Source organism: Pseudomonas sp. PDM32, assembly GCF_019219225.1.
Taxonomy (GTDB): domain Bacteria; phylum Pseudomonadota; class Gammaproteobacteria; order Pseudomonadales; family Pseudomonadaceae; genus Aquipseudomonas; species Aquipseudomonas laurylsulfatiphila.
Map to the genome: position 1 here is coordinate 56185 of NZ_JAHUWE010000019.1, position 53125 is coordinate 109309.

At 60.0% G+C, this 53125-nt stretch carries 44 protein-coding genes (1 of these 44 cut by a window edge); 15 read left to right on the forward strand and 29 right to left on the reverse strand.

Features of this window, described 5'->3' with window-relative positions; genetic code table 11:
• From ispD to rpsB, 23 genes are all read right to left on the reverse strand, one after another.
• Positions 1 to 160, reverse strand: the 5' portion of a protein-coding gene (gene ispD, locus KW846_RS28320) for a 2-C-methyl-D-erythritol 4-phosphate cytidylyltransferase (protein ID WP_218486279.1). The gene continues 548 nt to the left of window position 1, outside the view; only the first 160 of its 708 coding nucleotides appear in the window; its start codon is at positions 158 to 160; the stop codon falls past the left edge of the window.
• Entirely contained in the window at positions 157 to 435 is a 279-nt protein-coding gene (gene ftsB / locus KW846_RS28325; RefSeq protein WP_116582999.1) for a cell division protein FtsB, read from the reverse strand. Before ftsB ends, ispD begins: the two co-directional genes overlap by 4 nt.
• A 171-nt stretch (positions 436 to 606) precedes the next feature.
• Entirely contained in the window at positions 607 to 1896 is a 1290-nt protein-coding gene (gene eno, locus KW846_RS28330) for a phosphopyruvate hydratase (protein WP_015093774.1), read from the reverse strand.
• Between the two features lie 156 nt (positions 1897 to 2052).
• On the reverse strand, positions 2053 to 2898 hold the full coding sequence (gene kdsA, locus KW846_RS28335; RefSeq protein WP_007970708.1) for a 3-deoxy-8-phosphooctulonate synthase: 846 nt from the start codon (positions 2896 to 2898) through the stop codon (positions 2053 to 2055).
• A gap of 5 nt (positions 2899 to 2903) precedes the next feature.
• The gene (locus tag KW846_RS28340; protein ID WP_007970707.1) at positions 2904 to 4535 is read right to left on the reverse strand and encodes a CTP synthase; all 1632 of its coding nucleotides are present in this window, start codon (positions 4533 to 4535) and stop codon (positions 2904 to 2906) included.
• A gap of 274 nt (positions 4536 to 4809) precedes the next feature.
• The gene (gene tilS / locus KW846_RS28345; RefSeq protein WP_218486280.1) at positions 4810 to 6138 is read right to left on the reverse strand and encodes a tRNA lysidine(34) synthetase TilS; all 1329 of its coding nucleotides are present in this window, start codon (positions 6136 to 6138) and stop codon (positions 4810 to 4812) included.
• Positions 6139 to 6266: 128 nt separating this feature from the next.
• Positions 6267 to 7214, reverse strand: coding sequence for an acetyl-CoA carboxylase carboxyltransferase subunit alpha (locus KW846_RS28350; protein ID WP_007978369.1), 948 nt, complete (start codon positions 7212 to 7214; stop codon positions 6267 to 6269).
• 139 nt (positions 7215 to 7353) lie between these two features.
• Entirely contained in the window at positions 7354 to 10875 is a 3522-nt protein-coding gene (gene dnaE / locus KW846_RS28355; protein WP_095965043.1) for a DNA polymerase III subunit alpha, read from the reverse strand.
• A 77-nt stretch (positions 10876 to 10952) separates the two neighbouring features.
• A complete protein-coding gene (rnhB, locus tag KW846_RS28360; protein WP_007978371.1) occupies positions 10953 to 11579 on the reverse strand; it encodes a ribonuclease HII in 627 nt (208 codons plus the stop codon).
• A gap of 11 nt (positions 11580 to 11590) precedes the next feature.
• Entirely contained in the window at positions 11591 to 12721 is a 1131-nt protein-coding gene (gene lpxB, locus KW846_RS28365; RefSeq protein WP_218476601.1) for a lipid-A-disaccharide synthase, read from the reverse strand.
• 2 nt (positions 12722 to 12723) lie between these two features.
• Positions 12724 to 13500 carry an acyl-ACP--UDP-N-acetylglucosamine O-acyltransferase gene (gene lpxA / locus KW846_RS28370; protein ID WP_218486281.1) on the reverse strand — a complete coding sequence of 259 codons (777 nt, stop codon included), beginning with the start codon at positions 13498 to 13500 and terminating at the stop codon, positions 12724 to 12726.
• Complete coding sequence (fabZ, locus tag KW846_RS28375; protein ID WP_007978374.1) at positions 13497 to 13937, reverse strand: 3-hydroxyacyl-ACP dehydratase FabZ; 441 nt, start codon at positions 13935 to 13937, stop codon at positions 13497 to 13499. Before fabZ ends, lpxA begins: the two co-directional genes overlap by 4 nt.
• Before the next feature lie 108 nt (positions 13938 to 14045).
• Entirely contained in the window at positions 14046 to 15101 is a 1056-nt protein-coding gene (gene lpxD / locus KW846_RS28380) for a UDP-3-O-(3-hydroxymyristoyl)glucosamine N-acyltransferase (protein ID WP_104450675.1), read from the reverse strand.
• A gap of 3 nt (positions 15102 to 15104) precedes the next feature.
• Entirely contained in the window at positions 15105 to 15608 is a 504-nt protein-coding gene (locus KW846_RS28385) for an OmpH family outer membrane protein (protein ID WP_007978376.1), read from the reverse strand.
• Between the two features lie 45 nt (positions 15609 to 15653).
• Complete coding sequence (gene bamA / locus KW846_RS28390; protein WP_218486282.1) at positions 15654 to 18029, reverse strand: outer membrane protein assembly factor BamA; 2376 nt, start codon at positions 18027 to 18029, stop codon at positions 15654 to 15656.
• Positions 18030 to 18101: 72 nt separating this feature from the next.
• A complete protein-coding gene (gene rseP / locus KW846_RS28395) occupies positions 18102 to 19454 on the reverse strand; it encodes a sigma E protease regulator RseP (RefSeq protein WP_218486283.1) in 1353 nt (450 codons plus the stop codon).
• Positions 19455 to 19507: 53 nt separating this feature from the next.
• Complete coding sequence (gene ispC, locus KW846_RS28400; protein WP_218486284.1) at positions 19508 to 20698, reverse strand: 1-deoxy-D-xylulose-5-phosphate reductoisomerase; 1191 nt, start codon at positions 20696 to 20698, stop codon at positions 19508 to 19510.
• Positions 20695 to 21501 carry a phosphatidate cytidylyltransferase gene (locus tag KW846_RS28405; protein ID WP_116582991.1) on the reverse strand — a complete coding sequence of 269 codons (807 nt, stop codon included), beginning with the start codon at positions 21499 to 21501 and terminating at the stop codon, positions 20695 to 20697. The genes ispC and KW846_RS28405 overlap by 4 nt, the downstream gene beginning before the upstream one ends.
• Positions 21501 to 22256 carry a polyprenyl diphosphate synthase gene (gene uppS, locus KW846_RS28410; protein ID WP_218486285.1) on the reverse strand — a complete coding sequence of 252 codons (756 nt, stop codon included), beginning with the start codon at positions 22254 to 22256 and terminating at the stop codon, positions 21501 to 21503. The genes KW846_RS28405 and uppS overlap by 1 nt, the downstream gene beginning before the upstream one ends.
• Before the next feature lie 13 nt (positions 22257 to 22269).
• A complete protein-coding gene (gene frr / locus KW846_RS28415) occupies positions 22270 to 22827 on the reverse strand; it encodes a ribosome recycling factor (protein ID WP_007978385.1) in 558 nt (185 codons plus the stop codon).
• Positions 22824 to 23567, reverse strand: coding sequence for a UMP kinase (gene pyrH, locus KW846_RS28420; protein WP_003222124.1), 744 nt, complete (start codon positions 23565 to 23567; stop codon positions 22824 to 22826). The genes frr and pyrH overlap by 4 nt, the downstream gene beginning before the upstream one ends.
• Before the next feature lie 209 nt (positions 23568 to 23776).
• Positions 23777 to 24640, reverse strand: a complete 864-nt coding sequence (gene tsf, locus KW846_RS28425; protein WP_015093762.1) for a translation elongation factor Ts — start codon at positions 24638 to 24640, stop codon at positions 23777 to 23779.
• Between the two features lie 189 nt (positions 24641 to 24829).
• Positions 24830 to 25567 (reverse strand): 30S ribosomal protein S2, encoded by a 738-nt coding sequence (gene rpsB, locus KW846_RS28430; protein WP_007978390.1) that lies wholly within the window; start codon positions 25565 to 25567, stop codon positions 24830 to 24832.
• Between the two features lie 371 nt (positions 25568 to 25938).
• On the opposite strand from rpsB, the gene map reads away from it, so the two are divergent.
• The 3 genes from map to dapC all read left to right on the forward strand — a co-directional run bounded on the left by map (position 25939) and on the right by dapC (position 30875).
• On the forward strand, positions 25939 to 26721 hold the full coding sequence (gene map / locus KW846_RS28435) for a type I methionyl aminopeptidase (RefSeq protein WP_007978392.1): 783 nt from the start codon (positions 25939 to 25941) through the stop codon (positions 26719 to 26721).
• A gap of 41 nt (positions 26722 to 26762) precedes the next feature.
• Positions 26763 to 29465, forward strand: a complete 2703-nt coding sequence (locus tag KW846_RS28440) for a [protein-PII] uridylyltransferase (RefSeq protein WP_218486286.1) — start codon at positions 26763 to 26765, stop codon at positions 29463 to 29465.
• A gap of 210 nt (positions 29466 to 29675) precedes the next feature.
• Entirely contained in the window at positions 29676 to 30875 is a 1200-nt protein-coding gene (dapC, locus tag KW846_RS28445; protein ID WP_102699383.1) for a succinyldiaminopimelate transaminase, read from the forward strand.
• Between the two features lie 91 nt (positions 30876 to 30966).
• On the opposite strand, the gene KW846_RS28450 is transcribed toward dapC, so the two are convergent.
• Positions 30967 to 32598, reverse strand: a complete 1632-nt coding sequence (locus tag KW846_RS28450; RefSeq protein WP_218486287.1) for a Na+/H+ antiporter — start codon at positions 32596 to 32598, stop codon at positions 30967 to 30969.
• Positions 32599 to 32914: 316 nt separating this feature from the next.
• Here KW846_RS28450 and KW846_RS28455 point away from each other — a divergent pair, with 316 nt between their 5' ends.
• The 4 genes from KW846_RS28455 (at position 32915) to KW846_RS28470 (ending at position 36084) form a co-directional block, all read left to right on the forward strand.
• On the forward strand, positions 32915 to 33277 hold the full coding sequence (locus tag KW846_RS28455; RefSeq protein ID WP_095965033.1) for an ArsC family reductase: 363 nt from the start codon (positions 32915 to 32917) through the stop codon (positions 33275 to 33277).
• Between the two features lie 32 nt (positions 33278 to 33309).
• Entirely contained in the window at positions 33310 to 34344 is a 1035-nt protein-coding gene (gene dapD, locus KW846_RS28460; protein ID WP_116582987.1) for a 2,3,4,5-tetrahydropyridine-2,6-dicarboxylate N-succinyltransferase, read from the forward strand.
• Between the two features lie 133 nt (positions 34345 to 34477).
• Positions 34478 to 35683, forward strand: a complete 1206-nt coding sequence (locus KW846_RS28465) for an aminotransferase class V-fold PLP-dependent enzyme (protein WP_218486288.1) — start codon at positions 34478 to 34480, stop codon at positions 35681 to 35683.
• Complete coding sequence (locus KW846_RS28470; protein WP_218486289.1) at positions 35680 to 36084, forward strand: SufE family protein; 405 nt, start codon at positions 35680 to 35682, stop codon at positions 36082 to 36084. The genes KW846_RS28465 and KW846_RS28470 overlap by 4 nt, the downstream gene beginning before the upstream one ends.
• A 40-nt stretch (positions 36085 to 36124) precedes the next feature.
• On the opposite strand, the gene tcdA is transcribed toward KW846_RS28470, so the two are convergent.
• The gene (tcdA, locus tag KW846_RS28475) at positions 36125 to 36943 is read right to left on the reverse strand and encodes a tRNA cyclic N6-threonylcarbamoyladenosine(37) synthase TcdA (RefSeq protein WP_218476567.1); all 819 of its coding nucleotides are present in this window, start codon (positions 36941 to 36943) and stop codon (positions 36125 to 36127) included.
• 209 nt (positions 36944 to 37152) lie between these two features.
• Here tcdA and KW846_RS28480 point away from each other — a divergent pair, with 209 nt between their 5' ends.
• The 4 genes from KW846_RS28480 (at position 37153) to KW846_RS28495 (ending at position 42404) form a co-directional block, all read left to right on the forward strand.
• Complete coding sequence (locus tag KW846_RS28480) at positions 37153 to 39744, forward strand: glycosyltransferase (RefSeq protein ID WP_218486290.1); 2592 nt, start codon at positions 37153 to 37155, stop codon at positions 39742 to 39744.
• 237 nt (positions 39745 to 39981) lie between these two features.
• Positions 39982 to 41133 (forward strand): succinyl-diaminopimelate desuccinylase, encoded by a 1152-nt coding sequence (gene dapE / locus KW846_RS28485; RefSeq protein ID WP_218486291.1) that lies wholly within the window; start codon positions 39982 to 39984, stop codon positions 41131 to 41133.
• Positions 41133 to 41942: a putative RNA methyltransferase gene (locus tag KW846_RS28490; protein WP_218486292.1), complete on the forward strand. Its 810-nt coding sequence runs from the start codon at positions 41133 to 41135 to the stop codon at positions 41940 to 41942. Before dapE ends, KW846_RS28490 begins: the two co-directional genes overlap by 1 nt.
• An 84-nt stretch (positions 41943 to 42026) precedes the next feature.
• A complete protein-coding gene (locus KW846_RS28495; RefSeq protein ID WP_007978418.1) occupies positions 42027 to 42404 on the forward strand; it encodes a hypothetical protein in 378 nt (125 codons plus the stop codon).
• Positions 42405 to 42489: 85 nt separating this feature from the next.
• Here the strand turns inward: KW846_RS28495 and KW846_RS28500 are convergent, their stop codons facing one another.
• Positions 42490 to 42699 carry a cold shock domain-containing protein gene (locus KW846_RS28500; protein WP_007954750.1) on the reverse strand — a complete coding sequence of 70 codons (210 nt, stop codon included), beginning with the start codon at positions 42697 to 42699 and terminating at the stop codon, positions 42490 to 42492.
• 236 nt (positions 42700 to 42935) lie between these two features.
• Here KW846_RS28500 and plsB point away from each other — a divergent pair, with 236 nt between their 5' ends.
• From plsB to KW846_RS28515, 3 genes are all read left to right on the forward strand, one after another.
• A complete protein-coding gene (gene plsB, locus KW846_RS28505) occupies positions 42936 to 45437 on the forward strand; it encodes a glycerol-3-phosphate 1-O-acyltransferase PlsB (protein ID WP_218486293.1) in 2502 nt (833 codons plus the stop codon).
• Positions 45438 to 45552: 115 nt separating this feature from the next.
• Positions 45553 to 45951: a YbaY family lipoprotein gene (locus tag KW846_RS28510; protein WP_218486294.1), complete on the forward strand. Its 399-nt coding sequence runs from the start codon at positions 45553 to 45555 to the stop codon at positions 45949 to 45951.
• 28 nt (positions 45952 to 45979) lie between these two features.
• A complete protein-coding gene (locus KW846_RS28515) occupies positions 45980 to 46669 on the forward strand; it encodes a DUF4197 domain-containing protein (protein ID WP_102699395.1) in 690 nt (229 codons plus the stop codon).
• 66 nt (positions 46670 to 46735) lie between these two features.
• Here KW846_RS28515 and KW846_RS28520 read toward each other — a convergent pair whose 3' ends face one another.
• From KW846_RS28520 to KW846_RS28530, 3 genes are all read right to left on the reverse strand, one after another.
• A complete protein-coding gene (locus tag KW846_RS28520; protein WP_218486295.1) occupies positions 46736 to 47017 on the reverse strand; it encodes a DUF6124 family protein in 282 nt (93 codons plus the stop codon).
• Positions 47018 to 48034: 1017 nt separating this feature from the next.
• Positions 48035 to 51100, reverse strand: a complete 3066-nt coding sequence (locus KW846_RS28525; RefSeq protein WP_218486296.1) for an efflux RND transporter permease subunit — start codon at positions 51098 to 51100, stop codon at positions 48035 to 48037.
• Positions 51101 to 51106: 6 nt separating this feature from the next.
• A complete protein-coding gene (locus KW846_RS28530; RefSeq protein WP_218486297.1) occupies positions 51107 to 52207 on the reverse strand; it encodes an efflux RND transporter periplasmic adaptor subunit in 1101 nt (366 codons plus the stop codon).
• Between the two features lie 93 nt (positions 52208 to 52300).
• On the opposite strand from KW846_RS28530, the gene KW846_RS28535 reads away from it, so the two are divergent.
• Positions 52301 to 52936, forward strand: coding sequence for a TetR/AcrR family transcriptional regulator (locus KW846_RS28535; protein ID WP_218486298.1), 636 nt, complete (start codon positions 52301 to 52303; stop codon positions 52934 to 52936).
• The last annotated feature ends 189 nt before the right edge of the window (positions 52937 to 53125 follow it).

The window sequence follows — 53125 nt, forward strand, 5'->3', positions numbered from 1 at the left end:
GGCCTTTCAGGCAAGGATGATCAAGGAAACAGCCGAGGCTGTGTTCGAGAATAGTGCGCCCGCCCAGATGCAAGTATTGCTTGGGACGGTCCGCGGCCATACGGGCACCGACGCCCGCGGCAGGAATCACGGCCCAGAAGGCCGGTAACGTCTGGTTCATTGCGCCAGCTGGTAAAGGGTTTCACCATCCTTGACCATGCCCAGTTCATGGCGAGCCCGTTCTTCAACGGTCTCCATGCCCTTTTTCAACTCACTGACTTCGGCGTCCATTACCCGATTGCGCTCCAGCAATGTCTGGTTCTCAGCTTGCTGATCCGCGATCTGCTGCGTCAACTCGGCCACTTGCGCCAGACTGCCGTTTCCCACCCACAGGCGGTACTGCAGGCCAGCCAGCAACAAAAGCAAGATGAGGAACAACCAATTGGGACTGCGCATCGAATATCAGGTATCCAGTGAAAAAAGACAGCCATGCCAAACGTGAAGCTTCTGATAGCACGAAGCCTGGAAGAACCAGGCTTGTGCTGATAAGGCATCAGATTAGTGGCAAAAACGTCGCTGTAGCGATTTTTCCGACACAATCCGGTGTCTTTTTTACCACGTACTTACTCAGCCGCGGAATTCGCCGCGACCGTTGTACTTGGCCTTGCCGTTCAACTGCTCTTCGATACGCAGCAGTTGGTTGTACTTGGAAACGCGATCGGAACGGCACAGGGAACCGGTCTTGATCTGGCCAGCCGAGGTGCCCACGGCCAGGTCGGCAATGGTCGAATCTTCGGTTTCGCCGGAGCGGTGCGAGATCACGGCGGTGTAACCGGCAGCCTTGGCCATCTGGATGGCTTCCAGGGTTTCGGTCAGGGTGCCGATCTGGTTGAACTTGATCAGGATCGAGTTGGCGATCTTCTTGTCGATGCCTTCTTTCAGGATCTTGGTGTTGGTGACGAACAGGTCGTCGCCTACCAGTTGGGTCTTCTCGCCGATCTTGTCGGTGAGGATCTTCCAGCCAGCCCAGTCGGACTCGTCCAGGCCATCTTCGATGGAGATGATCGGATAACGCTCGGTCAGGCCTTTGAGGTAGTCAGCGAAACCTTCGGCGGTGAACACCTGGCCTTCGCCGGACAGGTTGTACTTGCCGTCTTCGTAGAATTCGCTGGCCGCGCAGTCCAGGGCCAGGGTCACGTCGGTGCCCAGCTTGTAACCGGCGTTGGCCACGGCTTCGGAGATCACTTTCAAAGCGTCTTCGTTGGAAGCCAGGTTCGGCGCGAAACCACCTTCGTCACCGACGGCAGTGCTCAGGCCACGGGCCTTCAGTACGGCTTTGAGGTGGTGGAAAATCTCGGTGCCCATGCGCAGACCTTCCGAGAAAGACTTGGCGCCAACCGGCTGAACCATGAATTCCTGGATGTCGACGTTGTTATCGGCGTGCTCGCCGCCGTTGATGATGTTCATCATCGGAACCGGCATCGAGTAGACACCCGGGGTGCCGTTCAGGTTGGCGATGTGAGCATACAGCGGCAGGTCCTGGTCCTGTGCTGCGGCCTTGGCGGCAGCCAGGGAAACGGCGAGGATCGCGTTGGCGCCCAGGGAACCTTTGTTTTCAGTACCGTCGAGCTTGATCATTGCCAGATCGAGCGCTTTCTGGTCGCTTGGGTCCATGCCTTTCAACAGGTCTTTGATCGGACCGTTGATGTTGGCTACGGCCTTCAGAACACCCTTGCCCAGGTAACGGCTCTTGTCGCCATCACGCAGCTCGAGCGCTTCACGCGAGCCAGTGGAAGCACCGGACGGCGCGCAGGCGCTGCCGATGATGCCGTTATCGAGAAGCACATCCGCTTCCACGGTGGGATTGCCACGGGAGTCGAGAACTTCACGACCTTTGATGTCGACGATTTTAGCCATTGTTGTAAACACTCCAAAGTTGACGAAAACGACGCAGCTGTAGGAAATCTTTGATCGTCGGCAAGCGAGGTGCAGCGGGCAGTCTTGCAGACGACAAGGCTCAGGCCCGAGGGCCTGGGCGTTAAATCGTGCGGTACTTTACCGGAGAATTGAGGATTACGCGGTTTCTACCGTCGGAAAACTCTTCACCAGTTCGTCCAGGGCTTTGAGCTGGGCCAGGAATGGCTCCAGTTTGTCCAGGCGCAAGGCGCAAGGACCGTCACATTTGGCGTTGTCCGGATCCGGGTGGGCTTCCAGGAACAGGCCGGCCAGCGATTGGCTCATGCCGGCCTTCGCCAGGTCGGTGACCTGGGCGCGACGACCGCCGGCGGAATCGGAGCGACCGCCAGGCATTTGCAGCGCGTGGGTCACGTCGAAGAACACCGGGTATTCGAACTGCTTCATGATGCCGAAGCCGAGCATGTCGACGACCAGGTTGTTGTAGCCGAAGCTCGAACCACGCTCGCAGAGAATCAACTGGTCATTACCCGCTTCCACGCACTTGTTCAGGATGTGCTTCATTTCCTGAGGGGCGAGGAACTGGGCTTTCTTGATGTTGATCACGGCGCCCGTTTTGGCCATCGCGACCACGAGGTCGGTCTGGCGCGACAGGAAGGCCGGCAACTGGATGATGTCGCAGACTTCAGCGACGACCGCGGCCTGGTCAGGCTCGTGGACGTCGGTGATGACCGGCACGCCAAAGGCTTGCTTGATGTCCTGGAAGATGCGCATGCCCTCTTCCAGGCCAGGACCACGATAGGAGGTCACAGAAGACCGGTTCGCCTTGTCGAAACTGGCCTTGAACACGTAAGGGATACCGAGCTTTTCGGTGACCTTCACATACTCTTCGCAAACCTGCATGGCCATGTCACGGCTTTCCAGCACGTTCATGCCGCCGAACAGCACCATGGGTTTGTCGTTGGCAATCTCGATGTCGCCGACGCGGATGATCTTCTGTGCCATCGGGGTTACGCCTTCTTCTGGTGTTGAGCCAACGCAGCCTTGACGAAACCGCTGAACAGCGGATGACCGTCGCGTGGCGTCGAGGTGAACTCAGGGTGGAACTGGCAAGCGACGAACCATGGATGATCCGGTGCTTCAACCACTTCAACCAGTGCGCCATCCCCGGAACGACCGGAGATTTTCAAACCGGCTTCCATGATTTGCGGCAGCAGGTTGTTGTTCACTTCGTAGCGATGACGGTGACGCTCGACGATCACGTCCTTGCCGTAGCAACCATGAACCAGGGAACCCGGCTCCAGCAGGCAATCCTGCGCACCCAGGCGCATGGTGCCGCCCAGATCGGAAGCTTCGGTACGGGTTTCGACCGCGCCGGTGGCATCTTCCCACTCGGTGATCAGGCCCACGACCGGGTGGCCGCTTGCACGATCGAACTCGGTGGAGTTGGCGTCTTTCCAGCCCATCACGTTACGGGCGAACTCGATAACGGCCACTTGCATGCCCAGGCAGATACCCAGGTATGGAACCTTGTTTTCGCGAGCGTATTGGACGGCAGTGATCTTGCCTTCAACGCCACGCAGACCGAAGCCGCCAGGTACCAGGATGGCGTCGACGCCTTCGAGCAGTGCGGTGCCCTGGTTCTCGATATCTTCGGAATCGATGTAGCGCAGGTTGACCTTGGTACGGTTGCTGATGCCGGCGTGACTCATCGCTTCGATCAGCGACTTGTAGGCGTCCAGCAGCTCCATGTACTTGCCGACCATGGCGATGGTGACTTCGTGCTCAGGGTTGAGCTTGGCGTCGACCACGGCTTCCCACTCGGACAGATCGGCACCGCCGCATTGCAGGCCGAAGCGCTCGACGACGAAATCGTCCAGGCCCTGGGAGTGCAGGATGCCCGGGATCTTGTAGATAGTATCGGCGTCTTCCAGCGCGATCACCGCACGTTCTTCAACGTTGGTGAACTGCGCGATCTTGCGACGCGACGACACATCGATCGGGTGGTCGGAGCGGCAGACCAGCACGTCTGGTTGCAGGCCGATGGAACGCAGTTCCTTCACCGAGTGCTGGGTTGGCTTGGTCTTGGTTTCACCGGCAGTGGCGATGTACGGCACCAGTGTCAGGTGCATCAGCATCGCGCGCTTGGCGCCGACTTCGAAACGCAGTTGGCGGATCGCCTCGAGGAACGGTTGCGACTCGATGTCACCCACGGTGCCACCGATCTCGACCATGGCCACGTCTGCGTCGCCGGCACCCTTGATGATGCGGCGCTTGATTTCGTCGGTGATGTGCGGGATCACCTGGATGGTTGCACCCAGGTAGTCACCACGGCGCTCTTTGCGCAGCACGTGTTCGTAGACACGGCCGGTGGTGAAGTTGTTGTTCTGGGTCATGGTCGTGCGGATGAACCGCTCGTAGTGGCCCAGGTCCAGGTCTGTCTCGGCGCCGTCGTGGGTGACGAACACTTCACCGTGCTGGAACGGGCTCATGGTGCCCGGGTCGACGTTGATGTACGGGTCCAGCTTCAGCATGGTGACCTTAAGTCCCCGCGCCTCCAGGATGGCCGCCAATGATGCCGATGCAATGCCTTTCCCCAATGAAGAAACAACACCGCCCGTGACGAATATGTAGCGCGTCATGAAAAACCCTAGAAGTCTGCGTTAAAGCGGTCCGAGCCGCCGGGGAAAGCGAAGGAAGGCCGAAGCCCCCGATCACCTGCATTAATCACAGTGCACCTTTCAAAAAAACCGCCGCGTTGGGACAGACCGGGAAATGAATCACCGGTTCGTTGCTCGCTACACATTTTTTGGAATCGCCCAGCAAAGACTGCTTGGTAATCGGCAACTCCTGCAATTCAGGCGAATCCACAGAAGTTGTATCAAGAAGGGAGCGTAGTCTACCGGAAAGCCCCTTTCAGCTCAAACCTTGATCTTCGTTCAGTGGCTGCCAATGCAAATGCCAGTTACCGATCGCACCACCATCGAGCCCGTTGAGGTTCGCTACCGCCAGCAATTGCCCGTCTTTGTAGAGCAGCGGCAATCTGCCGCGCACGAACGACGGTACGCCGTTTTCATTGAGCAAACGTTTCAGATCCCGATGGCCACGATCTGGCAAAGCCATGACCTCTCCCCCTTCACGATAGCGGATCTGTAACGGGCCATCGGGGATTCGCCCGGTGAGCGACAGCATGCCGTTGTCCGGGATTACCAGGGGTGAAGCCGGATGCAGCCACACCCCTGCGCTGGGCAGAGGCCGCAGCCAGCGACCGGACAACCACCAGATCCGCCCGCCAGCCCGATGCAGCTCGCCATCGGCCAGCCGCCACACCGGGCAGGCATCGCCGCTGGCATCGCGCAAATCCTCCCAACCCGACCAATGGTCAGTGTCCGGCAGGCGGGTCAGCGGTTCGAGCCAATGACTCAAGGCATTGCGCTGGCGGGCAGCGGAGAGTTGCGCAAGCGACGCCAGCTCGAGGGATCGCAAGCCCAGCCAGGCGAATTCACTGACAGAGTTGGCGTTACGCAAATCCATGTCCGCCAGTTCTTCGAGCAACCCCTGCGCTTCAGTCAGATGCGCCGCGCTGCGGGCCATGGTTGCCACCGCTTGTGGCCAGCGCCGGGTCAATGCGGGGAAGACTTGATGCCGCAGGTAGTTGCGTGAGTACTGCCGATCTTCGTTTGAAGGATCCTCGATCCAGCTCAAGCCATGCTCGTCGGCATAGGCCTCCAGCTCAACCCGCGTGACGTCGAGCAATGGCCGCAGCAGATGGCCCTTGCCCAACGAGCGCTGACGCGGCATACCCGACAGCCCGCGCACGCCGGCCCCACGCAACAAACGGAACAACAAGGTTTCCGCCTGATCGTCGCGGTGCTGGGCGGTCAGCAGCACATCATCGGTTTGTGTCACCGAACTGAACACTGCGTACCGCGCATCCCGCGCTGCCCGCTCCACACTCGCCCCCGGCTGCACCGTCACCCGCTCCACCTGCAACGGGATGCCCAGTTCGTCGCAGACCGACTGACAATGTTGCGGCCATGCGTCTGCCGCGACCTGAAGACCGTGATGGATATGGATGGCGCTCAGGCTCGGGAGGGATTCGGTGTTTGCGAGATAGGCAAGCAGATGCAGCAGGACGGTGGAGTCGAGACCACCGGAGAATGCAATTCGCCAATGTGCAGCATGGCGCCAAGGCTCAAGATTCAGCAAAAGCCGGGAAGGCAGATCACTCTTCGAAGGATTCATAGAGATTGACCGCTTCTCATGGAGCCCTGTAGGAGCTGCCGCAGGCTGCGATCTTTTGATCTTGATTTAAAAAACAAGATCAAAAGATCGCAGCCTGCGGCAGCTCCTACAGGGTGCAGCGAGGTCGGTTAGAGACCGTAGCTCATCAGACGATCGTAACGGCGCTTGAGCAGCGCGTCGTTGTCGAACTTCTTCAGCATCGCCAGCTGCGAGCTCAGCTCGGCGCGGATCGATGCAGCGGCAGCAGCCGGGTCACGGTGTGCGCCGCCCAATGGCTCGCCAATCACCTTGTCCACGATGCCCAGGCCCTTGAGGCGCTCGGCGGTGATGCCCATCGCTTCTGCGGCATCCGGTGCCTTCTCGGCGGTTTTCCACAGAATCGAAGCGCAACCTTCCGGCGAAATCACCGCGTAGGTCGAGTATTGCAGCATGTTCAACTGGTCGCAGACACCGATTGCCAGTGCACCACCGGAACCACCCTCACCGATCACGGTGGCGATGATTGGGGTTTTCAGGCGCGCCATCACCCGCAGGTTCCAGGCAATCGCTTCGCTCTGGTTGCGCTCTTCAGCGTCGATGCCAGGGTAAGCACCCGGGGTGTCGATGAAGGTCAGGATCGGCATCTTGAAGCGTTCGGCCATTTCCATCAGGCGGCAAGCCTTGCGGTAGCCTTCCGGACGCGGCATGCCGAAGTTGCGGCGAACCTTCTCGCGCACTTCACGGCCCTTCTGGTGGCCGATGACCATGACCGGCTTGTCGTCCAGACGGGCGATGCCGCCAACGATGGCCGCGTCGTCGGAGAAGTGACGGTCACCGTGCAGTTCGTCGAACTCGGTGAAGATGTGTTCGATGTAGTCCAGGGTATACGGACGTTTCGGGTGACGTGCCAGGCGTGCGATCTGCCAGCTGGTCAGCTTGCCGAAAATGTCTTCGGTCAGCGTTTTGCTCTTGTCCTGCAGGCGGGAGATCTCATCGCCGATATTCAGCGAATTGTCATTACCGACCAAGCGCAACTCTTCGATCTTGGCTTGCAGGTCGGCGATCGGCTGTTCGAAATCTAGAAAATTCGGGTTCATAGGCGTCCGTCTTGGGTCGAGTCCCAAGGAATCTTGGGCCGGCCGGTTGTCTATTCGCGCCCTACCTTAAGGGACAGGCGCGTTGAGGTCGAGATTAAAAATTCAGGTTTGGGTCAGGGCAATCTGATAGCACTGACCGTCAACGGTATTGGAGGAAGACGTTGTCTCGCCCGAACTGGTCACGCAAGGCTTGAATCAACGCATCCGCCGGATCGATCCGCCAGCCCTCGCCGAACTGCAACAAGGCCTTCGCATCAGGGCTGGTGTAGTCCATGGTGATCGGGCACGCACCGCGGTGACGCTTCAACAACTCGCCCAACCAGCGTAGCTGATCGCCCTTGAGATCCTTGGCATGCAGCTTCAGGCGCAGGCTTTCGGCCAGGTTGGTGCGCGCATCTTCCATGCTCATCACCCGCTTGACCCGCAATTTCAGGCCACCGGAGAAGTCGTCATTGCTGACCTCGCCTTCGACCACCACCATCGCGTCGGTCTGCAACAGTGACTGCGCCGAATGGAACGCCTCGGAAAAAAGCGAGGCCTCGATCCGTCCGGAGCGGTCGTCGAGGGTGATGAACCCCATCTTGTCGCCCTTTTTGTTCTTCATCACCCGCAAGGCGATGATCATCCCGGCAACGGTCTGGGTATCACGCGCCGGTTTTAGATCGATGATGCGCTGACGGGCGAAGCGACGGATTTCACCCTCGTACTCGTCAATCGGGTGACCGGTCAGGTACAGGCCGAGGGTATCTTTCTCGCCTTTGAGACGCTCCTTGAGGGTCAGCTCCTTGGCCTTGCGGTGATTGGCGTAGACGTCGGCGTCTTCTTCGACAAACAGACCGCCAAACAGGTCCGAGTGACCGCTGTCCTGGGTGCGCGCGGTCTGTTCGGCCGCCTTGATCGCTTCTTCCATGGCCGTCAGCAGCACCGCGCGATTGCGGTCGATGTTGGCCTGGTAGGCTTTCTGCTCATCGTGGAAGTACGGCCCTAGGCGATCCAGGGCACCGCTGCGGATCAAACCGTCGAGGGTGCGCTTGTTGATGCGCTTGAGGTCGACCCGGGCGCAGAAATCGAACAGATCCTTGAACGGCCCCGCCAGACGCGCTTCGGTGATGGCCTCGACCGGCCCCTCACCCACGCCCTTGATGGCACCCAGGCCGTAGATGATCCGGCCTTCGTCGTTCACCGTGAACTTGAACTCGGAGGTATTGACGTCCGGTGCGTCGAGACGCAGCTTCATCGTCCGCACTTCTTCGATCAAGGTCACGACCTTGTCGGTGTTGTGCATATCCGCCGAGAGTACCGCAGCCATGAACGGCGCCGGGTAGTGCGCCTTCAGCCACGCGGTCTGGTACGACACCAGGCCATAGGCGGCAGAGTGGGACTTGTTGAAGCCGTAACCGGCGAATTTTTCCACCAGGTCGAAAATGTTACCGGCCAGGTCCGCGTCGATATTGTTGGTGGCGCAACCTTCGATGAAACCGCCGCGCTGCTTGGCCATTTCCTCGGGTTTTTTCTTGCCCATGGCGCGACGCAGCATGTCCGCGCCACCGAGGGTGTAACCGGCCATGACCTGGGCAATCTGCATCACCTGTTCCTGATACAGGATGATGCCGTAGGTCGGTGCCAGTACGGGCTTGAGGCCTTCGTACTGGTAGTCCGAGTGCGGATACGCCAGCTCGGCGCGACCGTGCTTGCGGTTGATGAAGTCGTCCACCATGCCCGATTGCAGCGGGCCCGGACGGAACAGGGCCACCAGTGCGATCAAGTCTTCCAGGCAGTCGGGCTTGAGCTTTTTGATCAGCTCCTTCATGCCCCGGGATTCAAGCTGGAACACCGCCGTGGTTTCGGCCTTTTGCAGCAAGGTGTAGGTCGGCTTGTCGTCAAGCGGGATGAACGCGATATCCAGCGGTGGCTCGTTGACCTTGGCGCGGTCGCGGTTGATGGTTTTCAGCGCCCAATCGATGATCGTCAGGGTCCGCAAACCGAGGAAGTCGAACTTCACCAGACCGGCCGCTTCAACGTCGTCCTTGTCGAACTGGGTTACCAGGCCATCGCCCGCTTCGTCGCAATAGATCGGCGAGAAGTCGGTCAGTTTGGTCGGGGCGATCACCACGCCACCGGCGTGCTTGCCGACGTTACGCACAACGCCTTCGAGCTTGCGGGCCATCTCCCAGATTTCCGCGGCTTCTTCATCGACCTTGATGAAGTCGCGCAGGATCTCCTCCTGCTCGTAGGCCTTTTCCAGGGTCATGCCGACTTCGAACGGGATCATCTTCGACAGACGGTCCGCCAGGCCGTAGGACTTGCCCTGCACCCGCGCCACGTCGCGGACCACAGCCTTGGCGGCCATGGAACCGAAGGTGATGATCTGGCTTACCGCGTTGCGGCCGTACTTCTCGGCCACGTAGTCGATCACCCGATCGCGACCGTCCATGCAGAAGTCGACGTCGAAGTCGGGCATCGATACCCGTTCCGGATTGAGGAAACGTTCGAACAGCAGGTCATATTCCAGCGGGTCGAGGTCGGTGATCTTCTGCACATAGGCCACCAGCGATCCGGCACCCGACCCACGGCCAGGACCTACCGGCACGCCGTTGTTCTTGGCCCACTGGATAAAGTCCATCACGATCAGGAAGTAACCGGGGAAGCCCATCTGGATGATGATATCCAGCTCGAAATTCAACCGGTCGACATAGACCTGACGCTTGGTTTCGTAGTCTTCGGTGGTGTCCTTGGGCAGCAGGACGGCAAGGCGCTCTTCCAGGCCATCGAAGGACACCTTGCGGAAGTACTCGTCGATGGTCATGCCATCGGGGATCGGGAAGTTGGGCAGGAAGTGCGTACCCAGCTTCACTTCGATGTTGCAGCGCTTGGCGATCTCGACGGTGTTTTCCAGCGCTTCGGGAATGTCGCTGAACAGCTCGGCCATTTCCTCGGCGCTTTTGAGGTACTGCTGATCGCTGTAATTCTTCGAGCGCCGCGGATCGTCGAGGGCACGGCCCTCACCGATGCAGACGCGGGTTTCGTGGGCGGCGAAGTCTTCCTGCTTGATGAAACGCACGTCGTTGGTCGCCACCAGCGGCGCACCGAGCTTCTCGGCCAGGGCCACGGCACCGTGCAGCTGTTCTTCATCGTTGGGGCGGTTGGTGCGCTGGATCTCCAGGTAGAAACGATCCGGAAACACGTCCATCCATTCGCGGGCCAGGGTTTCAGCCTCGGCGGGGTTGCCGCTGAGCATGGCCTGGCCGATCTCGCCTTCTTTGGCCGCCGACAACATGATCAAGCCGGCGCTGGCTTCAGCGACCCATTCGCGCTCGATGATGATTGCGCCATTGCGCTGTCCCTCGATAAAACCGCGGGAAATCAGCTCGGTGAGGTTGCGATAGCCTTCGGCGTTCATTACCAGCAGGCTGATCCGGCTCAGCGGGTTGTCCGGATCCTTGTTCGACAGCCACAGGTCGGCGCCGCAGATCGGCTTGATCCCGGCACCCATGGCGTTTTTATAGAATTTGACCAGGGAACACATGTTGTTCTGGTCGGTGACCGCCACGGCAGGCATGTTCATGCCGACCAGGGTCTTGACCAGCGGCTTGATCCGCACCAGACCGTCGACCAGGGAGTATTCAGTGTGCAGGCGTAGGTGAACGAATGAAGCCGGCATAGTGATCCTGCGTTAAGTCATGAAAACAACAAGGCCCGGATTGTACCGGGCCTTGGTAAAAAAAATCAGCCTTGCGACTAACTCTCGATGAGACTTTCCCGTGCCTCGTAAGCCAGACGCACCGGAGCAAAGGAGCGCCGGTGAATCGGGGTCGGGCCAAGACGGGCGAGCGCTTCCAGATGAACGGGTGTCGGGTAGCCCTTGTGGCCACCGATGCCGTAGCCGGGGTAGATCAACTCGAACGCGGCCATTTCCCGGTCGCGACTGACCTTGGCCAGAATCGATGCGGCGGCGATGGCTGGAACCTTGCTATCGCCCTTCACCACTGCCTCGGAACGCATCGGCAGTTTCGGGCAGCGGTTGCCGTCGATCATCGCCAGTTTCGGCTGGATGTGCAGCCCGGCGACAGCACGCTGCATGGCGAGCATGGTGGCGTGGAGGATATTCAGTTCGTCGATTTCCTCGACTTCGGCGCGAGCGATGCACCAGCTCAGGGCTTTTTCGCAGATTTCGTCGTAGAGCTTTTCGCGACGGGCCTCGGTGAGTTTCTTCGAGTCGTTCAGGCCGAGGATCGGGCGGTTCGGATCAAGAATCACCGCCGCCGTCACTACCGCGCCACAGAGCGGGCCACGACCCACTTCATCGACGCCGGCAACCAACTCTTCGACTTCAGCGACCAAGGTAAAGTCCAGCCCCATCTGCATGTTCGTTTTACTCATTCTACTTGGCCGATCAGCTTCAGCACTGCGTCCGCAGCCTGGTTGGAGGCATCCAGACGCAGGGTCCGGTGAATTTCATCAAAACCACGGGTCTGCTCTTCCCCACCCTCGATCAAGGGCGACAAGGTCTGGGCCAGCGCTTCGACCGTGGCATCGTCCTGCAACAACTCGGGCACCAACAGACGCTGAGCCAACAAGTTCGGCAACGAAATGTAGGGGCTTTTCACCATGCGCTTGAGAATCCAGAACGTCAGAGGCGCCAGGCGATAGGCGACCACCATCGGCCGCTTGTAAAGCAATGCTTCAAGCGTCGCGGTACCGGAAGCAATCAACACCGCATCGCACGCTGCCAAGGCCAGATGCGACTGTCCATCGAGCAGGGTCAGTGGCAGGTCGCGACCGGCCAACAGCTCTTCAAGCTGTGCACGACGTTGCGCACTGGCGCAAGGCATGACAAACCGCACACCCGGGCGCAATGCCCGCAGGCGCTGCGCGGTATCGAGAAACAACGCACCCAGCCGGCCAACTTCACCGCCACGGCTGCCAGGCATCAACGCCACCAGCGGCCCGTCAGGCAAACCGAGCTCGGCTCGCGCAGCCGCGCGATCGGCTTCGAGCGGAATGGCATCGGCCAGGGTATGGCCGACGAACCGCACCGGCACGCCTTTCTCTTCGTAGAACCTGGCTTCGAACGGAAACAGCGTGAGCATCAGGTCGCAGCCTTCGCGAATCTTCAGCACGCGTTTCTGTCGCCAGGCCCACACCGACGGACTGACGTAATGCACGGTCTTGATACCGGCCTGACGCAGTTTGAGTTCGATATTGAGGTTGAAGTCCGGCGCATCGATACCGATGAACACATCGGGTTTCGCGGCAATCAGGTCGGCGACCAGCTTCTTGCGCCGCGCCAGCAACTCTCGCAGCCGGCCCAGCACTTCCACCAGGCCCATGACGGACAGACGTTCCATCGGGAAATACGAGGTCAGGCCTTCAGCCTGCATCAACGGACCACCGACACCGATAAACTCGACGGCCGGGTGACGAGCCTTGAGCGCGCGCATGAGGCCCGCCCCCAGAATGTCACCGGAAGCCTCACCCGCTACCAGCGCAATACGCAGATTAGCCATGGTTAGCGGGTGATGCCGCGAGTCGAAGACTGGATGGAGTCACGGAACACCGCCACTTCCGGATACTGGGCGGACGGCTCTGTCAACTCGGCCAGCGCCTGCTCCACGGTCAGGCCCTGGCGGTACACCACCTTGTAGGCACGACGTAGTGCGTGGATCGCATCTTCGCTGAACCCCCGACGGCGCATGCCCTCGAAGTTCATGCTACGGGCTTCGGCAGGGTTGCCAAACACCGTGACGTAGGCTGGAACATCCTTGCCGATCGCCGTCCCCATGCCGGAGAAGCTGTGGGCACCGATGTGGCAATACTGGTGAACCAGGGTAAAACCGGAGAGGATGGCCCAGTCCTCCACATGCACATGGCCCGCCAGCGCGGTGTTGTTTACCAGGATGCAGTGGTTGCCAATCACGCTATCGTGGCCGATGTGGGCATAGGCCATGATCAGGTTGTGATCGCCCAGGGTCGTTTCCGAACGATCCTGGATGGTGCCACGGTGGATCGTCACGCCTTCACGGATGACGTTGTGATCACCAATCACCAGGCGGGTTTCCTCGCCCTTGTACTTCAGGTCAGGTGTGTCCTCACCCACCGAGGAAAACTGGTAGATGCGATTGTGCTTGCCGATTCGGGTCGGGCCCTTGAGGATCACGTGCGGCCCGATGACTGTCCCCTCGCCGATTTCCACACCTGCGCCGACGATCGACCACGGGCCGACCTCGACGCCGTCAGCCAGAATGGCTGTCGGATCGATGATTGCACGAGGGTCAATCAAACTCATAGTTTGCGTTCCGCGCAGATGATTTCAGCGGAGCAGACCGGCTTGCCATCGACCGAAGCCTGGCATTCGAACTTCCAGATCTGACGCTTGCAGCTGATGAACTTGGCTTCAAGGATCAACTGATCGCCTGGCAGAACCGGCTGGCGGAAGCGCAGCTTGTCGGAACCGACGAAGTAATAGAGGGTGCCGTCGGCCGGTTTCACGTCGAGCATCTTGAAACCAAGGATCCCGGCAGCCTGAGCCATGGCCTCGATGATCAAGACACCCGGCATGATTGGATGCGCGGGGAAGTGACCATTGAAGAACGGTTCGTTGATGCTGACATTCTTGTAGGCGCGAATGCGCTTGCCTTCAACATCCAGCTCCACTACCCGGTCCACCAGCAGGAACGGGTAACGGTGAGGCAGGTATTCGCGAATCTCGTTGATGTCCATCATTTCGGGGGGAAGCCTATGTAAAGATTGGGAGCGCGCGACTGACGCACGTTCCGCTAGCAAATCAAGGAGGCAGTCTAGCGGCTGTGCACACTTGATATGGAAATGGTATCAGCCATCTGATGAAGCATTACCGTCAGGGGTCACTTCCCCTACTTGCTTTTCCAGCTGTCGCAGGCGCCGCGCGATGTCATCGAGCTGACGGATGCGAGCCGCGCTTTTGCGCCATTCGGCTGCTGGCTGCATGGCCGTACCGGAAGAATAGGAACCCTTTTCGGTAATCGAGTGGGTCACCATGGTCATCCCGGTGATGAAAACGTTATCGCAAATTTCGATATGCCCCACCAGCCCTACACCGCCAGCGAGCATGCAATGCTTGCCGATTTTGGTGCTGCCGGAGATCCCGACACAGGCCGCCATGGCGGTGTGATCACCGACCTGAACGTTGTGGGCGATCTGGATCTGGTTGTCGAGCTTCACTCCATTACCGAGAATGGTATCGGCCAATGCGCCGCGGTCGATAGCGGTATTCACGCCAATCTCGACATCGTCACCGACCAGCACACCACCGATCTGGGCAATTTTCTGCCAGACACCTTTCTCATTGGCAAAACCGAAACCTTCGCCACCGAGCACGGCACCCGACTGAATGACCACACGCTTGCCGATGCGCACGTCGTGGTACAGCGTGACCCGTGGGGCCAGCCAACCGCCTTCGCCGATTTCGCAACGGGCACCGATGAAACAATGCGCACCGATGGTCACGCCGGCAGCAATACGTGCCGCGCTTTCGATCACCGCAAAGGCACCAATACTCGCAGCCGGGTCAACCACCGCGTCCTCGGCCACAACGGCTGTCGGGTGAATACCGGCAGCCGCTTTCGGCTTTGGATCGAACAGGTGGGAAACGCGCGCGTAGGCCAGATACGGATCAGGCACCACCAGCGCATTACCGGCAAAACCTTCGGCATCAGCGGCCTTCAGCAACAGTGCTGCGGCCCGGCTGTCTGCCAGGTATTTACGGTATTGAGGGTTTGCGAGAAAGCTCAACTGAGCTGGGCCAGCCTCCTGTAAGGTGGCCAGCCCAGTAATTTCTCTCTCCGGGTCGCCACGTAGCGTGGCGCCGAGGAACTCGGCCAGCTGGCCGAGCTTAATGGTCACGGTCATGGATTACTTCAGCTGATTCATGCGCTCGATAACCTGGCGAGTGATGTCGTACTGAGGCTTGACATCAATCACTGCGCCACGCTCGAAGACCAGGTCAAAAGCACCTTTCTTGATGACTTCTTCCACAGCGCTGTCCAGTTTCGGCTTGAGCTGTTTCAGCATTTCACGGTCGGCAACGGCTTTGGCTTCGTTCAGTTCCTTGGACTGGAACTGGAAGTCACGGGCCTTTTGCTTGAATTCAAGCTCCAGACGCTCGCGCTCGCCCTGCTGCATTTTGTCGCCACCGGCCATCAGGCGGTCCTGAATACCTTTGGCGCTGGTTTCCAGCGCCTTGAGCTTGGTCAGCTGAGGACCGAACTTCTTCTCGGCATCCACGGCGTATTTCTTGGCCGCGTCGGACTCCAGCAGAGCCATCTGATAGTTCAGAACTGCAATTTTCATGTCGGCAAATGCCGGACCAGCGACCAGGACGCTGGCCAGGAGAACCAATTGAGTCAACTTACGCACGATGCACTCCTACAAAATTCATTGTCGTTATCTTGGGTCAGACGCTTAGAACGTCTGGCCGAGGGAAAATTGGAACACTTGAGTCTCGGCTTCATCCGGTTTCTTGACCGGCATGGCCAATGCGAAACTCAAAGGACCCAGTGCAGTGACCCACGTCACACCTACACCAACAGAACTGGCCATATTGCTCAGGCTAATGTCGTTGCACTTGGTGTTGGACTTCGTGCCATCAGCGTTTGTGGTATCCGAGCACGATGAATCGAACACGTTACCCACATCCCAGAATACCGAGGTACGCAGGGAGCGTTGATCTTTGACGAACGGCAGCGGGAACAGAACTTCCACACCACCCTGGATCAGGACGTTACCACCGAACGGCAGCGGATCCTGGTCCGGGTCGAACGCTGTACCAGGGTTCTTGCCGGTACTTGGCGTACTGCGAGGACCCAGGGTGCTGTCCTTGAAGCCGCGTACCGAGTTGAAACCACCAGCATAGTAGTTTTCATAGAATGGCAAGCCGTCGGTCGAACCATAACCATCGCCATAACCCAGTTCGGTGTGCAGGCGCATGGTGTAGTTCTCGCTCAATGGCTGGAACAACTGGCCACGGTAGTCGAGCTTGAAGAACGACAGGTCGCTGCCTGGAATCGTGGATTCCAGCACCAGGCTCTGGGAATGGCCACGGGTAGCGAGCACGCCCTTGTTCAGGGTGGACTCGGACCAACCGGCCGAAGCCTTGAAGTTCAGGTACTTGTCGCCTTCCTTGTTAACGAAGTCGAAGATCTCGTCAACGGTGTAGACGCCGGTCTTGATTTCGTCTTGTTGCGCGTTCAGGCCAAAGGTCAGGCGCGACGTCTCGCTGATTGGATAGCCGACACTCACACCGGCACCCAGGCTATCTACGGCGTAGCTGGCGACGTCGGTATCGAGGTCATCGTAGTTGGTCGTGCGGTAGAACGCGTTGTAGCCCAGGCTCACGCCGTCGGCGGTCCAGTAGGGGTCGACGAAACCGAAGTTGTAGCGGGTCTGGTATTCGCTTTTGGTCAAGCCGACGCTGACCTTGTTACCGGTACCCAGGAAGTTGTTCTGGGTGATCGAACCACCGAGGATCAGACCGGCGCTCTGGGCGAAACCGACGCTGGCGGTAATCGAACCGGAGGCTTGCTCTTCAACGCTGTAGTTGACGTCCACCTGGTCATCGACTCCCGGTACGGCAGGGGTTTCGACGTTGACTTCCTTGAAGAAGCCCAGGCGCTCCAGACGGGTCTTGGATTGATCGATCAGGTAGGTCGAAGCCCAGCCGCCTTCCATCTGACGCATTTCACGACGCAGCACTTCGTCTTCGGACTTGGTGTTGCCACGGAAGTTGATGCGATTCACGTAAGCACGCTTGCCCGGATCGACTGCGAACAGGATGTCCACGGTGTGATCTTCGTCGTGCGGTTGAGGCACGCCGTTGACGTTGGCGAAGGTGTAGCCTTCGTTACCCAGGCGACGGGTGATCAGCTCGGAGGTGGTGGTCATCAGCTTGCGCGAGAACACCTGGCCTTTTTGCACCAGCAACAGGGACTTGATCTGGTCTTCAGGGACTTTCAGGTCGCCGCTGAGCTTGACGTCGCGAACGGTGTATTTCTCGCCTTCGTTGACGTTGACGGTGATGTAGACGTGTTTCTTGTCCGGCGTAATGGAAACCTGGGTCGAGGCGATATCCATGTTGATATAGCCACGGTCCAGGTAGTAGGAACGCAGACGCTCAAGGTCACCGGACAGTTTTTCACGGGCGTACTTGTCATCGTTCTTGAAGAACGACAACCAGTTGGTGGTCTTGAGTTCGAAAAGGTCGATCAGGTCCTCATCGGGGAAGACCGTGTTGCCCACCACGTTGATGTGCTGGATAGCCGCAACGGTACCTTCGTTGATGTTGACCTTCAGGCCAACTCGGTTACGCGGCTGCGGCACCACTTCGGTGTCGACGGTAGCCGAATACCGCCCCTGGGCGACGTACTGGCGCTGCAGTTCGTTACGCACACCTTCAAGGGTGGCACGCTGGAAGATCTCGCCTTCGGCCAGACCGGATTGCTTGAGGCCTTTCATCAGGTCTTCGGTAGAGATCGCCTTGTTGCCTTCGATCTCGATACTGGCGACCGACGGGCGCTCGACTACCGTGATGACCAGGACGTTGCCATCGCGGCCCAGCTGGATATCTTGAAAGAAACCGGTTTTGAACAACGCACGAGTGGATTCCACCAGGCGACGATCATCCGCCTGTTCACCGACGTTCAACGGCAAAGCACCAAAGACGCTACCCGCGGAGACCCGCTGGAGGCCATTGACGCGAATATCAGAGATAGTGAAGGACTCGGCGTGAACTTCGGCGATCATCAATACGGTGAGAACCGCAGTTAGCAGCAGACGTTTCATGAAGTCCTTTCTTATTCCAACTGGCAATAAACAAACTGCCGCAAAATGCGGCAGATTCGCAATTCAGCGACGTTACAGACGACCCAGATCATTAACCAGAGCGAGCAACATCACTCCGATCACCAAACTGATGCCGATCTGTATCCCCCAACCTTGCACCCGATCCGACAAGGGACGACCACGCGCCCACTCGATCAGATAAAACAACAAATGCCCCCCATCCAGCACAGGAATGGGCAGCAAATTCAGAACTCCCAGGCTAATACTCAGATAAGCAAGGAAATTCAGGAAATCAGCAACACCCGACTGGGCCGAAGCGCCCGCCACTTTAGCAATGGTTATCGGTCCACTCAAGTTTTTTACCGAGAGCTCACCGAACAACATTTTCTTCAGTGAATCGAGGGTCAGCACGCTCATGGTCCAGGTGCGCCGAGCCCCCTCGCCAATCGCTGCCAATGGCCCGTAACTGACCTCGCGGATCATCTCCGGCGGCCAATCGACAGCCTTCACCCCTGCCCCCAGGTAGCCGCTGGGTGACTTGCTCTCGCCGCGAGCGGCAAGCGTCACCGGGACGTCGATTTGAGCACCGTCCCGCTCAACCCGCAGCATGATTTTGGTATCAGGATGCATGCGGACGGTATCGACGACTTGTTGCCAGTCATCCAGCGTACGACCATCGAGCGCCAGCAACCGGTCACCGGTCTTCAGGCCGGCAGCCTGGGCCGGCCCCTTTGGATCGAGTTCGGCCAGAACAGGCGGCAATGCCGGGCGCCACGGGCGAATCCCCAACGAATGAATCGGGTCGGGCTCGTCAGCCCCTTTGAGCCATTTATCCAGCGCAAGTTCACGAGGCGAATCGGTCGTCGAGCCTTGCTCGCGAACCATTATCTGTAACGAACCGCTTTCACCCAGGCGACGAACCAGTTGCAGGTTCACCTCCGCCCAGCCGGAAGTCGCCTCGCCATCAATGGCCACGATTTCCTCGCCCGGGTTCAATCCCGCCTTGGCCGCGATGCTGCCGGACTCTACAGCCCCGATGACCGGACGCACCTGCTCGCTGCCGAGCATTGCCAGGCCCCAGAAGAACACCAATGCCAGCAGGAAGTTGGCGATCGGCCCCGCCGCTACGATGGCAATGCGCTGACGAACGGATTTGCGATTGAAGGATTGATCAAGCTGATCAGGTGGCACTTCACCTTCGCGCTCGTCGAGCATTTTCACGTAGCCGCCCAACGGAATGGCGGCAACGACAAATTCGGTGCCCTGCTTGTCGTGCCAGCGCAGCAAAGGCATGCCGAAGCCTACGGAGAAACGCAGCACCTTGACCCCACAGCGACGCGCGACCCAGAAATGGCCGAACTCGTGGAAGGTAACCAGCACACCCAAAGCGACCAGGGTGCCGACAATCATATAGAGCGCGCTCATCTACTTTCTCCGCATTCCTATCCGCTGCTGCCTGGGTCAACCATCTGCAGCATTTACCGCCCGTGACGGCTCAACCATTGTCCGGCCAGCAATCGCGCTTTCGCGTCTGCCGTGATCACTGCCTCGAGATCATCCACTGCCACGACAGGCTCCAGACTCAGTACTTCCTCGATGATACTCGCGATTTCCGGGTAACGAACCCGCTCGTCGAGAAATGCCGCCACCGCCACTTCATTTGCCGCATTGAGCATGGCCGGCGCGCTGTTACCTGCCTCGGCCGCCTGGCGAGCCAGTCGCAAACAAGGGAAACGCTCTTCATCCGGCGCCTGGAAGTCCAACCGTGCAATGGCAAACAGATCCAGCGGCGCCACACCCGAGTCAATCCGCTCCGGCCAGGCCAGGGCATTGGCAATGGGCGTGCGCATGTCCGGGTTACCCAGCTGTGCCAGGACAGAACCATCGACGTAGTCGACCAGCGAATGAATCACGCTTTGCGGGTGAATCACCACCTCGACCTGGGATGGTTTGGCATCGAACAGCCAGCAGGCCTCGATCAGCTCAAGCCCTTTGTTCATCATACTGGCGGAGTCAACGGAGATTTTTCGACCCATGGACCAGTTTGGATGCGCACACGCCTGGTCAGGTGAAACATGTGCCAGCTCAGCCATTGGCGTCTGACGGAATGGACCGCCGGACGCCGTCAGCAAAATCCGGCGTACGCCGACCGCCTCGAGGCCACGAGCATAATCGTGCGGCATGCACTGAAAAATGGCGTTGTGCTCGCTATCGATCGGCAGCAATACCGAACCGCTCTTGCGCACCGCCTGCATGAACAGCGCACCGGACATCACCAGCGCTTCTTTATTGGCCAGGAGGATCTTCTTGCCCGCCTCGACCGCCGCCAGCGTCGGGCGCAACCCCGCCGCCCCGACGATGGCCGCCATGACCGTATCGACCTCCGGATCGGAAGCGACCTGACACAAACCTTCCTCACCCACCAGAACACGGGTTGGAAGACCCGCCGCGCGCAAATCATCCTGCAAGGTACGGGCAGCCGCGACCTCAGGCACTACGGCAAATCGCGGGATATGGCGCACGCAGAGCGCCAGCAGTTCACTCAAGCGAGTGAAGCCACTCAAGGCAAAGACCTGGTAACGATCAGGATGACGAGCGATGACGTCGAGCGTACTCAAGCCAATCGAACCGGTTGCCCCCAGAACGGTAATCTGTTGCGGGCGGCTCATGGGGCCGCCATCCACAACAGCACAGCGAACACCGGAATGGCCGCCGTCAGACTGTCGATACGATCCAGCACGCCACCGTGACCTGGTAGCAGATTGCTGCTGTCCTTGATCCCGGACTGACGCTTGAACATGCTTTCAGTGAGGTCGCCCACCACCGAAATGAACACGATCAGCGCAGCACAGATCAGCCCCTTGAACAGCTGCGCCACCGTCCAGTCGCGCACCAGTGCAACGAGCGTGGTAATGACCAGGCTCAGCGCCAGCCCACCGTACACGCCCTCCCAGCTTTTGCCCGGACTGACCTGCGGCGCGAGCTTACGCTTGCCGAATGCACGACCGGAGAAGTAGGCGCCGATATCGGCCCCCCAGACCAGCACCATCACGGCCATGATCAGCCAGTTACCCAGCGGGTACTGCTTGATCTGTACCAGACCCTGCCAGGCCGGCAAGAGAATCAACAGGCCGATCACCAGCTTGGTCGCCGCATTGGACCAATGCTCGCTCGAACGCGGATAGGTCAACACCAGATACGTCGCCACCGCCCACCACAGCACCGAAGCGCCCAATACCCAAGGCGCCAGCCCGGGCAGGATGTACATGACGAACAGCATCAAGGCGACCACAGCGGCAAAGCCGACGCGGAATGCTTGACCGGCGAAACCCGCCAGACGCGCCCATTCCCATGCACCAAGGGTAACTACCAGCCCGATGAACAGCGCAAAACTGGAACCTTCAAGCAGGAAAAACCCGCACAGGGCAATCGGCAGCAGGATCAGTGCGGTGATGATTCGTTGTTTAAGCATTAAACCCGGGCTCCAGCCTCGACCTGCTCGCTCGTTTTACCGAAGCGGCGCTGGCGGGAAGCGTAATCGGCCAGCGCATTGCGCATAGCATCGTGTTTGAAGTCCGGCCAGAACAGGTCGGAAAAATACAGCTCGGCATAGGCCAGCTGCCAGAGCAGGAAATTGCTGATGCGATGCTCGCCACCGGTACGGATACACAAGTCAGGCAACGGCAGATCACCTGTGGCCAGGCAGGTCTGCAGCAGATCAGGCGTGATGTCTTCCGGACGCAAGTGCCCAGCCTGAACCTCTCGTGCCAGTCGTTGCGCCGCTTGCGCGATATCCCACTGACCGCCGTAATTGGCGGCGATCTGCAGGACAAAACGATTGGCGCCAGCCGTCATGGTCTCGGCTTCGCGCATGGCAGCCTGCAGCTCGGGATGAAAACGCGAGCGATCACCAATGATGCGCAGGCTGATGTTGTTGTCGTTGAGGCGCTTGGCCTCACGACGCAGCGCCTTGAAGAACAGGTCCATCAAGGCACTGACCTCATCGGCCGGACGCTGCCAGTTCTCGCTTGAGAAGGCGAACAGGGTCAGCACCTCGACCTTGGCCTCAGCACAGACTTCAATGACCGCACGTACCGCATCCACGCCCGCTTTATGCCCGGCGACACCTGGCATAAAGCGTTTTTTCGCCCAGCGATTGTTACCATCCATGATGATCGCGACATGGCGCGGCACCGCGGACGGTGCAGTCTGCTTGGTCTTTTCCATGAAAACGCGACCCTTATACGGCCATCAGGTCTTTTTCTTTCTCCGCCAACTTAGCGTCGATTTCAGCTACGAACTTCTTGGTCAGATCGTCGATCTCGCCAGTGGCGCGACGCTCTTCGTCCTCGCTGATTTCCTTTTCCTTGACCAGATCCTTCAACGAGCTGTTCGCATCGCGACGGATGTTGCGCACAGCAACACGGGCATCTTCAGCCACATCACGGGCCTGCTTGGTGAAACCGCGACGGGTTTCTTCGGTCAGGGCCGGCATGCTGATCAGCAGCAGTTCACCAAGGTTGGTCGGGTTCAGGTTCAGGCCTGCACTGCCGATCGCCTTGTCGACGGCACCCAGCATGTTGCGCTCGAAGGCAACGACTTGCAGGGTACGGGCATCTTTGACGGTGATGTTGGCCACTTGCTTGATCGGGGTGTCGGAACCGTAGTACGGCACCATCACGCCTTCCAGGATGCTCGGGTGCGCTTGACCGGTACGAATGCGGCCGAAGTTGTGCGCCAGCGATTCCACGGACTTCTGCATGCGCTCTTTAGCGTCTTTCTTGATTTCGTTGATCATTGTTGGCCTTCCTCGATCAGGGTTCCTTCAGCGCCGCCATGCACGATGTTCAGCAGGGCGCCGGGCTTGTTCATGTTAAATACGCGTAGCGGCATCTTGTGGTCGCGGCACAGACAAATGGCCGTCAGATCCATCACCCCCAGCTTGCGATCCAGCACTTCATCGTAAGTCAGATGATCGAACTTCTCGGCATGCGGGTCTTTGAACGGATCAGCGGTATAGACGCCGTCAACCTTGGTCGCCTTGAGCACGACATCGGCATCGATTTCGATTGCACGCAGGCAGGCAGCCGAATCCGTCGTAAAGAACGGGTTGCCGGTACCGGCCGCGAAAATCACCACGTCCTTGGAGTTCAAGTGGCGCATGGCCTTGCGGCGATCATAGTGATCGGTCACGCCAACCATGGAAATAGCGGACATCACGATGGCCGAGATGTTGGCGCGCTCAAGGGCGTCGCGCATGGCCAGGGCGTTCATCACAGTAGCCAGCATGCCCATGTGGTCGCCGGTGACCCGATCCATGCCAGCCTTGCTCAGCGCTTCACCGCGGAACAGGTTGCCACCACCGATAACCAGACCGACCTGTACACCGATGCCGACCAGTTGGCCAACTTCCAATGCCATGCGATCCAGAACTTTCGGATCGATCCCGAACTCTTCCGAGCCCATCAGGGCCTCGCCGCTGAGCTTGAGTAGAATGCGTTTATAGCGAGCCTGATAACCACTGCCCTGCTGAGCCATTGCGAATCTCTCCTGCGGCGTATTTTAAAAATTCTTTGCGAGCTGTTTTCAGCTGGCGTTCACTCTAGCTTGGCGCTGCTTCAGCGCCATCGGAACATGGCTTTGTAAGCCAGTTCCAAAAGGAAACCAATAAAAATTGGTGCCCCATCTGAAAAGAGGCTGCGCGCGTGAGCGGGCAGCCTCTTCTGGGCGACAGTTAAAAAACCGTCTTATTGCTTCGCGGCAGCCAGCTGGGCAGCAACTTCTTCTGCGAAGTTGTCCACTGGCTTCTCGATGCCTTCGCCTACCTTGAAGTAAGTGAAGGAAACGATTTCAGCGCCGGCTTTCTTGGCCAGAGCACCAACGGTGACTTCCGGGTTCATGACGAAAGCTTGCTCGACCAGGCTGGCTTCGGCCAGGAACTTGGTGATACGGCCAGCGATCATCTTCTCGACGATTTCAGCTGGCTTGCCTTTCATCTTGTCTTCGTTCAAAGACAGGAAAACGGCTTTTTCGCGCTCGATGGCTTCTGGCGAAACCTGCGATGGCAGCAGGAACTCAGGGTTGCTTGCCGCCACGTGCATGGCGATCTCTTTGGCCAGCTGAACATCGCCACCCTTGAGAACAACAGCAACACCGATCTTGTTACCGTGCAGGTAGGTGCCGACAACGTCGCCCTCTACGCGCACCAGGCGACGGATGTTGACGTTTTCGCCAACTTTGGCAACCAGTGCTTCACGAGCCGATTCCTGAGCGGCGATCAGCGGAGCTGCGTCGGTCAGTTTCTCGTCGAAGGCTTTCTCTACGCTGGCAGCAACGAAGTTCTTGAAGTCGTCTTGCAGGGCCAGGAAGTCGGTCTGCGAGTTGACTTCCAGCAGCACGGCTGCCTTGTCGTCGGCCTTGATGGCGATAGCGCCTTCAGCGGCAACGTTGCCGGCTTTCTTGGCAGCCTTGATGGCGCCCGAAGCACGCATGTCATCAATGGCTTTCTCGATGTCGCCGCCAGCCTTGGTCAAGGCCTTTTTGCAGTCCATCATGCCTTCGCCAGTACGCTCGCGCAGTTCTTTGACCAACGCTGCAGTAATCTCTGCCATTTCAAAATCCTCTTGGATAGGTTTTCAACCATTCCACCCGATCGAACGGGCGATCAATTCTTCCCGAACCACCCTTGTTAGCTGCCGCACGTTACAGATAGAGCAGTGGGCGCCGACAAATGGTTTTCGAGGTGGCAAAAAGGGGGCCAAGCCCCCTTTTTGCTTACTGAGTCAACGCCAAGGCGTCAATTACTCAGCTGCTGCTACCGGAGCTTCTTCAACGAACACTTCGGTGCCGCCGGCAACGTTGTTGCGGCCACGGATAACGGCGTCAGCCATCGAACCCATGTACAGCTGGATAGCGCGGATTGCGTCATCGTTGCCTGGGATGATGTAGTCAACGCCTTCCGGGCTGCTGTTGGTATCGACTACGCCGATGACCGGGATGCCCAGCTTGTTGGCTTCGGTGATCGCGATGCGCTCGTGATCAACGTCGATAACGAACAGAGCGTCTGGCAGACCACCCATGTCCTTGATACCACCCAGGGAACGATCCAGCTTTTCCAGATCACGAGTGCGCATCAGCGCTTCTTTCTTGGTCAGCTTGGCGAAAGTACCGTCTTCGGCTTGAACTTCAAGGTCACGCAGACGCTTGATGGAAGCACGGATGGTCTTGAAGTTGGTCAGCATGCCGCCCAACCAGCGGTGATCGACGTACGGCGAACCGCAACGTGCTGCTTCTTCAGCAACGATCTTGCCAGCGGAACGCTTGGTGCCGACGAACAGAATCTTGTTTTTGCCCTGGGCCAGACGCTCTACGAAAGTCAGAGCTTCGTTGAACATTGGCAGGGTTTTTTCAAGGTTGATGATGTGGATCTTGTTACGCGCGCCGAAAATGTACTTGCCCATTTTCGGGTTCCAGTAACGGGTCTGGTGACCGAAGTGCACACCGGCCTTCAGCATATCGCGCATGTTGACTTGGGACATGATAGTTCCTTAATAAGTCGGGTTTGGCCTCCACGTATCCCAATGACCAACCAGCAGCATCAGCTGAAGGCACCCAGGTCATCGTGTCGACACGTGTGTGGATTTAGGCTTTTCGGGACATCCCCGGAAAGCGGCGCATTTTATATCACAAGGCAGGACAAAACGGAACCCGGATTCTGAAATCCTGGCGAACGCTTTGCGCCATCCCTTGGAATCCTCCAAGAATGCACCATTCTATAGAGAGAAGCGATGCACACAGGCGCTGATTTGCGCTGATCGTCTGGTAGAATCGTATTTTTCAGGGCTGCGAAGACCCATCGCGCAATGCCCTTTCCGTTCAGAAAGCGCCGCTTGGCGCAGAGAGAGCCTGTATGACCGTCACCCTCAAAACGCCCGAGGATATCGCCAAAATGCGTATCGCCGGCAAACTGGCCGCCGATGTGCTGGAAATGATTGCCGAACATGTCAAGCCGGGCGTTACCACCGATCAACTGAACCAGATCTGCCACGACTACATCGTCAATGAGCAGAAAGCCATCCCTGCCCCGCTCAACTACAAGGGTTATCCAAAGTCGATCTGCACGTCGATCAACCACGTGGTCTGCCACGGCATCCCGAACGACAAGCCGCTCAAAGACGGCGACACCCTGAACATCGACGTTACCGTCATCAAGGACGGCTACCACGGCGACACCAGCCGCATGTTCCACGTCGGCAGCGTGCCGGTCTGGGCCGAGCGCCTGTCCCAGGTGACCCAGGAATGCATGTACAAGGCGATTGAAATCGTCAAACCCGGCTGCCGCCTGGGCGACATCGGCGAAATCATCCAGAAGCACGCTGAAAAGAACGGATTCTCGGTGGTTCGCGAATTCTGCGGCCACGGTATCGGCAAAGTGTTCCACGAAGAGCCGCAGATCCTGCACTACGGCCGCGCCGGCACCGGCATGGAACTCAAGGCCGGCATGACCTTCACCATCGAGCCGATGATCAACCAGGGCAAAGCCGACACCAAGGTTCTGGGCGACGGCTGGACCGCGATCACCAAGGACCGCAAGCTCTCGGCACAGTGGGAACACACCCTGCTGGTGACCGAAACCGGTTACGAGATCTTCACCCTGCGCAGCGATGACACCATCCCTCGCGTTTCGGCCTGATCTCGCCAGCGTATCTCGCCTATAGAAAGGAAAGCCAATCGATGCCGCAGGTGGATCCCGAACTCTTCGACCGAGGCCAGTTCCAGGCTGAACTGGCCCTGAAGGCAAGCCCGATCGCGGCCTTCAAGAAGGCGATCCGCCAGGCCCGCGAAGTGCTCGACGCACGTTTTCGCAATGGTCGGGACATTCGTCGACTGATCGAGGATCGCGCCTGGTTCGTCGACAACATCCTGCAAAAGGCCTGGGAGCAGTTCAGCTGGAGCGAGGACGCCGACATCGCGCTGGTCGCGGTCGGTGGCTACGGCCGCGGTGAATTGCACCCATATTCCGACATCGATTTGCTGATCCTGCTGGACAGCGCGGACCACGAAGTTTTCCGCGATTCCATCGAGCGCTTTCTGACACTGTTGTGGGACATCGGCCTGGAGGTCGGTCAGAGCGTGCGCTCGGTAGAAGAGTGCGCCGTCGAGGCCCGCGCCGATCTGACGGTCGTCACCAACCTGATGGAAAGCCGCACCATCGCCGGCCCCGAGCGTTTGCGCCAGCGCATGCTGGACGTCACCAGCACCGGGCAAATGTGGCCGAGCAAGGACTTCTTCCTGGCCAAGCGTGCCGAACAAAAGGCTCGCCACCACAAGTACAACGACACCGAATACAACCTGGAACCCAACGTCAAAGGCTCGCCCGGCGGCCTGCGGGATATCCAGACGATTCTGTGGGTGGCCCGTCGCGAGTACGGCACCCTGAACCTGCGGGCACTGGCCGGCGAAGGTTTCCTGGTCGAAAGTGAAAACGCCCTGCTGGCCTCCTCCCAGGAATTCCTGTGGAAGGTTCGCTATGCCCTGCACATGCTCGCCGGTCGCGCCGAAGACCGCCTGCTGTTCGATCACCAGCGCACCATTGCCGGTCTGCTGGGCTTCAAAGGCGACGACGCCAAGCAAGCCATCGAAAATTTCATGCAACAGTATTACCGGGTGGTGATGAGCATCGCCCAGCTCAGCGACCTGATCATCCAGCACTTCGAGGAAGTCATCCTCGCACCGGAAGACGAGGCACCACCGCAGCCGATCAACTCGCGCTTCCAGCTGCATGATGGCTATATCGAAGCACGCAACCACAACGTTTTCCGCCGCACGCCGTTCGCCATGCTGGAAATTTTCGTATTGATGGCCCAGCAGCCGGAAATCAAGGGCGTACGTGCAGACACCATTCGCATGCTGCGGGAAAACCGTCACCTGATCGATGACGACTTCCGCAACGACATTCGCAATACCAGCCTGTTTATCGAGCTGTTCAAGTGCAAGATCGGTATCCACCGCAACCTGCGACGAATGAATCGCTACGGCATCCTGGGTCGTTATCTGCCCGAATTCGGCTTTATCGTCGGGCAGATGCAGCATGACCTGTTCCACATCTATACGGTCGATGCCCATACCCTGAACCTGATCAAGCACCTGCGTAAGTTGCAGTACACCCAGGTGTCGGAAAAATTCCCGCTGGCCAGCAAGCTCATGGGCAAGCTGCCCAAACCCGAGCTGATCTACATGGCCGGCCTGTACCACGACATCGGCAAAGGCCGGCATGGCGACCACTCGGACGTCGGCGCGGTTGACGCCGAGGCGTTTTGCCAGCGTCACCAGTTGCCAGTGTGGGACAGCCGCCTGATCGTGTGGCTGGTGCAAAACCATCTGGTGATGTCGACCACCGCCCAGCGCAAGGACCTGTCCGACCCGCAGGTTATCCACGACTTCGCACAGATCGTCGGCGACGAAACCCGCCTCGACTACCTGTATGTGCTGACCGTCGCCGACATCAACGCCACCAACCCGACGCTGTGGAACTCCTGGCGCGCCAGCCTGTTGCGCCAGCTCTACACCGAAACCAAGCGCGCCCTGCGACGTGGCCTGGAAAATCCGGTGGATCGCGAAGAGCAGATCCGCCAGACCCAGAGCGCCGCCCTGGACATTCTGGTGCGCGGCGGCACCGACCCGGACGATGTCGAGCAGCTGTGGGCGCAGTTGGGCGATGACTATTTCCTGCGTCACACCGCGGGCGATGTGGCTTGGCACAGCGACGCGATCCTCCAGCAACCAGCCGATGGCGGCCCACTGGTGCTGATCAAGGAGACCACCCAGCGCGAGTTCGAAGGCGGGACCCAGATATTCATCTACGCCCCCGACCAGCACGACTTCTTCGCCGTGACCGTGGCCGCGATGGACCAGCTTAACCTGAACATCCATGACGCCCGGGTCATCACCTCCAGCAGCCAGTTCACCCTCGACACCTACATCGTGCTCGACACCGACGGCGACTCGATCGGCGACAACCCGGCACGTGTCAAACAGATCCGCGACGGCCTGACCGAGGCCCTGCGCAACCCGGACGACTACCCGACCATCATCCAGCGCCGGGTACCGCGCCAGCTCAAGCATTTCGCCTTCGCACCACAGGTGACGATCCACAACGACGCCCAGCGGCCGGTGACGGTGCTGGAACTCACGGCACCCGACCGCCCGGGCCTGCTGGCGCGGATCGGCACGATTTTCCTGGAGTTCGATCTGTCGCTGCAAAACGCCAAGATCGCCACCCTCGGCGAGCGCGTGGAAGACGTGTTCTTCATCACCGACGCCCACAATCAGCCGCTGTCCGACCCGTTGCTGTGCAGCCGGTTACAAGATGCAATCGTCGAACAGTTGAGCGTCAACCAGGAACCCGATATCAAACTGTCGCGCATCAGCATTTGAATTAACAGATCCCCCTGTGGGAATGCACTTCTGTGGCGAGGGGGCTTGCCCCCGTTGGGCCGCGAAGCGGACCTAAAACCTGCAACCGCGGTGTATCAGGCACACCGCACACGATGGTTTTACGACTGCTATGCAGCTGAACGGGGCGGTTCGGCGTTCCGACAAGCCCCCTCGCCACATTAATTGGCTCCCACATTGAATGAGGCCCTCATGAACAACGCTCTGTCCCAGCTCCAGCCTTACCCGTTCGAAAAGCTCCGTGCCTTGCTCGGCAGCGTCACGCCCAACCCGGACAAGCGCCCTATTGCGCTGTCCATTGGCGAGCCTAAACACCGCTCGCCGAGCTTCGTCGCCGAAGCGCTGGCCAGCAATCTCGATCAGATGGCCGTGTACCCGACCACCCTCGGCATCCCGGCCCTGCGCGAAGCCATCGCCGCCTGGTGCGAACGTCGTTTCGATGTCCCCAAGGGCTGGATCGATCCCGCGCGCAACGTGCTGCCGGTCAACGGCACCCGCGAAGCGCTGTTCGCCTTCACCCAGACCGTGGTCAACCGTGGCGATGACGCGCTGGTGGTCAGCCCGAATCCGTTCTACCAGATCTACGAAGGCGCGGCGTTCCTCGCCGGGGCCAAGCCGCATTACCTGCCGTGCCTGGACGAAAACGGTTTCAATCCGGATTTCGACGCCGTTTCGCCGGACATCTGGAAACGCTGCCAGATCCTGTTCCTGTGCTCGCCAGGCAACCCGACCGGCGCACTGATCCCGGTCGAGACCCTGAAAAAGCTGATCGCCCTGGCCGATGAGCACGACTTCGTGATTGCCGCCGACGAGTGCTACAGCGAACTCTACTTCGACGAACAAACGCCGCCGCCAGGCCTGCTCAGCGCCTGCGCAGAACTGGGCCGCAAGGACTTCAAGCGCTGCGTGGTGTTCCACAGCCTGTCCAAGCGTTCGAACCTGCCAGGCCTGCGCTCGGGTTTTGTCGCCGGCGACGCCGACATTCTCAAAGGCTTCCTGCTTTACCGCACCTACCACGGCTGCGCGATGCCGGTTCAAACCCAACTGGCCAGCGTTGCTGCGTGGAATGACGAAGTGCATGTGCGCGCCAACCGTGCGTTGTATCGCGAGAAGTTCGATGCGGTACTGGAAATCCTCAGCCCGGTGCTGGACGTACAGCGCCCGGATGGAAGTTTCTACCTGTGGCCGAATGTGGCCGGTGACGACGCTGCGTTCTGCCGCGACCTGTTCGAGCAGGAGCACGTGACCGTGGTGCCGGGCTCTTACCTGTCGCGGGATGTCGATGGCGTCAATCCGGGCGCCGGGCGCGTGCGCATGGCGCTGGTTGCGCCGTTGGCGGAGTGTGTCGAGGCTGCCGAACGCATTCGCGACTTCATCCAGCGCCGCAAGTAAGTCTCTCTGTAGGAGCTGCCGCAGGCTGCGATCTTTTGACCTTGAAAATCAAAAGATCGCAGCCTGCGGCAGCTCCTACGAGGGTCAGCGGTTATTTCACCTGGCCCAGTTTCGCTTCACTCAGATCAAGCTCCCCCAGCACCTCACGCAACACGTCATCGCCGATCTGGTGCTGACGACTGAGGCTATACAACTCCAGGCGCTGCGCCCGCAGCGCCTTCAAGCGCAAGCGCCGCTCCAGCAAGTCCATCTGAAAGGCCAGGGCCTGGGCTTCGGCTGAATCGTTGAACACCTCCAACTGGTGCCGGTACTCGGACATGATCCGCGCCTTGAGTTCGGCGGCCAGCGCGGACTGGGCGGCGTCCTGCGGGTTGACCTCTTCTGTCTCAAGCGCATGAATGGCCGCCTCGGCGGTCTTGCGCCAGGTGTCGCGCACTTCGTTGCGGCGCTTGTCGTCCGGGCTGGCTTCGATGCCGCGCAACAACAGTGGCAGCGCGATGCAGGCCGCAATCAATGACAGCAGAATCACCCCGGCGGCGATGAATATCAGCAGATCGCGCTCGGGAAACGCACTATCCCCCATGAGCATCGGCACCGACATCACCCCCGCCAGCGTCACGGCCCCACGCACGCCACCGACGGTCAGCAACCAGCAGGAACGCGCGCTTGGCACCCGGGTTATCTCAGCCTTGCCACGCCAGCGCCGCACAAAAATGGACAGCCGCCAGATGCTTTGCACCCAGACGAACCGCAAAACCAGCAGCACCAGGAAAATCGCCACCACATCCAGCCCGCGATACAACAACGTCGGCCATAGCGAGGTTTCGTGACTGGCCACCGCCTTGATGATGTCCGGCAACTGCAGGCCCAACAGCAGAAAAATCAAGCCGTTGAAGGCGAACTCCAGCAATGACCAGACACTGCGATTGAGCAGGCGCGTGTTGGTCTGGCGCGGCAGCAGATCGAGCCAGCTCTGCATCATCCCCGCCGCCACCGCCGAGAGGATGCCCGACACTTCCATGCGCTCGGCCAGCACGTAGGCCGCAAACGGTAGCAACAACATGAACACCACGTGCGTCGCGGGGTCATCCCAGCCGCGCGCGATCATCCACGCCCGCAGACGGCCAACCAGCCAGCTCAAAGCCACCCCGACGGCCAGCCCGCCGACGGCGACCAGCACGAACGTCAGGCTGGCATTGGCCAGTGAGAACACGCCGGTGACCGCCGCCACCAAGGCAAACTTGAACGTCACCAGGCCCGAGGCGTCGTTCATCAGCGCCTCACCCTGCAAGATGTGCATCAATGGCGTGGGCAGCCGATTGCGGGAGATGGCCGACACCGCCACCGCATCCGTCGGCGACAGCACCGCCGCCAGGGCAAACGCCACCGGCAACGGCACACCGGGCAGCAGCCAATGAATGAAATAGCCGGCGCCCACCACGGTAAACAACACCAGGCCCACCGCCAGGGTCAGGATCGGTCCGCGCAGGTGCCAGAATTCGCGCTTGGGCATGCGCCAACCGTCGGAGAAAAGCAGCGGTGGCAGGAACAGAAACAGGAACAACTCGGGATCCAGGGCCACATGCAGCCCCAGAGTCGGCCACGCAAGCAATGCCCCGGCGGCGATTTGCACCAGCGGCAACGGCAGCGGGATCACCCGTCCGATCAGGCGCGAAACGCCGACCAGCATCAACAGGATCAGGACGGTGTAGGCGGTTTGCATAAAGCGTGGTTCCCGGACAATCGACAGCATTGAAGTGCCATATTAGCTGCTTAGACTGTTTGGGGACCCTTGCACCAATGTCGCACACCGGAATACCGCCCTCCTGTAGGAGCGAGCCTGCTCGCGATGGTCGTTAACGATTACGCCGGCTGCCTGATACCCCGCGGCGCTCTCTGGTTCATCGCGAGCAAGCTCGCTCCTACAAGGTGCTACGCCATGACAAAAATACAAACCCGACCACAGCCGCCGCGAAACCGTCCGGCCATGGCATAATCCTCCACCTTTTATTTCCAGCACCTGCAAAGGGGGCAATTCCTTGACCGCTTCAAGCAAAACGTTGCACCTTTTCGGCATCAAAGCCTGCGACACCATGAAAAAGGCGCGCACCTGGCTCGATGAACACGCTGTCAGCTATGACTTTCATGATTACAAAGCGGTCGGTATCGACCGTGAACACCTGACCCAATGGTGCAGCGAGCACGGCTGGGAAGTGGTGTTGAACCGTGCAGGCACGACCTTTCGCAAGCTCGACGACGAACGCAAAGCCGATCTCGACCAGACGAAAGCCATCGAACTGATGCTCGCACAACCTTCGATGATCAAGCGCCCGGTGCTCGATCTCGGTGACCGAACCCTGATTGGCTTCAAGCCAGACATCTACGCGGCCGCGCTCAAGTAAGCAGCCCGTTCAATTTTGTTAGAGGTATTCACATGTCCGCTACCCTGTTCAGCCTGGCCTTCGGCGTCGGCACTCAAAACCGTCAAGGCGCATGGCTGGAAGTGTTCTACGCCGCCCCGGTTCTCAAGCCATCGGCTGAAGTCGTCGCCGCTATCGCACCGATCCTGGGCTACACCGAAGGCAATCAGGCCATCGCATTCAGCACCGCCCAGGCCTCGCAACTGGCCGAGGCCCTCAAAGGCGTCGACGCTGCCCAGGCTGCCCTGCTGACCCGTCTGGCCGAGAGCCACAAGCCGCTGGTTGCCACCCTGCTGGCTGAAGACGCCCAGCTGTCGTCCACCCCGGAGGCGTACCTCAAGCTGCACCTGCTGAGCCATCGCCTGGTCAAGCCTCACGGCCTGAACCTGGCCGGGATTTTCCCGCTGCTGCCGAACGTGGCCTGGACCAGCCAGGGCGCTGTCGACCTGAGCGAACTGGCCGAACTGCAACTCGAAGCCCGCCTGCGCGGTGAGCTGCTGGAAGTGTTCTCGGTGGACAAGTTCCCGAAAATGACCGACTACGTGGTTCCGGCCGGCGTGCGTATCGCTGACGCTGCGCGTCTGCGCCTGGGCGCCTACGTGGGCGAAGGCACCACCGTGATGCACGAAGGTTTCATCAACTTCAACGCCGGCACCGAAGGCCCGGGCATGATCGAAGGCCGCGTCTCCGCCGGCGTATTCGTCGGCAAGGGCTCGGACCTCGGCGGCGGCTGCTCGACCATGGGCACCCTGTCGGGCGGCGGCAACATCGTGATCAAGGTCGGCGAAGGCTGCCTGATCGGCGCCAACGCCGGTATCGGTATCCCGTTGGGCGACCGCAACACCGTCGAGTCGGGCCTGTACGTGACCGCTGGTACCAAGGTCGCGCTGCTGGACGAGAACAATCAACTGGTCAAAGTGGTCAAGGCCCGTGAACTGGCCGGCCAGCCGGACCTGCTGTTCCGTCGCAATTCGGAAACCGGTGCCGTGGAATGCAAAACCCACAAATCGGCCATCGAGTTGAACGAAGCGCTGCACGCTCACAACTAAGCATCACACGATGACCCCGTAGGAGCTGCCGCAGGCTGCGATCTTTTGATCTTGTTTTTTAAAGATCGCAGCCTGCGGCAGTTCCTACAACGTCAGGCGTTCCCCCCGCCCATGTTCACCAGGGCCCGATAACATGATGATTCTCTCTCCCTGGCGTGCCGATTTTCCGGCCATCGCCGCCCTGCAGCGCCAAGGCCAGACCTATCTGGACAACGCCGCCACCACGCAAAAACCTCAAGCCCTGCTGGACGCCTTGGCGCACTACTACGCCAATGGCGCGGCCAACGTGCATCGGGCGCAACACTTGCCCGGCGCCCACGCCACCCAGGCGTTCGAGGACAGCCGTCGCAAAGCCGCGCAACGGCTCAATGCTGGCGATTGCGGGCAGATCATCTTTACCCAAGGCGCGACGTCCGCGCTGAATCTCCTGGCCTATGGCCTGGAACATCTTTTCAATCCTGGCGACGAAATCGTCATCAGCGCCCTGGAGCATCACGCCAACCTTTTGCCGTGGCAGCAACTGGCGCACCGTCGCGAGCTGAAGCTGGTGATCCTGCCGCTGGACGCCGACGGCGTGATCGACCTCGAAGCTGCCGCGGGCTTGATCGGCCCACGCACGCGTCTGCTGGCCGTCAGTCAACTGTCCAACGTGATTGGCGCGTGGCAACCGCTGCCTCAATTGCTGGCACTGGCCAAGGCGCACAACGCCCTGACCGTGATTGATGGCGCCCAGGGCGTGGTCCATGGCCGCCACGACGTACAAGCATTGGGCTGCGATTTTTATGTGTTCTCCAGCCACAAGCTCTACGGTCCCGATGGCCTGGGCGTGCTGTTCGGGCGCAATACAGCGCTGCAGCAGCTGCGTCCCTGGCAGTTCGGCGGTGAAATGGTGCTCGATGCCAATTATCACGACGCCCGCTTTCGCCCGGCCCCTCTAGGCTTCGAGGCCGGGACGCCGCCGATTGCCAGTGTGATCGGCCTGGGAGCGACCCTGGATTACCTCGCCGGGCTCGATCAGGACGCTGTGTCCGCCCATGAAACGGCGCTGCATGCCTGTTTGCTCAAGGGTCTTGAGGCACGTCACGGCATCCGCTTGCTGGGCAGGCCGCAAGTGGCACTGGCCAGTTTTACCGTCGAGGGTGTGCATAACTCTGACCTGGCGCACTTGCTGACTGAGCAAGGGATTGCAGTTCGCGCTGGACATCACTGCGCCATGCCGCTGCTCAAACGCTTTGAATTGGCGGGGGCGATTCGGGTGTCATTGGCGCTGTACAACGACTCCGAAGACCTGCAACGGTTTTTTGAAGCCCTGGATCAGGCGCTGGAGCTGCTGCGATGAACCTGCCTGCCGATGCCGTGACCGCACTCGATACCTTTGGCAAAGCCGCCGGCTGGGAACAACGGGCACGCCTGCTGATGCAATGGGGCGAGCGCCTGCCCGCCTTGAGCGACGCGCAGATGTGCGACGCCAATCGGGTGTACGGTTGTGAAAGCCAGGTGTGGCTGGTGGGCGAATTGCGCGACGGCCAATGGCAGTTCAGCGCCAACAGCGATGCACGGTTGATTCGCGGGTTGGTGGCGTTGCTGTTGGCGCGGGTCAACGGCTTGTCGGCGGCGGAATTGCAGCAGGTGGATTTGCCGGACTGGTTCAATCAGTTGGGATTGGGGCGGCAATTGTCCGAATCCCGCAGCAATGGCTTGAATGCGGTGCTACAGCGGATGCGCGAGCTGGCCGCCTGATCACCCCCAAACGCCCTGTAGGAGCTGCCGCAGGTCGAGCTTAGGCTTGAGGCTTGATGCGCTCCGCCGGCCGCCGCACTCCCGCCACGATCTTGTCTACAGCCTTGGTCGCCGCGACCATGCCGAAAGTCGCCGTCACCATCATCACCGCGCCAAACCCGCCGGCGCAGTCGAGCTTCACGCCATCACCGACAAAACTCTTCTGCAGGCAAATGCTGCCGTCCGGTTTCGGATAACGCAGCTGCTCGGTGGAAAACACGCACGGCACGCTGTAATGGCGGGTCACGGTGCGTGAAAAGCCGTAGTCGCGGCGCAGCGTAGAGCGCACTTTCGACGCCAGCGGGTCGTTGAAGGTGCGGTTCAGGTCGCAGACCTGAATCAGGGTCGGGTCGATCTGCCCTCCCGCACCGCCGGTCGTGATGATCTGGATCTTGCGACGCTTGCACCAGGCAATCAGCGCTGCCTTGGCGTTGACGCTGTCGATGCAGTCGATAACGCAGTCGATGTTCGGCGTGATGTACTCGGCCATGGTGTCGCGGGTGACAAAGTCCGGCACCGCGTGCACCGTGCAGTCAGGGTTGATCCCGCGCAGACGCTCCGCCATCACCTCAACCTTGGGTTTGCCGACGGTACTGTCCAGCGCGTGCAACTGACGATTGGCGTTGCTGACACAGACGTCGTCCAGATCGAACAGCGAAATCTCGCCCACGCCACAACGGGCCATGGCTTCCGCCGCCCAGGAACCGACACCACCGACGCCGACAATCGCCACATGGGCTGCGCGCAGGCGTTCAAGGCCTTCGATGCCATACAAACGGGCAATGCCGGCAAAACGCGGATCTTCAGTACTCATGACCATTACCCCAAAAACCGGCGGGCATTATATGGCGATATGACGACAAAATCAGTTACATGAAAAATAGTAAGAACTTTAACGAAATCAGATTGCCCAACGTCCGGCAATTCCCTGTCCGCTGCAGGACCAGAGAATACCCGGTGTAGGATGTGCGCCCATTGGCGACGGCCAACCGTTCCTCCGTTCCACAGTCTTTGGAACCCGAAATAGCTATGTCATCGCGTAAATTTGGACTCAACCTGGTCGTGGTGCTCGCCATCGCGGCCTTGTTTACCGGTTTCTGGGCGCTGATCAACCGCCCCGTCACCGCCCCCAACTGGCCTGAACAGATCTCCGGCTTCTCCTACTCGCCATTCCAGCAGGGCCAGTTCCCGCAGAAAGACCAGTACCCGACCGACGATCAAATGCGTCGCGACCTGGAGATCATGAGCAAGCTGACGGATAACATCCGCATCTACTCGGTCGATGGCACCCTGCAAGACATCCCGAAACTGGCGGAAGAGTTCGGCTTGCGGGTGACACTGGGGATCTGGATCAGCCCGGACCAGGAACGCAACGAACGGGAAATCACCCGCGCCATCGAAATCGCCAACTCCTCGCGCAGCGTGGTTCGTGTGGTGGTCGGCAACGAAGCGATCTTCCGCAAGGAAATCACCGCCGCCGAACTGAGTGTGATGCTCGATCGCGTGCGCGCCGCCGTGAAGGTGCCGGTGACCACGTCCGAGCAATGGCACGTCTGGGAAGAACACCCGGAACTGGCCAAGCACGTCGACCTGATCGCCGCGCACGTCCTGCCTTACTGGGAATTCATTCCAGTGGACAAGGCCCAGCAGTTCGTCCTCGACCGCGCCCGCGACCTGAAAAAGATGTTCCCGAAAAAGCCGCTACTGCTGTCCGAAGTGGGCTGGCCGAGCAACGGCCGCATGCGCGGTGGCGCCGATGCTTCTCCGGCAGACCAGGCGATCTACCTGCGCACCCTGGTCAACAAGCTCAACCGCCAAGGCTTCAACTACTTCGTGATCGAAGCCTTTGACCAGCCGTGGAAAGCCAGCGACGAAGGTTCCGTAGGCGCCTACTGGGGCGTGTTCAATGCAGCGCGCCAGCAGAAGTTCAACTTCGAAGGCCCGGTGGTGGCGATTCCGCAGTGGCGCGTATTGGCCATCGGTTCGGTGGTATTGGCGCTGTTGTCGCTGACCCTGCTGATGATCGACGGCTCGGCCCTGCGCCAGCGTGGTCGCACCTTCCTGACCTTCATCGCGTTCCTCTGCGGTTCGGTGCTGGTGTGGATCGGCTACGACTACAGCCAGCAATACAGCACCTGGTTCAGTCTGACAGTGGGTTTCCTGCTTGCCCTCGGTGCGCTCGGGGTGTTCATCGTGCTGCTGACCGAAGCCCATGAATTGGCCGAAGCGGTGTGGGTGCACAAGCGCCGCCGCGAATTCCTGCCAGTGGAAGGCGATTCCGGCTACCGCCCGAAAGTGTCGATTCACGTGCCTTGCTACAACGAGCCGCCGGAGATGGTCAAACAGACCCTCAACGCCTTGGCCAACCTCGACTATCCGGATTTCGAAGTCCTGATCATCGACAACAACACCAAGGACCCGACGGTCTGGGAACCAGTGCGCGACTACTGCGCCACCCTCGGCCCGCGCTTCAAGTTCTTCCACGTGGCACCGCTGGCCGGCTTCAAGGGTGGCGCGCTGAACTACCTGATTCCGCACACCGCCAAGGACGCCGAAGTGATTGCCGTGATCGACTCGGACTACTGCGTCGACCGCAACTGGCTCAAGCACATGGTGCCGCACTTCGCCGACCCGAAAATCGCCGTGGTGCAGTCGCCGCAGGACTACCGCGACCAGAACGAAAGCACCTTCAAGAAGCTCTGCTACGCGGAATACAAAGGCTTCTTCCATATCGGCATGGTCACCCGCAACGACCGCGACGCGATCATCCAGCACGGCACCATGACCATGACCCGCCGCTCGGTGCTCGAAGAGCTGGGCTGGGCCGACTGGTGCATCTGTGAAGACGCCGAGCTGGGCCTGCGCGTATTCGAGAAAGGCCTGTCGGCGGCGTACTACCACACCAGCTACGGCAAAGGCCTGATGCCCGATACCTTCATCGACTTCAAGAAACAGCGTTTCCGCTGGGCCTACGGAGCGATTCAGATCATCAAGCGCCACACCGCCAGCCTGCTGCGCGGCAAGGACACCGAGCTGACCCGCGGTCAGCGATACCACTTCCTCGCGGGCTGGTTGCCGTGGGTGGCGGACGGCATGAACATCTTCTTTACCGTCGGCGCGCTGTTGTGGTCGGCGGCAATGATCATCGTGCCGCAACGGGTCGATCCACCGCTGCTGATCTTCGCAATCCCGCCGTTGGCGCTGTTCGTGTTCAAGGTGGCCAAGATCATCTTCCTCTACCGTCGTGCGGTCGGGGTGAACTTGAAGGATGCCTTCTGCGCGGCGCTGGCCGGTCTGGCGTTGTCCCACACCATCGCCAAAGCGGTGCTGTACGGCTTCTTCACCAGCAGCATTCCGTTCTTCCGCACACCGAAAAACGCCGACAACCATGGTTTCTGGGTAGCGATTTCGGAAGCCCGCGAAGAGATGTTCATCATGCTGCTGTTGTGGAGCGCGGCGCTGGGGATTTATCTGGTCAACGGCATGCCGAGCAACGACATGCGCTTCTGGGTCACCATGCTGCTGGTGCAGTCGCTGCCGTATCTGGCGGCGCTGATCATGGCGTTCCTGTCGTCGCTGCCGAAACCGGCCGCCGAGCCTGAAACGGCACCTGTCGTCTAAATATCCGTGGATACACTAAACGGCGGCCAATGGTCGCCGTTTTGCTTTAAGATAACCGCCATTTTGCGGGGCTTGGCGGCATGCGGTTTCCAACCGGACCCGAGACCTGTGGGAGCGAGCCTGCTCGCGAATGCGTTGTCACAATCAATGTTTATGTTGACTGACACGCCGCTTTCGCGAGCAGGCTCGCTCCCACATTCAACCCCAAGCCCATATTCCATGATTCCGGAGTTTTCCATGACGGCCCACGCCGACCTTTCGCCGACCCTTCAACTCGCCATCGACCTGATCCGCCGTCCGTCCGTGACGCCGATCGACGCCGATTGCCAGAAGCAGATGATGCAGCGCCTGGGCGATGCCGGTTTCACCCTGGAACCGATGCGCATCGAAGATGTGGATAACTTCTGGGCCACCCACGGCCAGGAGGATGGTCCGGTGCTGTGCTTCGCCGGCCACACCGACGTGGTCCCGACCGGCCCGGTGACCGCCTGGCAGATCGAACCGTTCAACGCGCTGATCGACGAACACGGCATGCTCTGCGGCCGTGGCGCCGCCGACATGAAAGGCAGCCTCGCCGCCATGACCGTCGCGTCCGAGCGTTTTGTCGCCGACTACCCGCATCACAAGGGCAAAGTCGCGTTCCTGATCACCAGCGATGAAGAAGGCCCGGCGCACCACGGCACCAAGGCGGTGGTCGAACGCCTGGCCGCGCGCAAGGAGCGTCTGGACTGGTGCATCGTCGGCGAACCGTCGAGCACCACCCTGGTGGGTGACGTGGTCAAGAACGGCCGTCGCGGCTCCCTCGGCGCCAAGCTGACCGTGCGCGGCGTGCAAGGTCACGTGGCTTACCCGCACCTGGCGAAGAACCCGATCCACCTCGCCGCTCCGGCCCTGGCAGAACTGGCCGCCGAGCATTGGGACCACGGCAACGACTTCTTCCCGCCGACCAGTTTCCAGATCTCCAACGTCAACTCCGGTACCGGTGCGACCAACGTGATCCCGGGTGACCTGGTGGCCGTGTTCAACTTCCGTTTCTCCACCGAGTCCACCGTCGAAGGCTTGCAAAAGCGCGTCGCCGATATCCTCGACAAGCATGGCCTGGACTGGCACGTCGATTGGGCCCTGTCCGGCCTGCCGTTCCTCACCGAGCCAGGCGCGCTGCTGGACGCGGTGTCGTCGAGTATCAAGGACATCACCGGTCGCGACACCAAGGCGTCCACCAGCGGCGGCACCTCCGACGGGCGCTTCATCGCGACCATGGGCACGCAAGTGGTTGAGCTGGGCCCGGTCAACGCGACCATCCACCAGGTCAACGAACGCGTGCTGGCAGCCGACCTCGATGTGCTGACTGAAATCTACTACCAGACCCTGATCAAGTTGCTCGCCTGATGCTCGCCTGCCCTATCTGCAGCGCACCGCTCAACGCGGTGGACAACGGTGTGGTCTGCCCCGCCGGGCATCGGTTCGACCGTGCGCGCCAGGGTTACCTGAACCTGCTGCCGGTGCAGCACAAGAACAGCCGCGACCCTGGGGATAACCAGGCGATGGTCGAAGCCCGTCGTGATTTCCTGAATGCCGGGCACTATGCGCCGGTGGCCAGGCGTCTGGCGGAGCTGGCCGCCAGCTATGCACCGCAGCGCTGGCTGGACATCGGTTGTGGCGAGGGCTACTACACCGCGCAGATCGCCGAGGCGCTGCCGGATGCCGAAGGTTATGCCCTGGACATCTCCCGCGAAGCGGTCAAACGCGCCTGCAAACGCAGCCCGCAGCTCACTTGGTTGATCGCCAGCATGGCGCGGGTACCGTTGCCTTCCGGCAGTTGCCAGTTCCTCGCCAGCGTCTTCAGCCCGCTGGACTGGGAAGAAGCCAAACGCCTGCTCAGCGTCGGCGGCGGCCTGATGAAAGTCGGGCCGACCAGCGGCCACCTGATGGAATTGCGCGAGCGGCTGTACGATGAAGTCCGAGAGTACATCGACGACAAGCACCTGGATTTGGTGCCGGAAGGCATGGTGCTGGCGCACAGCGAAACCCTGGAATTCAAACTGACGCTCCACAGTGGTCAGGACCGGGCGAACCTGCTGGCGATGACACCTCACGGCTGGCGCGCCAGTGCCGAACGCCGTGCTGCCGTTATCGAGCAGGCCGAGCCGTTCGAGGTCACCGTGTCGATGCGCTACGATTATTTCGTTCTTCAATAACTTCAAACATTTTTGGTCTTGGGCAACGGCTCAAGGCCGGCTAAATCCGCGAATGGATTTTTCAGACCCGCAGTGAGGACATCCATGCGCCAGCCCGATATCGAGATTTACCTGAAAGACGCCGACGTCGATCACAAAGCCATTGCCGCCTGGCTGGGCGCGGCACTTGGCCCGTGTTCGGATTGGGTGCAGAAGGGCCAGACCTACAAGTGCAAGGCCGGCAACGTGCCGGTGACCTGGCTGCCAAAAGCGGTCGGCAAGTGGAACAGCCTGTATCTGGAAAGCGACCAGACCCCATGGGACGACGACATCGCCTGCGCCCGCGCTGCATTTGCCGCGCTGAACGTCGAAGTGCGTTGCGCGCCGGGAACCTGGGTCGAGGAAGAAGGTGAAGAGACGGCGGACCGCTGGATTCGCATCAGCGCCGATGGTGAAGAAGAGATCACCTGGAAGACCGCTTAAAAGCAAAAAGATCGCAGCCTGCGGCAGCTCCTACAAGGTTATGGAGTAGGAGCTGCCGCAGGCTGCGATCTTTTGATCTTAAAGGTTAGAGCCCCACAACATCCTCAGCCTGCAATCCCTTCTGCCCTTCGACCACCGCATACTCAACTTGCTGGCCTTCGGTCAGTGAACGGTGCCCCTCGCCACGAATCGCGCGGTAGTGCACGAACACGTCCACCCCGTCCTCACGCTGAATGAAGCCGTAGCCCTTGGCGTCGTTGAACCACTTCACGTTGCCGGTTTCGCGTGTTGCCATTTGTTCATACTCCCTTTTTATTATTGATCGGGCTTTTCGCAGGAAAGCCTCGGGAACGTCAGCCTGCGCATACCGGTCCCATGAGGGTAACGGCGACAGAGCGCCGAGTATATGACAGACGCTGAAACTCTCAATAGCACTTTACTTCGCCGCTTTTTTGCCGATTTTCGACGAATCCGGCACACTACGCAGCGCCCGAGCAAACGCTTGGTTTCATTCACTCATGCAGAAGCCGTATGACCCGTTCCCCGTTCCGCCGTCTTGTGTTTGGCACCCTGCGCCGACTGTTGTACCTCTGGGTTCGCTCGGAGACGATCAACCAGTCGTCGTTTACCCTCAACCTCGACCGCAGTCGTCCGGTGTTCTACGTCCTGCAAAACCCTTCGCTGACCGACCTTGCCGTGGTCGACACCGAGTGCAGCAAGGCCGGCCTGCCGCGCCCCGTGCTGCCGGTATCGGTGGGCAACCTGCTGGAACCGGCCGCGTTCTTCTACCTGACGCCGGACCCGGACTGGCTCGGCCGCCAGGACAAGCGCGGCGCGCCGCCAACCTTGACCCGCCTGGTCAGCGCCCTGAGCCAGAACGCCGCCGAAGACGCTCAGATCATTCCGGTCAGTGTGTTCTGGGGCCAGTCGCCGGACAGCGAAAACAGCCCGTGGAAACTCCTGTTCGCCGATAGCTGGGCGGTGACCGGGCGTCTGCGGCGCTTGCTGAGCATCATCGTGCTGGGGCGCAAGACCCGCGTGCAGTTCTCCGCGCCGATCCACCTGCGCGAACTGATCGAACACAACAAGGGCCACGAGCGCACCGTGCGCATGGCCCAGCGCATCCTGCGGGTGCACTTTCGCAACCTGAAGGCTGCGGTGATCGGCCCGGACATTTCCCACCGCCGCAACCTGGTCAAGGGCCTGCTGAACCAGCCGCAGGTCAGACAGGCGATCCTCGACGAAGCCGAACGCGAGAACATTTCACCGGAAAAAGCCAAGGCCCAGGCCCTGCGCTATGGCAACGAAATCGCCTCGGATTACACCTACACGGCCATCCGTTTTATGGAAGTGGTGCTGAGCTGGTTCTGGAACAAGATCTACGACGGCATCAAGGTCAACCACATCGAAGGCGTGCAGAAGGTCGCCCAGGGTCACGAAGTGATCTACGTACCCTGCCACCGCAGCCATATCGATTATCTGCTGCTGTCCTACCTGCTGTTCCGCAACGGCCTGACCCCGCCGCACATCGCCGCCGGGATCAACCTGAACATGCCGGTGATCGGCGGCCTGCTGCGTCGTGGCGGCGCGTTTTTCATGCGCCGAACGTTCAAGGGCAACCCGCTGTACACCTCGGTGTTCAACGAATACCTGCACACCCTGTTCACCAAGGGCTTCCCGGTGGAGTATTTCGTCGAGGGTGGCCGTTCGCGCACCGGGCGCATGCTGCAACCCAAGACCGGGATGCTGGCGATCACCCTGCGCAGCTTCCTGCGCTCATCGCGCATGCCGATCGTGTTCGTGCCGGTGTACATCGGCTACGAGCGCGTACTGGAAGGTCGGACCTATCTTGGCGAGTTACGCGGTGCGGCCAAGAAGAAAGAATCGATCTTCGACATCTTCAAAGTCATCGGCGCACTCAAGCAGCGCTTCGGCCAGGTCGCGGTGAACTTCGGCGAGCCGATCAAACTCGCGGAATTCCTCGACAGCGAACAGCCAAACTGGCGCCAACAGGAACTCGGCCCGCAGTTCAGACCAGCCTGGCTCAACGAAACCACCAACCGCCTCGGCGAGAAGGTCGCCCGGCACCTGAACGAAGCGGCAGCGATCAACCCCGTCAATCTCGTTGCCCTGGCGCTACTGTCCACCAGCCGCCTGGCTCTGGATGATCGCGCCATGGCGCGGGTGCTCGACCTGTATCTGGCGCTGCTGCGCAAAGTGCCGTACTCGCCACACACCACCCTGCCGGACGGTGACGGCCGGGCGTTGATCGAGCACGTGAAAGACATGGACCTGCTGTCCGAGCAGAACGATGCCCTGGGCAAGATTCTGTATCTGGACGAACAGAACGCCGTCCTGATGACCTACTACCGCAACAACGTATTGCACATCTTCGCCTTGCCGGCACTGCTGGCGAGCTTCTTCCAGAGTGCCTCGCGCATGAGCCGCGAACAGATCCTGCGCTACACCCGCGCGCTGTACCCGTACCTGCAAGCGGAGCTGTTCATTCGCTGGTCGCTGGACGAACTGGATGCGGTGATCGATCAATGGCTGGAGGCGTTCGTCGAACAAGGCCTGCTGCGTTTCGAGAACGATGTGTACCTGCGCCCGGCGCCAAGCTCACGGCATTTCGTGTTGCTGACGCTGCTATCGAAAAGCATCGCCCAGACCCTGCAGCGCTTCTACATGACCGTGTCCCTGCTGCTCAACAGCGGTCAGAACAGCATCAGCGCCGAAGAACTGGAAGACCTGTGCACAGTCATGGCCCAGCGCCTGTCGATCCTGCATGGCCTGAACGCCCCGGAGTTCTTCGACAAGAGCCTGTTTCGCCACTTCATCCAGACCCTGCTCGACCTCGAAGTGCTCAAGCGCGACGAAGCGGGCAAACTCGGTTATCACGAACTGCTCGGCGAACTGGCCGAAGGCGCGGCCAAACGGGTCTTGCCGGCAGAGATCCGTTTGTCGATCCGGCAGGTGGCGTTGCATCGCAGTGAAGATGCGGCGGATCAAGCGGTCCCAGCGCCACAGGCCTGATGCAAAACCTGTGGGAGCGAGCCTGCTCGCGATAGCGGCGTGTCAGTCACGTCATCACTGACTGGTCAACCGCTATCGCGAGCAGGCTCGCTCCCACATTAATTGGAGACTCCTGATGAAAAAACTGACTCTTCTGGCCACTGCCACCCTGCTCAGCGCTTGCCAGTCGACTTCCCCGAGCGGCAAAGCGAGCCTCGACGGCGAAGTCTTTTACCTGCAACGCAGCGCCCTGCCGCCCACCGCTACCCTGAACGTGAGCTTGCAGGACGTGTCTCTGGCCGACGCACCGGCCATTGTCCTCGACGAACAGAACGGCCCGATCAAAGGCCAGGTGCCACTGCCGTTTCATCTGAGTTACGATCCGGCACAGGTCAAACCAGGCCATCGCTACTCGGTCAGCGCGCGCATCGAAGCCGACGGAAAGCTGATGTTCATCACCACCGAAAACCATGCCGTGCGTCTTGATGGCAAGGACCCGCAACCGCTGAAAATCCGCGTCGACACCGTTCGCTAATTCTCTCTTTTTGAACAAGGAAGCTGCCATGCTCCGCCCTACCCTTCGTTTTGCCGGCCTGTGCGCAGGTTTGATGATCTGTGCCAACGCCCTGGCGCTATCCCTCAGCGACCTGTCGCAGAAAGACGCCACCGGCGGACTCAAGGACGCACTGACCCAAGGCGCGCAACTGGCCGTGAAACAACTCGGCACCCCGGGCGGCTTCAGCAACAACCCGGAAGTAAAAATCGAACTGCCGGGCAAACTGGGCAAGGTCGCCAGCAAAATGAAACAGTTCGGCATGGGTGACCAGGTCGATGAACTGGAAGCCAGCATGAACAAGGCGGCCGAAACCGCCGTGACCCAGGCCCAGCCAATCCTCGTCGATGCCGTGAAGAAAATGACCGTGGAAGACGCCAAGGGCATCCTCAGCGGCGGCAACGACTCGGCCACCCAATACCTCAACAAGACCAGCCGCGAGCAGATCCGCGCCAAGTTCCTGCCGATCGTCAAACAAGCCACCGACAAGGTGGGCCTGGCCCAGCAGTACAATTCGTTCGCAGGGCAAGCGGCGACCATGGGCGTATTGGACGCGAAGAACGCCAACGTCGAAAACTACGTCACCGAACAGGCGTTGAATGGCTTGTTCGAAATGATCGGCAAACAGGAAGAAACCATCCGCCAGAACCCGGCGGCGGCGGCGACCAGTTTGGCGAAGAAAGTGTTTGGGACCTTGTAACCTTTAGCTGACGGCAACAACCGAAGCCCGCTGACCTTCAAAGGTTCAGCGGGTTTTTTCGTTGTGCTATCGAGGCGAATCCAATTGATCCAGCACGCGATTCACCGATAGCTGCGCCAAGACAATCATCTGCTGAATGCCGAGTGTCAGATTGCAGGTTGGGCCGGTCAGGATGGACGACAACTCGGTTGCCATTACATTGGCTGAGGCAAGGGTTTCGTAGGCATGGACCAGCAAGGTTTCGGAGTCGACGCCTGGGTGGATGGTGAAAATTGGGCAGGGGCGGTTTGAAGTGCCGGCATTTTCTCCGGACTCTGGAGCCGGGGGGTTGGGGCTGGGTTTGATCATTGTGAAGCTCCTAACGAAAGTTGGAGCAGCCAGCATCACTTGCAGATGATGGGTGGCAGCTGTATGCGGGTCTGCAAGACCGAGTCGTTAGGCAACCTCGGCAGACCCGAAGATCTCCCGCACACAGCCACCATAAATCGGTGGTCGCTAAAAAAGCGCCACGATTATAGGTGCGCCAGTGGGCGCCTAACAAACTATTGGCGGGCTTGCAGTCCCGGTCGCTGAATTGGCAGCGACCGTCAGAGGCTAGTGAGCGTGCTTCCGACAGGCAACCTGAAAGTCTTGTGGGAATGGTCTGAATGGTTGGCTTGGGCGATAAACGTTGTTGACTGTTGGGCAGCCATCGCGAGCAAGCTCGCTCCCACAGTTGGGCCGGGGACACCTGAAAGAAATTGGTTGGCTGGCAGGCCGTCTTCGCGGGTAAGCCCGCTCCCACAATTTGACCGAGTACATCTGAAAGAAATTGGTCGGCTGTCAGGTCGCCTTCGCGAGCAGGCTCGCTCCCACAGTTGGGCCGGGAACACCTGAAAGAAATTGGTTGGCTGGCAGGCCGTCTTCGCGAGCAAGCCCGCTCCCACAATTTGACCGAGTACATCTGAAAGAAATTGGTCGGCTGTCAGGCCGTCTTCGCGAGCAGGCTCGCTCCCACAGAAGAGCAAAGGACGATCGGTGTACCCCCACGCTCTTCACCACTCAACAGGCCGAGCGTTAGCTCGCCTGCCGCTCTTGATCTTGATCCACCCGCCCCCTCGGCAGGCTGAGCGGAGGTGTTCATCCGGGGATGGGCGCGCAGCGCCGTTCGACGCAGTCGAACTCATTGCATGTAGGTCGAAGCGAAGCCGACCGGAGGGCAATGCCCCCGGATGAATACCGGAGCGAAGGAACCCCGAGCCTCAGCGAGGGGCCGTACGTAAGGGGCGAGACTTTTTGGTTCCTTTTGTGTCGTTTGACAAAAGGGACTCGCCGTAAGGGCGAAACCGCCAGCCGCCGCTACCGAAGCAATGGATATGTCCCCGATCAAACAGGCTCCTTCCTGACCCGAAACCAAGCCGCATAAAGCGCAGGCAAAAACAGCAGCGTCAACGCCGTAGCAACGATCAGCCCCCCCATGATCGCCACCGCCATCGGCCCGAAAAACACACTGCGCGACAGAGGAATCATCGCCAGAACAGCCGCCAGCGCCGTCAACACAATCGGCCGGAATCGCCGCACCGTCGCCTCGATGATCGCCTGCCAAGGCTTCAACCCGGCAGCAATGTCCTGCTCGATCTGATCCACCAGAATCACCGAGTTACGCATGATCATCCCCGACAAGGCGATAGTCCCCAGCATCGCCACGAAACCGAACGGCTGGCGGAACACCAACAGAAACAGCGTCACCCCGATCAACCCCAGCGGCGCCGTCAGAAACACCATCGCCGTGCGCGAGAAACTGCGCAGTTGCAGCATCAGCAGGGTCAACACCACCACGATGAACAACGGCACGCCGGCCTTCACCGAGTTCTGTCCGCGCGCGGAGTCTTCAACGGTGCCGCCGACATCCAGCAAGTAGCCGTCAGGCAGTTCAGCGCGGATCGGATCGAGGGTCGGCATGATCTGCTGCACCAGTGTCGCCGGTTGCTGCTTGTCATAGATGTCGGCGCGAACCGTCACGTTAGGCAGGCGGTTGCGGTGCCAGATGATGCCCTCTTCGAAGCCGTACTCCAGGGTCGCGATCTGCGACAGTGCGACGCTGCGACCGTTATCGGTCGGCACCGCCAGGCTCGGCAGCAATGACAGCTCGGTGCGTTCATGCACGGTGCCGCGCAACAGGATCTCGATCAACTCGTTGTCTTCACGGTACTGGCTGACGCTGGAACCGGTGAGGGAGCTTTGCAGGAACTTCGACAGGTTCGCCGTGCTCACGCCCAGCGCCCGCGCGCGGTCCTGATCGATGTTCAGGTACACCACCTTGCTCGGTTCTTCCCAATCAAGGTGGACGTTGACCACATGCGGGTTCTCGCGAACCTTGGCCGCCACTTTGCGCGCCAGCGCCCGCACCTCCTCGATGTGCTCCCCGGTCACGCGGAACTGTACCGGGTAGCCAACCGGCGGACCGTTTTCCAGACGCGTGACCCGCGAGCGCAGAGCGGGGAATTGCTCGTTGAGGGTTGAGATCAACCAGGTGCGCAGGGCTTCCCGTTCTTCGATGGTTTTCGCCAGAACGACAAACTGGGCGAAGCTGGCCGCCGGCAGTTGCTGATCCAGCGGCAGGTAAAAACGCGGTGAACCGGTGCCGACGTACGCCACGTAATTGTCGATCCCTGCCTTGTCCTTGAGCAGTGCTTCGAGGCGTTTGACTTCGTCGGCGGTGTTGCTCAGCGAAGCACCTTCGGCCAGTTTCAGATCGACCATCAACTCCAGGCGACCCGATGCCGGGAAGAACTGCTGCGGCACAAACTTGAACAGCACAATGGATGCGATGAACAACAGCACAGTCGCGGCGATCACGGTTTTGCGCCAACGCACGCACCACTCTACCAGACGCCGGACACGCTGATAGAACGGCGTGCCATACGGATCAGGTTGGCCGGCACCGTGCTTGGCGGCGTGAATTTTCGCCAGATCCGGCAAGAGTTTTTCCCCGAGATAGGGTACGAAAACCACCGCGGCCACCCACGACGCCAACAGCGCGATGGTGACCACCTCGAAGATCGAACGGGTGTATTCGCCAGTGCCCGATTGCGCCGTGGCAATCGGCAGGAAGCCGGCCGCGGTGATCAGCGTACCGGTGAGCATCGGGAACGCAGTGCTGGTCCAGGCGTAACTCGCGGCTTTGACCCGGTCGAAACCCTGCTCCATTTTGATCGCCATCATTTCTACGGCGATGATCGCGTCGTCCACCAGCAAGCCCAGCGCCAGTACCAATGCACCGAGAGAAATCTTGTGCAGGCCGATGCCGAGGTAATACATGCTGGCAAACGTCATCGCCAGCACCAGCGGAATCGCCAGGGCCACCACCATGCCGGTGCGCACGCCGAGGGAGAAGAAGCTCACCAGCAACACGATAGCCAAGGCCTCGACCAGCACTTGCACGAACTCACCGACACCGGTTTTCACCGCCGCCGGCTGGTCGGAGACTTTGCGCAGCTCCATACCGGCCGGGAGGTTTTTCTGGATGCGGGCGAATTCGACTTCCAGTGCCTTGCCCAATACCAGGATGTCACCGCCGTCTTTCATCGCCACCGCCAGGCCGATGGCGTCTTGCGCCATGAAGCGCATGCGCGGCGCCGGCGGATCATTGAAACCACGCCGTACATCGGCCACATCGGAGATACGGAAGGTGCGATCACCGACGCGGATCGGGAAGTTCTTGATCTCCTCGACCGTCTGAAAATTCCCCGTCACCCGTAGCTGCAAGCGCTCGCTGCTGGTTTCGAAGAAACCTGCCGTGGACACCGCGTTCTGCTCTTCAAGGGCTTGCTGGACAGCCGCCAGCGGCAAGCCGAGGGTGGCGAGCTTGACGTTGGAGAGTTCGATCCAGATTTTCTCGTCCTGCAACCCCAGCAGTTCGACCTTGCCCACATCCTTGACCCGTTGCAGCTGGATCTGGATGCGGTCGGCGTAATCCTTGAGCACGGCGTAGTCGAAACCCTCGCCGGTCAAGGCGTAGATGTTGCCGAACGTAGTACCGAATTCATCGTTGAAGAACGGCCCCTGAATCCCCGGCGGCAGGGTATGACGGATGTCGCTGATTTTCTTGCGCACCTGATACCAGAGCTCCGGGATCTCTGCCGAGTGCATGGAGTCTCGCGCAATGAAGGTGACCTGGGATTCCCCGGGCCGGGAGAACGAAACGATGCGCTCGTACTCGCCGGTTTCCATCAGCTTTTTTTCGATGCGTTCGGTAACCTGGCGCGAAACTTCCTCGGCGGTCGCGCCCGGCCAGTTGGTGCGAATCACCATGGCCTTGAAGGTGAACGGCGGGTCTTCACTCTGGCCGAGCTTGGTGTAGGACAGTGCGCCGACGATGGCCAGCAACAGCATCAGGAACAGGACGATCTGGCGATTACGCAGCGCCCATTCGGAAACGTTGAAGCGCATCGGGGCTTACTCCTTGTTCGCCAGATTGACCACGCGATTGGAGCGATCCACCGGACGCACCTGCTGCCCCTCGAGAAGCACATGGACACCGGCGGCCACGACCCAGTCGCTGGCGTTGAGCCCCTCGAGCACCGGTACGGTTTTCTCACCGAAGGCACCCACTCGCACCGGGGTTTTCTTCAAGGTGTTGTTGGCGCTGACGACCCAGACATAGGTCACGCCGTTTTCTGCGGTCAACGCCGACAGTGGAACGGACAGAAGCACCACGTCGGCGGCCTGCACGAACACCCGGGCGCTCTGGCCCAGCTCTACCGGCACCTTGCCGGAGGTGAAGGCAATGCGCGCCGCGAAGGTGCGTGACTTTGGATCAGCCGCTGGCGACAGCTCACGGATGCGCCCTTCGAAACGCTGGCCGGGCTGGGTCCAGAGCTCCACCGCCACCGGTTCACCGACCTTGAAGCGGCCGAAGTTCTGCTCCGGCAGGCTGATCAGCACCTCACGCTCGCCATCGGTCGCCAGTGTGAATACCGTTTGCCCCGCGGCCACGACTTGCCCGACTTCCACCAGACGCTTGGCCACGACACCGTCCTGCGGCGCACGCAACACGGCGTAGCTGGCCTGGTTATTGGAAACGTTGAATTCGGCCTTGATTTGCTTGAGGCGCGCTTCGCCGGAGCGGTAGAGGTTTTCGTGATTGTCGTACTGCGAACGGCTGACCAGCTGACGCTCCATCAGGGTTTTATAGCGATCACGCTCGGCACGCACCATGCTCAAATTGGCTTCAGCGGCAGCGACCTGGGCCCGGGTGGCCTCCAGTTGCAGGCGCACGTCCTGAGGGTCGAGTTCCGCCAAGGGTTGATCGGCCTTGACCCGCTGCCCTTCCTCGACCAGTCGTCGGCTGACTTTACCGCCGATGCGGAACGCCAGGTCCGGCTCATAACGTGCGCGGACTTCACCTGGATAACTTTCCATGGCCTGTGCCGAAGGCTCTGGTTGAACCACCATGGCCGGGCGCACGCTGACTGGCGGCACTTCGTCGGAGCCACACGCTGACAATAAAAAAGCCAGGGTGACTGGCAACGCGAGGGGCAAGGCATAGCGGAACATGGTGAAGGACCTTTCGCTAATGGTGCTTTGAATAATTATACTGAGCAGTATGTTATTAATAGCAAACTCACCAGTCCAGTAATAAAAGCGAATATGCCAAACAATCTTTCAGCACCCAATGGCCCAGGCAGACCCAAGGATCTGGTCAAGCGCAAGGCGATTCTCGACGCGGCGAAAGTGCTGTTTCTGAGTAAGGGTTATGCCAATACCAGCATGGATGCCGTCGCAGCCGAGGCCGGAGTGTCGAAGCTGACGGTCTACAGCCACTTCAACGACAAGGAGACACTGTTCTCCGCCGCCGTGGTGGCCAAGTGCGAGGAGCAATTGCCCCCGCTGTTCTTCGAGTTACCCGAAGGCGCAGCAGTGGAAACCGTGCTGCTGAACATCGCGCGCGGTTTTCATCAACTGATCAACAGTGACGAATCAGTGAACTTGCACCGGCTGATGATGACCTTGGGTAGCCAGGACCCGAAACTCGCGCAAATCTTCTTTGAGGCAGGCCCGGAGCGCATGCTGCATGGCATGGAACGCCTGCTGAGCCGGATCGACGAGAGTGGTGTGCTGAGCATCGACAAGCCGCACAACGCCGCCGAGCACTTCTTCTGCCTGCTCAAGGGCGCCGGGAATTTCCGTTTGCTGTATGGCTGCGGCGAGCCGCCGGTCGGCGAGGCCGCGGAGAGCCATGTGCGGGAAGTGGTGGGGTTGTTTATGCGGGCTTATCGGCCCTGATTTGGCGTTGCCTGGAAAGAGATCGCAGCCTTCGGCAGCTCCTACAGGGGAACGCATTCCAATGTAGGAGCTGCCGTGTAATGGTCGAACATTTTTGGACCATGATGTAGGAGCATCGATTTAAGGACGCATCATGGGATATCGGGTTGTTACATCTGAGGAAAAAGCGGAAGCCATCCGCTTGGTAGT

Bases quoted from the DNA above. Each gene is read 5' to 3' on its own strand.
- KW846_RS28525 (WP_218486296.1), bottom strand. From the start codon at position 51,100: ATGCGCTTCAACGTTTCCGAATGGGCGCTGCGTAATCGCCAGATCGTC.
- lpxD (WP_104450675.1), bottom strand. From the start codon at position 15,101: ATGACCGTGACCATTAAGCTCGGCCAGCTGGCCGAGTTCCTCGGCGCC.
- KW846_RS28490 (WP_218486292.1), top strand. From the start codon at position 41,133: ATGCTCGCCTGCCCTATCTGCAGCGCACCGCTCAACGCGGTGGACAAC.
- plsB (WP_218486293.1), top strand. From the start codon at position 42,936: ATGACCCGTTCCCCGTTCCGCCGTCTTGTGTTTGGCACCCTGCGCCGA.
- KW846_RS28405 (WP_116582991.1), bottom strand. From the start codon at position 21,501: ATGCTTAAACAACGAATCATCACCGCACTGATCCTGCTGCCGATTGCC.
- dnaE (WP_095965043.1), bottom strand. From the start codon at position 10,875: ATGCCGGCTTCATTCGTTCACCTACGCCTGCACACTGAATACTCCCTG.
- tcdA (WP_218476567.1), bottom strand. From the start codon at position 36,943: ATGGTCATGAGTACTGAAGATCCGCGTTTTGCCGGCATTGCCCGTTTG.
- KW846_RS28495 (WP_007978418.1), top strand. From the start codon at position 42,027: ATGCGCCAGCCCGATATCGAGATTTACCTGAAAGACGCCGACGTCGAT.
- KW846_RS28535 (WP_218486298.1), top strand. From the start codon at position 52,301: ATGCCAAACAATCTTTCAGCACCCAATGGCCCAGGCAGACCCAAGGAT.
- KW846_RS28350 (WP_007978369.1), bottom strand. From the start codon at position 7,214: ATGAACCCGAATTTTCTAGATTTCGAACAGCCGATCGCCGACCTGCAA.
- KW846_RS28480 (WP_218486290.1), top strand. From the start codon at position 37,153: ATGTCATCGCGTAAATTTGGACTCAACCTGGTCGTGGTGCTCGCCATC.
- dapC (WP_102699383.1), top strand. From the start codon at position 29,676: ATGAACAACGCTCTGTCCCAGCTCCAGCCTTACCCGTTCGAAAAGCTC.
- KW846_RS28340 (WP_007970707.1), bottom strand. From the start codon at position 4,535: ATGACGCGCTACATATTCGTCACGGGCGGTGTTGTTTCTTCATTGGGG.
- kdsA (WP_007970708.1), bottom strand. From the start codon at position 2,898: ATGGCACAGAAGATCATCCGCGTCGGCGACATCGAGATTGCCAACGAC.
- ispC (WP_218486284.1), bottom strand. From the start codon at position 20,698: ATGAGCCGCCCGCAACAGATTACCGTTCTGGGGGCAACCGGTTCGATT.
- fabZ (WP_007978374.1), bottom strand. From the start codon at position 13,937: ATGATGGACATCAACGAGATTCGCGAATACCTGCCTCACCGTTACCCG.
- uppS (WP_218486285.1), bottom strand. From the start codon at position 22,256: ATGGAAAAGACCAAGCAGACTGCACCGTCCGCGGTGCCGCGCCATGTC.
- rpsB (WP_007978390.1), bottom strand. From the start codon at position 25,567: ATGTCCCAAGTCAACATGCGCGATATGCTGAAGGCCGGTGTGCACTTC.
- ftsB (WP_116582999.1), bottom strand. From the start codon at position 435: ATGCGCAGTCCCAATTGGTTGTTCCTCATCTTGCTTTTGTTGCTGGCT.
- KW846_RS28500 (WP_007954750.1), bottom strand. From the start codon at position 42,699: ATGGCAACACGCGAAACCGGCAACGTGAAGTGGTTCAACGACGCCAAG.
- KW846_RS28510 (WP_218486294.1), top strand. From the start codon at position 45,553: ATGAAAAAACTGACTCTTCTGGCCACTGCCACCCTGCTCAGCGCTTGC.
- KW846_RS28530 (WP_218486297.1), bottom strand. From the start codon at position 52,207: ATGTTCCGCTATGCCTTGCCCCTCGCGTTGCCAGTCACCCTGGCTTTT.
- KW846_RS28470 (WP_218486289.1), top strand. From the start codon at position 35,680: ATGAACCTGCCTGCCGATGCCGTGACCGCACTCGATACCTTTGGCAAA.
- KW846_RS28465 (WP_218486288.1), top strand. From the start codon at position 34,478: ATGATGATTCTCTCTCCCTGGCGTGCCGATTTTCCGGCCATCGCCGCC.
- tsf (WP_015093762.1), bottom strand. From the start codon at position 24,640: ATGGCAGAGATTACTGCAGCGTTGGTCAAAGAACTGCGCGAGCGTACT.
- frr (WP_007978385.1), bottom strand. From the start codon at position 22,827: ATGATCAACGAAATCAAGAAAGACGCTAAAGAGCGCATGCAGAAGTCC.
- rseP (WP_218486283.1), bottom strand. From the start codon at position 19,454: ATGAGCGCGCTCTATATGATTGTCGGCACCCTGGTCGCTTTGGGTGTG.
- lpxA (WP_218486281.1), bottom strand. From the start codon at position 13,500: ATGAGTTTGATTGACCCTCGTGCAATCATCGATCCGACAGCCATTCTG.
- rnhB (WP_007978371.1), bottom strand. From the start codon at position 11,579: ATGCAGATGGGGCTGGACTTTACCTTGGTCGCTGAAGTCGAAGAGTTG.
- map (WP_007978392.1), top strand. From the start codon at position 25,939: ATGACCGTCACCCTCAAAACGCCCGAGGATATCGCCAAAATGCGTATC.
- lpxB (WP_218476601.1), bottom strand. From the start codon at position 12,721: ATGGCTAATCTGCGTATTGCGCTGGTAGCGGGTGAGGCTTCCGGTGAC.
- dapE (WP_218486291.1), top strand. From the start codon at position 39,982: ATGACGGCCCACGCCGACCTTTCGCCGACCCTTCAACTCGCCATCGAC.
- KW846_RS28450 (WP_218486287.1), bottom strand. From the start codon at position 32,598: ATGCAAACCGCCTACACCGTCCTGATCCTGTTGATGCTGGTCGGCGTT.
- tilS (WP_218486280.1), bottom strand. From the start codon at position 6,138: ATGAATCCTTCGAAGAGTGATCTGCCTTCCCGGCTTTTGCTGAATCTT.
- eno (WP_015093774.1), bottom strand. From the start codon at position 1,896: ATGGCTAAAATCGTCGACATCAAAGGTCGTGAAGTTCTCGACTCCCGT.
- bamA (WP_218486282.1), bottom strand. From the start codon at position 18,029: ATGAAACGTCTGCTGCTAACTGCGGTTCTCACCGTATTGATGATCGCC.
- KW846_RS28515 (WP_102699395.1), top strand. From the start codon at position 45,980: ATGCTCCGCCCTACCCTTCGTTTTGCCGGCCTGTGCGCAGGTTTGATG.
- KW846_RS28520 (WP_218486295.1), bottom strand. From the start codon at position 47,017: ATGATCAAACCCAGCCCCAACCCCCCGGCTCCAGAGTCCGGAGAAAAT.
- pyrH (WP_003222124.1), bottom strand. From the start codon at position 23,567: ATGGCTCAGCAGGGCAGTGGTTATCAGGCTCGCTATAAACGCATTCTA.
- dapD (WP_116582987.1), top strand. From the start codon at position 33,310: ATGTCCGCTACCCTGTTCAGCCTGGCCTTCGGCGTCGGCACTCAAAAC.
- KW846_RS28440 (WP_218486286.1), top strand. From the start codon at position 26,763: ATGCCGCAGGTGGATCCCGAACTCTTCGACCGAGGCCAGTTCCAGGCT.